Source organism: Herminiimonas glaciei, from assembly GCF_042664955.1.
Lineage (GTDB): Bacteria > Pseudomonadota > Gammaproteobacteria > Burkholderiales > Burkholderiaceae_D > Oxalicibacterium > Oxalicibacterium glaciei.
Map to the genome: position 1 here is coordinate 1,233,556 of NZ_JBHTBU010000001.1, position 57,671 is coordinate 1,291,226.

The 57,671-nt window shown below is 55.1% G+C and carries 52 protein-coding genes (2 of these 52 only partly in view); 20 read left to right on the plus strand and 32 right to left on the minus strand.

Features of this window, described 5'->3' with window-relative positions:
• On the minus strand, positions 1-625 hold the 5' portion of the coding sequence (locus tag ACFQPC_RS05425; protein WP_382270612.1) for an aromatic ring-hydroxylating dioxygenase subunit alpha. 248 nt of this gene lie to the left of the window's left edge; 625 of the gene's 873 nt are visible here — the first part of the coding sequence; its start codon is at positions 623-625; the stop codon falls past the left edge of the window.
• Between the two features lie 249 nt (positions 626-874).
• On the opposite strand from ACFQPC_RS05425, the gene ACFQPC_RS05430 reads away from it, so the two are divergent.
• Positions 875-1,825 (plus strand): LysR family transcriptional regulator, encoded by a 951-nt coding sequence (locus ACFQPC_RS05430; protein WP_382270614.1) that lies wholly within the window; start codon positions 875-877, stop codon positions 1,823-1,825.
• A 93-nt stretch (positions 1,826-1,918) separates the two neighbouring features.
• Here ACFQPC_RS05430 and ACFQPC_RS05435 read toward each other — a convergent pair whose 3' ends face one another.
• Positions 1,919-2,251 carry a hypothetical protein gene (locus ACFQPC_RS05435; protein ID WP_382270616.1) on the minus strand — a complete coding sequence of 111 codons (333 nt, stop codon included), beginning with the start codon at positions 2,249-2,251 and terminating at the stop codon, positions 1,919-1,921.
• A 218-nt stretch (positions 2,252-2,469) separates the two neighbouring features.
• Here ACFQPC_RS05435 and ACFQPC_RS05440 point away from each other — a divergent pair, with 218 nt between their 5' ends.
• Positions 2,470-4,035 carry a sensor domain-containing diguanylate cyclase gene (locus ACFQPC_RS05440; RefSeq protein ID WP_382270618.1) on the plus strand — a complete coding sequence of 522 codons (1,566 nt, stop codon included), beginning with the start codon at positions 2,470-2,472 and terminating at the stop codon, positions 4,033-4,035.
• Positions 4,036-4,089: 54 nt separating this feature from the next.
• Positions 4,090-4,830, plus strand: a complete 741-nt coding sequence (locus ACFQPC_RS05445) for a hypothetical protein (RefSeq protein WP_382270620.1) — start codon at positions 4,090-4,092, stop codon at positions 4,828-4,830.
• Positions 4,831-4,836: 6 nt separating this feature from the next.
• Here ACFQPC_RS05445 and ACFQPC_RS05450 read toward each other — a convergent pair whose 3' ends face one another.
• The 4 genes from ACFQPC_RS05450 to ACFQPC_RS05465 form a co-directional block, all read right to left on the minus strand.
• The gene (locus ACFQPC_RS05450; RefSeq protein WP_382270621.1) at positions 4,837-6,639 is read right to left on the minus strand and encodes an ATP-binding response regulator; all 1,803 of its coding nucleotides are present in this window, start codon (positions 6,637-6,639) and stop codon (positions 4,837-4,839) included.
• A gap of 177 nt (positions 6,640-6,816) precedes the next feature.
• A complete protein-coding gene (locus ACFQPC_RS05455) occupies positions 6,817-9,246 on the minus strand; it encodes a penicillin-binding protein 1A (protein WP_382270623.1) in 2,430 nt (809 codons plus the stop codon).
• 192 nt (positions 9,247-9,438) lie between these two features.
• Positions 9,439-9,657: a glycine zipper 2TM domain-containing protein gene (locus ACFQPC_RS05460; protein ID WP_041296481.1), complete on the minus strand. Its 219-nt coding sequence runs from the start codon at positions 9,655-9,657 to the stop codon at positions 9,439-9,441.
• Positions 9,658-9,803: 146 nt separating this feature from the next.
• On the minus strand, positions 9,804-9,983 hold the full coding sequence (locus ACFQPC_RS05465; protein ID WP_382270625.1) for a hypothetical protein: 180 nt from the start codon (positions 9,981-9,983) through the stop codon (positions 9,804-9,806).
• A gap of 244 nt (positions 9,984-10,227) precedes the next feature.
• On the opposite strand from ACFQPC_RS05465, the gene ACFQPC_RS05470 reads away from it, so the two are divergent.
• Positions 10,228-10,509 (plus strand): hypothetical protein, encoded by a 282-nt coding sequence (locus ACFQPC_RS05470; protein ID WP_382270626.1) that lies wholly within the window; start codon positions 10,228-10,230, stop codon positions 10,507-10,509.
• Between the two features lie 94 nt (positions 10,510-10,603).
• Positions 10,604-10,804: a hypothetical protein gene (locus ACFQPC_RS05475; protein ID WP_382270627.1), complete on the plus strand. Its 201-nt coding sequence runs from the start codon at positions 10,604-10,606 to the stop codon at positions 10,802-10,804.
• A gap of 32 nt (positions 10,805-10,836) precedes the next feature.
• On the opposite strand, the gene ACFQPC_RS05480 is transcribed toward ACFQPC_RS05475, so the two are convergent.
• The 3 genes from ACFQPC_RS05480 to ACFQPC_RS05490 all read right to left on the minus strand — a co-directional run bounded on the left by ACFQPC_RS05480 (position 10,837) and on the right by ACFQPC_RS05490 (position 14,822).
• Positions 10,837-11,655, minus strand: coding sequence for a DODA-type extradiol aromatic ring-opening family dioxygenase (locus ACFQPC_RS05480; RefSeq protein ID WP_382270629.1), 819 nt, complete (start codon positions 11,653-11,655; stop codon positions 10,837-10,839).
• 123 nt (positions 11,656-11,778) lie between these two features.
• Positions 11,779-13,080, minus strand: coding sequence for an ABC transporter ATP-binding protein (locus ACFQPC_RS05485; protein ID WP_382270631.1), 1,302 nt, complete (start codon positions 13,078-13,080; stop codon positions 11,779-11,781).
• 8 nt (positions 13,081-13,088) lie between these two features.
• Complete coding sequence (locus tag ACFQPC_RS05490; RefSeq protein ID WP_382270632.1) at positions 13,089-14,822, minus strand: ABC transporter permease; 1,734 nt, start codon at positions 14,820-14,822, stop codon at positions 13,089-13,091.
• 592 nt (positions 14,823-15,414) lie between these two features.
• Here ACFQPC_RS05490 and ACFQPC_RS05495 point away from each other — a divergent pair.
• The gene (locus tag ACFQPC_RS05495) at positions 15,415-16,818 is read left to right on the plus strand and encodes a hybrid sensor histidine kinase/response regulator (protein WP_382270634.1); all 1,404 of its coding nucleotides are present in this window, start codon (positions 15,415-15,417) and stop codon (positions 16,816-16,818) included.
• A gap of 46 nt (positions 16,819-16,864) precedes the next feature.
• Here ACFQPC_RS05495 and ACFQPC_RS05500 read toward each other — a convergent pair whose 3' ends face one another.
• Positions 16,865-18,034, minus strand: a complete 1,170-nt coding sequence (locus tag ACFQPC_RS05500) for an MFS transporter (RefSeq protein WP_382270636.1) — start codon at positions 18,032-18,034, stop codon at positions 16,865-16,867.
• 154 nt (positions 18,035-18,188) lie between these two features.
• On the opposite strand from ACFQPC_RS05500, the gene ACFQPC_RS05505 reads away from it, so the two are divergent.
• The 3 genes from ACFQPC_RS05505 (at position 18,189) to ACFQPC_RS05515 (ending at position 20,224) form a co-directional block, all read left to right on the plus strand.
• A complete protein-coding gene (locus ACFQPC_RS05505) occupies positions 18,189-18,938 on the plus strand; it encodes an AraC family transcriptional regulator (RefSeq protein WP_382270638.1) in 750 nt (249 codons plus the stop codon).
• A 236-nt stretch (positions 18,939-19,174) separates the two neighbouring features.
• Positions 19,175-19,576 (plus strand): low affinity iron permease family protein, encoded by a 402-nt coding sequence (locus ACFQPC_RS05510; protein WP_382270640.1) that lies wholly within the window; start codon positions 19,175-19,177, stop codon positions 19,574-19,576.
• Between the two features lie 228 nt (positions 19,577-19,804).
• A complete protein-coding gene (locus tag ACFQPC_RS05515) occupies positions 19,805-20,224 on the plus strand; it encodes a CBS domain-containing protein (RefSeq protein ID WP_382270642.1) in 420 nt (139 codons plus the stop codon).
• Between the two features lie 377 nt (positions 20,225-20,601).
• Here ACFQPC_RS05515 and ACFQPC_RS05520 read toward each other — a convergent pair whose 3' ends face one another.
• A complete protein-coding gene (locus ACFQPC_RS05520) occupies positions 20,602-20,907 on the minus strand; it encodes an ArsR/SmtB family transcription factor (protein ID WP_382270644.1) in 306 nt (101 codons plus the stop codon).
• 104 nt (positions 20,908-21,011) lie between these two features.
• On the opposite strand from ACFQPC_RS05520, the gene ACFQPC_RS05525 reads away from it, so the two are divergent.
• Both ACFQPC_RS05525 and ACFQPC_RS05530 read left to right on the plus strand, forming a co-directional pair.
• Complete coding sequence (locus ACFQPC_RS05525; RefSeq protein ID WP_382270646.1) at positions 21,012-22,100, plus strand: NADH:flavin oxidoreductase/NADH oxidase; 1,089 nt, start codon at positions 21,012-21,014, stop codon at positions 22,098-22,100.
• A 90-nt stretch (positions 22,101-22,190) separates the two neighbouring features.
• Positions 22,191-22,592 carry a RidA family protein gene (locus ACFQPC_RS05530; RefSeq protein ID WP_382270648.1) on the plus strand — a complete coding sequence of 134 codons (402 nt, stop codon included), beginning with the start codon at positions 22,191-22,193 and terminating at the stop codon, positions 22,590-22,592.
• Between the two features lie 37 nt (positions 22,593-22,629).
• Here the strand turns inward: ACFQPC_RS05530 and ACFQPC_RS05535 are convergent, their stop codons facing one another.
• The 5 genes from ACFQPC_RS05535 to ACFQPC_RS05555 form a co-directional block, all read right to left on the minus strand.
• Positions 22,630-22,827, minus strand: coding sequence for a hypothetical protein (locus ACFQPC_RS05535; protein ID WP_382270649.1), 198 nt, complete (start codon positions 22,825-22,827; stop codon positions 22,630-22,632).
• A 2-nt stretch (positions 22,828-22,829) separates the two neighbouring features.
• Entirely contained in the window at positions 22,830-23,972 is a 1,143-nt protein-coding gene (locus ACFQPC_RS05540) for a PepSY-associated TM helix domain-containing protein (RefSeq protein WP_382270651.1), read from the minus strand.
• Positions 23,972-26,200, minus strand: coding sequence for a TonB-dependent receptor (locus ACFQPC_RS05545; RefSeq protein WP_382270653.1), 2,229 nt, complete (start codon positions 26,198-26,200; stop codon positions 23,972-23,974). The genes ACFQPC_RS05540 and ACFQPC_RS05545 overlap by 1 nt, the downstream gene beginning before the upstream one ends.
• 304 nt (positions 26,201-26,504) lie before the next feature.
• A complete protein-coding gene (locus ACFQPC_RS05550; protein WP_382270654.1) occupies positions 26,505-27,002 on the minus strand; it encodes a GNAT family N-acetyltransferase in 498 nt (165 codons plus the stop codon).
• Positions 27,003-27,037: 35 nt separating this feature from the next.
• Complete coding sequence (locus ACFQPC_RS05555) at positions 27,038-27,940, minus strand: substrate-binding domain-containing protein (protein ID WP_382270655.1); 903 nt, start codon at positions 27,938-27,940, stop codon at positions 27,038-27,040.
• A 318-nt stretch (positions 27,941-28,258) separates the two neighbouring features.
• Here ACFQPC_RS05555 and fdxA point away from each other — a divergent pair, with 318 nt between their 5' ends.
• Together fdxA and fnr are read left to right on the plus strand one after the other, a co-directional pair.
• Positions 28,259-28,603, plus strand: a complete 345-nt coding sequence (fdxA, locus tag ACFQPC_RS05560; protein WP_382270657.1) for a ferredoxin FdxA — start codon at positions 28,259-28,261, stop codon at positions 28,601-28,603.
• 72 nt (positions 28,604-28,675) lie between these two features.
• Positions 28,676-29,434, plus strand: a complete 759-nt coding sequence (gene fnr / locus ACFQPC_RS05565) for a fumarate/nitrate reduction transcriptional regulator Fnr (protein WP_382270659.1) — start codon at positions 28,676-28,678, stop codon at positions 29,432-29,434.
• A gap of 31 nt (positions 29,435-29,465) precedes the next feature.
• On the opposite strand, the gene ACFQPC_RS05570 is transcribed toward fnr, so the two are convergent.
• The 12 genes from ACFQPC_RS05570 to hemN all read right to left on the minus strand — a co-directional run bounded on the left by ACFQPC_RS05570 (position 29,466) and on the right by hemN (position 45,397).
• A complete protein-coding gene (locus ACFQPC_RS05570) occupies positions 29,466-33,659 on the minus strand; it encodes an autotransporter domain-containing protein (protein WP_382270660.1) in 4,194 nt (1,397 codons plus the stop codon).
• Between the two features lie 698 nt (positions 33,660-34,357).
• Positions 34,358-34,798 (minus strand): helix-turn-helix domain-containing protein, encoded by a 441-nt coding sequence (locus tag ACFQPC_RS05575; RefSeq protein WP_382270662.1) that lies wholly within the window; start codon positions 34,796-34,798, stop codon positions 34,358-34,360.
• A gap of 372 nt (positions 34,799-35,170) precedes the next feature.
• Entirely contained in the window at positions 35,171-35,710 is a 540-nt protein-coding gene (locus ACFQPC_RS05580; RefSeq protein WP_382270664.1) for a FixH family protein, read from the minus strand.
• Between the two features lie 21 nt (positions 35,711-35,731).
• Positions 35,732-37,132 (minus strand): cytochrome c oxidase accessory protein CcoG, encoded by a 1,401-nt coding sequence (gene ccoG / locus ACFQPC_RS05585; RefSeq protein ID WP_382270666.1) that lies wholly within the window; start codon positions 37,130-37,132, stop codon positions 35,732-35,734.
• A gap of 18 nt (positions 37,133-37,150) precedes the next feature.
• Entirely contained in the window at positions 37,151-38,095 is a 945-nt protein-coding gene (ccoP, locus tag ACFQPC_RS05590; RefSeq protein ID WP_382270667.1) for a cytochrome-c oxidase, cbb3-type subunit III, read from the minus strand.
• Complete coding sequence (locus ACFQPC_RS05595) at positions 38,088-38,270, minus strand: cbb3-type cytochrome oxidase subunit 3 (RefSeq protein WP_382270669.1); 183 nt, start codon at positions 38,268-38,270, stop codon at positions 38,088-38,090. Before ACFQPC_RS05595 ends, ccoP begins: the two co-directional genes overlap by 8 nt.
• Positions 38,271-38,272: 2 nt before the next feature.
• On the minus strand, positions 38,273-38,887 hold the full coding sequence (gene ccoO, locus ACFQPC_RS05600; RefSeq protein ID WP_382270670.1) for a cytochrome-c oxidase, cbb3-type subunit II: 615 nt from the start codon (positions 38,885-38,887) through the stop codon (positions 38,273-38,275).
• 23 nt (positions 38,888-38,910) lie between these two features.
• A complete protein-coding gene (gene ccoN, locus ACFQPC_RS05605) occupies positions 38,911-40,335 on the minus strand; it encodes a cytochrome-c oxidase, cbb3-type subunit I (protein ID WP_382270671.1) in 1,425 nt (474 codons plus the stop codon).
• A gap of 188 nt (positions 40,336-40,523) precedes the next feature.
• Positions 40,524-40,676: a cbb3-type cytochrome oxidase assembly protein CcoS gene (gene ccoS / locus ACFQPC_RS05610; protein WP_382270673.1), complete on the minus strand. Its 153-nt coding sequence runs from the start codon at positions 40,674-40,676 to the stop codon at positions 40,524-40,526.
• An 8-nt stretch (positions 40,677-40,684) separates the two neighbouring features.
• The gene (locus ACFQPC_RS05615) at positions 40,685-43,156 is read right to left on the minus strand and encodes a heavy metal translocating P-type ATPase (protein WP_382270674.1); all 2,472 of its coding nucleotides are present in this window, start codon (positions 43,154-43,156) and stop codon (positions 40,685-40,687) included.
• Positions 43,156-43,929 (minus strand): sulfite exporter TauE/SafE family protein, encoded by a 774-nt coding sequence (locus ACFQPC_RS05620; RefSeq protein WP_382270676.1) that lies wholly within the window; start codon positions 43,927-43,929, stop codon positions 43,156-43,158. The genes ACFQPC_RS05615 and ACFQPC_RS05620 overlap by 1 nt, the downstream gene beginning before the upstream one ends.
• Positions 43,930-43,933: 4 nt before the next feature.
• Positions 43,934-45,397, minus strand: coding sequence for an oxygen-independent coproporphyrinogen III oxidase (hemN, locus tag ACFQPC_RS05625; RefSeq protein WP_382270677.1), 1,464 nt, complete (start codon positions 45,395-45,397; stop codon positions 43,934-43,936).
• 302 nt (positions 45,398-45,699) lie between these two features.
• On the opposite strand from hemN, the gene ACFQPC_RS05630 reads away from it, so the two are divergent.
• From ACFQPC_RS05630 to ACFQPC_RS05640, 3 genes are all read left to right on the plus strand, one after another.
• Complete coding sequence (locus ACFQPC_RS05630) at positions 45,700-46,059, plus strand: hypothetical protein (protein ID WP_382270679.1); 360 nt, start codon at positions 45,700-45,702, stop codon at positions 46,057-46,059.
• A gap of 266 nt (positions 46,060-46,325) precedes the next feature.
• Positions 46,326-47,849, plus strand: a complete 1,524-nt coding sequence (bcsG, locus tag ACFQPC_RS05635; protein WP_382270681.1) for a cellulose biosynthesis protein BcsG — start codon at positions 46,326-46,328, stop codon at positions 47,847-47,849.
• A 220-nt stretch (positions 47,850-48,069) separates the two neighbouring features.
• A complete protein-coding gene (locus ACFQPC_RS05640; protein ID WP_382270683.1) occupies positions 48,070-49,119 on the plus strand; it encodes an asparaginase in 1,050 nt (349 codons plus the stop codon).
• A gap of 69 nt (positions 49,120-49,188) precedes the next feature.
• On the opposite strand, the gene ACFQPC_RS05645 is transcribed toward ACFQPC_RS05640, so the two are convergent.
• On the minus strand, positions 49,189-51,000 hold the full coding sequence (locus tag ACFQPC_RS05645) for a sensor domain-containing diguanylate cyclase (RefSeq protein ID WP_382270685.1): 1,812 nt from the start codon (positions 50,998-51,000) through the stop codon (positions 49,189-49,191).
• Positions 51,001-51,174: 174 nt separating this feature from the next.
• Between ACFQPC_RS05645 and ACFQPC_RS05650 the strand changes: the two genes are divergently transcribed.
• From ACFQPC_RS05650 to ACFQPC_RS05665, 4 genes are all read left to right on the plus strand, one after another.
• Positions 51,175-51,834: an NAD-dependent epimerase/dehydratase family protein gene (locus ACFQPC_RS05650; protein ID WP_382270686.1), complete on the plus strand. Its 660-nt coding sequence runs from the start codon at positions 51,175-51,177 to the stop codon at positions 51,832-51,834.
• Positions 51,835-51,978: 144 nt separating this feature from the next.
• Positions 51,979-52,905, plus strand: coding sequence for an ABC transporter ATP-binding protein (locus tag ACFQPC_RS05655; protein ID WP_382270688.1), 927 nt, complete (start codon positions 51,979-51,981; stop codon positions 52,903-52,905).
• Positions 52,902-53,663, plus strand: a complete 762-nt coding sequence (locus ACFQPC_RS05660) for an ABC transporter permease (protein WP_382270690.1) — start codon at positions 52,902-52,904, stop codon at positions 53,661-53,663. The genes ACFQPC_RS05655 and ACFQPC_RS05660 overlap by 4 nt, the downstream gene beginning before the upstream one ends.
• Before the next feature lie 103 nt (positions 53,664-53,766).
• Positions 53,767-54,174, plus strand: a complete 408-nt coding sequence (locus ACFQPC_RS05665; RefSeq protein WP_382270692.1) for a lysozyme inhibitor LprI family protein — start codon at positions 53,767-53,769, stop codon at positions 54,172-54,174.
• 27 nt (positions 54,175-54,201) lie between these two features.
• Here the strand turns inward: ACFQPC_RS05665 and ACFQPC_RS05670 are convergent, their stop codons facing one another.
• The 3 genes from ACFQPC_RS05670 to ACFQPC_RS05680 all read right to left on the minus strand — a co-directional run.
• Positions 54,202-54,630, minus strand: coding sequence for a YybH family protein (locus ACFQPC_RS05670; protein ID WP_382270693.1), 429 nt, complete (start codon positions 54,628-54,630; stop codon positions 54,202-54,204).
• Positions 54,631-54,718: 88 nt separating this feature from the next.
• Positions 54,719-56,410 carry a ShlB/FhaC/HecB family hemolysin secretion/activation protein gene (locus ACFQPC_RS05675; protein ID WP_382270695.1) on the minus strand — a complete coding sequence of 564 codons (1,692 nt, stop codon included), beginning with the start codon at positions 56,408-56,410 and terminating at the stop codon, positions 54,719-54,721.
• Positions 56,411-56,440: 30 nt separating this feature from the next.
• Positions 56,441-57,671, minus strand: the 3' end of a protein-coding gene (locus ACFQPC_RS05680; RefSeq protein WP_382270697.1) for a two-partner secretion domain-containing protein. It continues 3,578 nt past the right edge of the window; 1,231 of the gene's 4,809 nt are visible here — the last part of the coding sequence; its start codon lies beyond the right edge, outside the window; the stop codon is at positions 56,441-56,443.

Here is a 57,671-nt window from a genome sequence, read left to right on the forward strand (position 1 = left end):
CCAGCGGCTGGATCAGCAGGAAGATAATGTCGAACTCACCCGGCCGGGTCGGGCAACTCTTGTACAGCATGGTGGTAAAGGGCTGCATGACGCGGTAGGTGTACTCGACTTCCATGCCGCCGCTGGCGGTAGGTGCCGCCTTCGGCTGCCAGAACTTGCACTCGGTGGCCCATATTTCCCCGGTATCGGTGCGCACGTCGACCTTGTAGTCCTTGACTTCGGTATACGGTTCCTTGCCCAGCCAGTCCGTGTGGACAAAGGGAAAATGCGCCATATCCAGGAAATTTTCGACGATGCGCAAACCGGAAGTGTGTACCCCGATTGCGCCGCAATTGATGATGCGCCGCCCGGGCTGGCTGAACTCGGGCACATCGAACAAGTCGCTTTGCGGCTCACCCAGCGAAACCCAGATACTGTCGTAGCGCTCCTGCACCCGATATACACCGGCTTCGGCCGGGGCTGCGCTTCCGTGTGGTGCCGCATGCGCCTGACCGGCAGCATCACGCCACACCTTGAGGTCTTGTCCGAGCAAACGCGTATAGATGATTCCGTCAGGCTGCAGGGTGCGCGCCGCCGCAACCACAAACCAGTCGTTCAGTACGACCGGGTCCTTGGTAATATGCATCGTCTCCTCCGTGAACAATCGTTCAATCGCGGGTCCAGTGCAGATCATTCCGCATCTCTTGACCCCCTTTATTGCAAGCCTGGACCTCTGTACTTCACACCGGCTCTGTTATGATTTCAATGCCTTTGGTGCCAGATCAATCTTGCAGATGTGGGGCACTATAGTTTTTCTCGAAGCGCTGCATAAGGGGATTCATGGGAATGTCTATTTCATTTGTGGCACAGTGGTTTTTACAATGCCGGAAACACGATGATTGACATCAAGCTGATTGAGTCCTTCGTGCTCCTGATGCGAAACGGCAGCCTGGGGCGCGCCGAAAACGAAGGCGGCATCCCCAAGACGACCATCAGTCGCCAGATCGCCAAGCTGGAAGAAATACTGGGGGTGCAATTATTCCTGCGCTCCACCCGTCGCATCGCACCGACGGAAGCCGGCACTGCTTTCTATGCGCATTGCGAGAGGATTATTGCGGACTTGAATGCCGGATTCGCTACGGCGCAGACGGATATACAAAACCTGTCCGAAGGATTGCGCGGTGATCTCTACCTGCTGACCAATAACCACCTGAGTACCAGCTTTGTTTCCCGCGTCCTCGGCTTGTACCTGGATAGCTATCCGGGCGTAACCTGCCATCTGGATCTGGTCGGCGAGGAAATCACCAGCATTCCGGATAATGTTGATTGCTATGTTTGCTCGCAACCGCCGAACCAGCCGAACCTGGTGGCCAAGTTGCTGGGAAACCTCACTTACCGGCTGTATGCCAGCCCGGAATATTTACGCCGCAACGGCACGCCGACACGTCCGGAAGACCTGGAGCGACACCCGCGTATCGTACTCACGACTTCGCCACGCGCGGGCGGTTGGCATTTGCGTTCGCAGGACGCATCCTTCCATAGCCAACCCCGGACCATTGTGACAACCAACGATTACTGGGTCACCAAAACCTTTGCAATAGATGGATACGGTATTGTTTTGCTGCCGGATTTTTTTACCCGGCCGGAAATCGACGCAGGCATTTTGATCCCGCTGCTGCCGGACTGGCATGCGGATAAAGTACCGGTATACTGCGTTTATCAGCAGCAACGTTATATGGGAAGAAAGCTAAGGGCGCTGGTGGACCTGATGGCGGATAGCTTCATGCAGATCGAAACCTTCCAGCGCTATGTGGGGCATGCGATCCCGAAACGTCGCGAAAAATGAATCCGGAAGGCAATTGTTAAATAATTTTATTTCATTTAAATTCAAATACTTATTAAGTAATTTGAATTTAAATTATCAGGTCATTTAACCGGTTCATTCTTTCGCCAAATGCGCCTCAACCGGCGCCATGGCACCGGTCGCCGGATGCCGCAACTTGCTGACGCGCGCCACCAGCACCTGCTCCAATTGCTCCCGCTCCAGTTTGTGTCGTGCCAGGAAGTCATCCGGGATTTCAATCTCGGCCGTCACTATCCCCTGCTCCCGGGAAATAATCAGCTCGCTGACTTTGCCAAATAGATCAATTTGCAAACCCGTCACCGGATTACGGATATCGATGAAGCGCGGTTCTATCGCGTTGATGAATTGCTGCTCATTCAGGGAATTGAGGACCGGGAAACAACCGGTGATTTCTATTTTCGTCTTCATCTTTATTTGTTTGATAAAACTGTCTACGCCATCACAACATTTCCACATGGAAATATTATCGACGCAATAAAGCGCATATTATCGGCTGTTCGTTGCGCTTTAACAAAATTAGTGGCTTGCAAATTCTCTTTTGGCAATAAAATCGCGGGCCGCAAGATGACTTGATATAAAATTCCGCCTTCCCCGCTTCTTTTACCGCCACTTAGCCGCCGTAGAGAATGAAAACCAAGCTCGCGCCAACTATCCGCTCCAAGCTGGTTTTACTCGTCATGGCGTGCGTGGTGCCGGCGGCCCTGATGGCCGTCCTCTTGATCACCCATGATTATCAACGGGCGCGTGATCAACTGCTGCTGAACTCCTTAAGTACCGCCCGCGCCATGGTTTCAGTGGTCGATCGGGATTTTGCCAGTATCGAATCGTCACTGATTACGCTGGCCACCTCACCCTACCTCGCATCGAACAATTTGCACGCCTTTTACAACCAGGCGCAAGAAGTACTGAAAAACCAACGCGATCAGGATGGCATCAATATCGTGCTATCGGACAGCCAGGGCAATCAATACCTGAATACCCACCAGGCCTTCGGTTCCGCACTGCCGCCGCATACCGAAATCATCCGCCTCGAAGAATTGTTCAAAAGTGAGCAACCGGTTATCTCGGACCTGTTCTTTGGTACCGTATCCAAGCAAAACCTGTTTGCCATCACGGTACCGGTTCCGGGCGGACGCGAACCCCGTTTCAGCCTGAGCGCCGGGGTGTTACCGGAGCGCATGGATAAGCTGCTGCAACAGCAACACATACCGGAAGGCTGGATTGCAGCTATTTTCGATAGCACCGGCACCATCGTCGCCCGCACCGGCAAACGGCCCGAGCTGATCGGTAAAAAAGGCGTGCCGGAAATCGTCAAACGCATGCGTAGCACCAATGAAGATATGTTCGAGAGTGTGACCTACGACGGTACTGCGGTGCAAACCGTCTTCAGCCGCTCCAAACTATCGAACTGGGCGCTCGCCATCGGCATCCCGACGCAAGACATCATGCATGAATTGCGCAACACCCTGTTCCTGCTGATCCTGGCCACCATCATCCTGCTCGCCTGTAGCGTGGCGGCAGCGTGGCTGATCGGCGGTCGTATTGCCGATTCCATTCACGGCCTGACCGGCCCGGCACTGGCTTTGGGTGCGGGCAAACTGGTAACAGTGCCGCCACTGCATTTGCGTGAAGCAGATGAAGTCGGCACTTCGCTGGCACGCGCATCCGAAATGCTGCACCAGGCACAGCACCAGGCCAACCACGATGTATTGACGGGTTTGGCAAACCGGGCCTTGTTCCACGAAATCGTCAGCCAGCAACTGGCGCTGTGCGAACGCAACAAGTCTGTCCTGTCCATCCTCTATATCGACCTCGATGGTTTCAAGGCCGTCAATGACAAGCATGGCCATGAAGCCGGCGACAAATTGCTACGCGCAGTCGCCAGCCGCCTGAAAACCAATAGCCGTCATTCCGACGTGGTGGCACGCCTGGGCGGCGATGAATTTGCGATGGTGATGGTCGGTGCGCACATGGAAAATGCACGTTTTGTTGCAGAAAAGCTGGTGGAAGCGATCTCCGCCCCGTATGTGCTGGACGACACGCTGACGTCACATATCTCTGCCAGTATTGGCGTCGCGACTTACCCGGAATCCGGCACCACCAGCGAAGCCTTGCTGCATCGGGCCGATGGTGCCATGTACAAGGCCAAAAACCTCGGACGCCGACGGGTCGCACTCGCCACGCCGCATTAGCAGCGGCACCCTATCAATTTACCTGAGGGTAAAAGAATCAAGAAGGACCAAGAAATGCGTTTTACCCCGGACACCCTCACGCTCCTGCGTCACCCAGCCCTGCGTACCTTGCTCGGCCTGGGCCTGGCCGCAAGCTGCCTGAATACCCATGCGGCACGTCCGATGATTACCGATGATGCGCGCATTGTTGATGCCAAGGCTTGCCAGGTCGAGAGCTGGGTCAAAAGCAATAAGGGTAGTACCGAATACTGGGCCATCCCGGCCTGTAACTTCACCGGCAACCTGGAAGTCAGCTTCGGCGGCTCCGCCATCAATCAAAACGGCAGTACCCAAAACCAGAGCTATGTAATCCAAGGTAAAACCTTGTTCAAAACCCTGGAACCAAACGGCTGGGGCATAGGCCTGGCCTTTGGTAATGCGATGCAGCCGCGCTCGGATACTGAACGTCACTTGCTGAGTTCACCGTATGCCTACGTCCCCGCCAGTTTTTCATTCAAGGATGACCGCTTCGTCCTGCATACCAATGTCGGCTGGCTGCATGACAAGCCCAATAATCGCAATCGCGCGACCTGGGGACTGGGTTCCGAGACCCAATTGGCTGAACGTACCTGGCTGATTGCGGAAACTTTCGATCAAAGCGCAGGCAAGCCGTTTTATCAACTGGGTGTGCGCCACTGGCTGGTGCCTGACCATGTGCAAATCGATACCACCTACGGCAATCGCTTTGGCAGCGGCAGCGAAGAGCGCTGGATTTCGATAGGTTTGCGCCTGTTATCCGTGCCCTTCCTGCCGTAAGAAAAATCAGGCGGGAGCCTGCGCTGCCCTGGCGACCAGCGTTTCCCTTATCACCTGGCGCAAATGCGCCGCATCGACCGGCTTATGCAGTAAAGGCCAACCACGTGCCGTCGCTTCCGCCAATCGTTGCGGATCAGTGTCACCGGTCATCAGGATGGCGGGGATGCTGTCATCCGCATATTCTTCATGCAGGCGATCAATCACGGCGATGCCGGTTTCATGCTCGCGCAAGCGAAAATCCGTCAGGATCAGCGCCGGCACTTCGGGGCAATTACCCGCAGCCTGCACGATCTCATTACCGCTGGCTGCAGCCACTACCTGATAGCCCCAGGTTTCCAGCAAAAGTCGTATGCCGTGCAAATTGTCCTCATCATCTTCAATCACAAAGATGGTTTGTCCTGATGGCAGGCCGGGCGCATGCTCAGGCTTGCTGACGCTGGCCGTCATCGCGTGCCCTTCCGCCACACTATGCACCGGCACGCTGAGTTTGAAGACGCTGCCGCGACCCGGGCGCGAATGCAGGATCAGGCGGTGCCCAAGCAAATCTGCCGTGCGACGCACAATCGCCAGTCCGAGGCCCAGGCCCTTGCTCTGGTTACGTTCCGGATTGCCGACCTGATGGAACTCCATGAAAATCTTGTCCTGATCGGCGGCTGCAATACCAACCCCGGTATCCCACACTTCGACTTGCACAAACTTGTCGCGCCGGCGACAAGCGATCAAGACACCGCCGCTTTGCGTATGCCGTATCGCGTTATCAACCAGGTTGCGCAAGATGCGATCCAGCAAGACCGGATCCGAATAGACGGCAGGCACCGCGCCGCGATGCAAGCGCAATAACAAGGACTTGGCTGCCGCACGCGGCGCATATTCCAGTTGCAATTGATCGAGTAAGGCGGTCAGTGAACAATGTCGTAAACGCGGACGGATCACCCCCGCATCCAACCGTGAAATATTCAGCAAGCCATCGAACAGGCGCCCCATCGCCGCAGTTGCACGTTCAATGTGGTCCACCAGTTGCCGGCTTTTTGCATTCAGGCTTTGTTCGCGCAATACACCAACATACAGGCTCAGCGCATGCACCGGTTGCCGCAAGTCGTGGCTGGCGGCGGCGAGGAATTGCGACTTCGCCTGGTTGCTGCGATCCGCACTCTCCTTGCTGCGTTCGGCCGCTTCCTTTTCAATCGCCAGTCGCGCCAGCAAATCACGATTTTCAAAACGCATTTGCAGCGAATCACGTTGCGTCCTGTACATGCGCAATGCGAAAGCCAGCGTGACCAATAGATACAGCATGCCGGCCAGCGCCAACACATGGTGCAAGGTATCCGGATCCAGGCCGAGGGCGAGGAAAGGCGGAAAAAAATACGGGATTTCAAATGCCAGCAAGAGTGGCATGTAGATGCAGTAGGCGTAAATCGCACCGGTCCCCAGCGTCAGCAAACCGATAATCATGAACATCTGGTATTCGAACGGTGCCTGGAACAACCAATATGCATAAGGCAGTCCCCACACGATACCGGCCAGTCCGGTCGACCACAGCATGCGCCGGCTCCAGCGCCGCAGCGCAGATAAATCCTGCGGCTGGTAAGTGCGCAGGAGCGCGATACGCAAGCCCAGCACCAGCACGTTCATGCCCAGCCACAGCAACAACTCGCGTTGCGACAGTACATCCCACAGCGCGATCACAACCAGTCCGGCGGTCAGCAAGGAACCGAACAAGGCGAATGGAAAATTACGTCGCAATATCGCCATCTGGGCGATAAAAATCTCATCTGCGTGCGGAATCGGGTCTTGGTCGGTAAGCGTCATGTTGCCGAGTTTTACACAAAACAATGTTCCGCACATAAGACTTTAGTCGTATCTGCGGCTGTGCGTGGATGACGCGTGTTGACGGCAGGCGCGATGCTGGCCTGGGTGGAGCAGACAGAGGGGAAGACATCACCCCGGGCAGAAGCTTGCCTGCCCGGGGTGAAAGGATGGATATGTTTAACCGCGATACAGCTCGTCGAGACGTTTCTTCTCTTTGTCTTCCGGACTAGGCGGCGCTGATGGATTTTGCGGCTGGGTCTGAGGCTCGGTGCTTGGGCCGGGATTGAACATACGCTCCCAGAAGCCCTTCTGCTCTTCCACATCCAGCGATTTGACCGAATCGCCATTGACGTATTCGTCATACGACCAGTCACCATCGACTTGCGTGACACCCGGCGGAGCGACCTTCGCCATCTCCGGTTTGCCGCGCAAGGCGGTGCGCATATAGTCGATCCAGATCGGCAAGGCCAGGGTGCCACCAAATTCACGGCTACCCAAAGAGCGTGGCTTGTCGTAACCCATCCATGCAACGGCAACGATATCGCGACCGTAACCGGCGAACCAGCCATCCATCGCATTATCGGTAGTACCGGTTTTACCGGCGAGGTCATTACGTCCGAGGCGCTGGCTGGCCAGATAGCCGGTACCGGAACGCACGACATCGCGCATCATCGAATCGGTAATGAAGGCATTGCGCGGATCGATCGCACGCGCGGTTTCATCACCCGCCTGCGGATGCTGCGCTTCCAGCAAGACATTGCCGCGCGCATCAACTACTTTCTGGATCAGGTAAGGCGCAACCTTGAAACCGCCATTGGCAAATACCGCGTACGCCCCAGCCATCTGCAAAGGTGTGACCGAACCGGTACCCAAAGTCAGTGTCAGGTTGGACGGTTGCTTGTCCGCGTCGAAACCGAAGTGCGTCAGGTGTTCAATTGCATACGCCGGCGTGATTTTGCGCAGGATGCGGATGGATACCAGGTTTTTCGAACGCTTCAAACCGGTACGCATAGTCACCGGACCATCGTATTTTCCATTGTCATTACCCGGATTCCAGGCTTTGCTGCCCTGCTCCGAATCGCTGTCTTCGGCCAGCGGCGCATCATTGATCAGCGTACCCGGCGAGAATCCCTTTTCCAGGGCAGCTGAATAAACGAAAGGCTTGATAGTCGAACCCGGCTGGCGCCAGGCTTGCGTGACGTGGTCAAACTGGTTCAATGCAAAGTCAAAACCACCGACCAAAGCGCGTATCGAACCATCCTGGCCGTTGACCGCGACAAAGGCGGCGGCAACTTCCGGCAATTGCGAAATCGCCCACTTCTTCTTGCTGTCCTGCACCACACGGATCACGGAACCCGGTGTCAATTTCTTTTGTGCCGTCGCTTTCTCGGACAGATAAGCAGCGGCAAAGCGCAAACCTTCACCGGTAATCTCCACCGATTCACCGGACAACAACTCGGCACGTATCAGCTTGGGCGTCGCTTCGGTCACTACCGCTGCACGCAAGTCATCGCTATCCGGATACTTGACCAGGGTATCGTCGATAGCCTGCTGGCGATCTTCGGCATCCTTGGGTAAATCTATCGAACCTTCGGGACCGCGATAACCATGACGACGGTCGTAATCCAGCACGCCACGGCGCACCGCATCATAGGCGGCATCCTGATCCGCCTTGGTCAGCGTGGTATAGACAGTAAATCCACTGGTGTAAGTCTCGTCTTTGTACTGTGCGTACATGAACTGGCGCACGGTTTCCGCTGCGTGTTCGGCATGGGTGCGGAAGCGATTGCCATCCGGCAGCACATTCAGTTTTTCCGCTGCGGCATGTTTGTACTGTTCATCGGTAATGAACTTCAATTCATGCATGCGCTTGAGGATGTATTGCTGGCGTTCGGTCGCACGTTTCGGATTGACCACCGGGTTGGCACTGGCCGGCGCCTTCGGAATACCTGCCAGCATCGCCGATTCTGCAATCGTCAGGTCCTGGATCGGTTTGCCGAAATATATACGGGCGGCGCTGCCGAAACCGTAAGCACGTTCACCCAGGTAGATCTGATTCATATACAACTCGAGAATCTGGTCTTTCGTCAGGTTCTTTTCGATCCGGTATGCAAGGATCACTTCCTGCAGTTTGCGGCTGTAAGTCTTCTTACGCGTCAGCAGGAAGGTACGCGCCACCTGCATGGTAATGGTCGATGCGCCCTGCGAACGGCTGCGCACCAGGTTGGCGAGACCTGCCCGCACAACACCCAGCACGTCGACGCCGCCATGCTCATAGAAATTATTGTCTTCGATCGCGATAATCGCGTTCTTCATGCTGGCAGGAATGTTCGCTACCGATACGAAGTCGCGGCGCTCTTCGCCGAATTCGCCGATCAGGACCTTATCGGCGGTATACACACGCAGTGGAATCTTGGGTTTGTAGTCAGTCAGCGCATCGATAGACGGCAAATTCGGCACGATAAAGAGCAGCGTGTAAGCGACGCCCAGGATGGCTACGAAGATGGAAGCGATGAAGCCGGCGATGGCTGCTTGGCGGAGCTTGATATTGGTTGGTCGTTCAGACCAGGCAACAAACTGTGATGAAATGTACGAGAAAAACCGCAACGCGATCCCCTATTAAGTCTTGGCGTCGCAACTTTAGCAGGCATTGAGCATTTAAGTTGAAACCAATTGTTATCTTGCTAGAAATACATTCTTTTTATACATACCCTGTGGCAGCAGCACATACAGCAAGGCCCGCTAATGCGGGCCGTTACCATACACGAAGTTTACGCCTGCAAATCTTGCAGGCGGGGCTTATCTCCGGCCTATTTCATTACCGATGACGCCGCCAACCGCCGCGCCACCTACGGTGCCGAGCGTGCTGCCACCGGTCAGGATGGCACCACCGACCGCGCCGATACTGGCACCGGTCACCATATTCCGGTCACGACGTGACATGCCGCTGCAAGCGGTAAGACTCAAGACCACGACTGCAATCACAGCGGTACCGGCAATTCTTTGCATCATTTTCATTAATAAGACCTCTAGGTAGTAATAGCGACTAAAACGGGTGGGCAAAAAGTTGATTACCTGTCACTGACAGCGGATACCGCCGAAAGATTCCCTTGCGGCCCAATCAAATATAAATGATTGCCCTGCTTCAATAAAAACTGCTGCTTCTAATGTCTTTTACGGCCCGAACCGGATTTCCTGCCGCCACCGGAAATCTTGTTTTCCGTGGCCCAGGCACGTCGGGTGGCTTCCTCTTTCGATAAGCCCTGCTCCAGATAGCCTTCTTCTATATGTTTGACCTGGCGTTTTTGCTTGTCTGTATATGATGATTTATCACCGCGCGGCATTTGATTCTCCTTTGCAATAAGAGGCACTATGCGTTGCCTGCCTCTATCCTAGGGAAACGGGATGGGCTTTGCTATCAGACAATGCAGATGATTTGCGTAGGAACAGAGGAAGGGACAACAAGACAGGCGGGTTGTCGACAAATAAAGCCGGGCAGGATTTTGTACAAATAATTCGCATTTCGCTATATACGTTTAAATATAGCTAGCTATAATCAGGCATCACCACCGTATTCAGGTTTGCATTATGAGCATCACACAATATCAGGCCTCGGCCGTCGACCAGGCCATCATGGAATCGCGGCGCGAAGTCTACAAAGGCTGGAAAATCCTGGTCGAAATCTCCGGCGCGTCACGTTACGAAGATCCGGCCGTTTGCATGTATGCCCCGCGCATCGTCGTTACCGAGCAGCTTTCCATCGGCTTCCGTGAGCTGGATGTGGCCACCGAACACTGTTTTTTGACACCGGCACAATGCCTGCAAGGCGGGATGATGATTGCGCGCGATTTTATTGACCGCCGTCGTTAGCAGTTTTCCCATCCTTTGGTAGAATGCCCGCCATATTGTTGCCGACAGCTGTCGGAAGTATACTTAGGACACTAATTAAATTAAGGAAGTAAGCATGAGTTCAAACTATTGGCGCGAGCGCTGGATCAAGGCTTTGGTAAAAAATGGCATGGAACGCAGTGCAGCAGAAGCCGCTTTCGCAGCAACCTACAGCAAACAACCTGCCGACCAGTCCAAAAGCCCGGAAATCCAGGCCTTGATGTCGCTTGATCTCGGCCAAAGCAACTTCAAGACAGCCAGCCCTGCGCACGCTTAATCAGCCAGTGCTCAAGTAAAGCCTGACATTCGTCAGGCTGTCTGTCCGCCGAATACATAGCCGGACACGACCACATTCATCACCTTGTCTTCAAATATCTTGCGCCCTATGTCGTCACCGGCGGCACCTGCCGCCACCATCAGCGGCAATAAATGATCCGGGTGCGGTTGCGTCAGTTTCGCATCCGGCGCTTTTTCCCATTCTTGCAGTAAGGCGTCACGCTGCTGTGCGCTGGGCGCGGCTATGCTGGCGCTAAGCCAATCGTCGAAACGTTTGGATGGCTCGGTAAAGGCCGGGCTGAAGCCGCGCATATTGTGGAAACTCATGCCGCTGCCGACGATCAGCACACCTTCATCGCGCAATTGCTGCAAGGCGGCACCGGCGCGCAAATGCTCGGCCGGATCCAGCGTCTTCTTCATCGAGAGTTGCAGGACCGGGATATCGGCATCCGGATAAATCAGCTTGAACGGGATAAACACACCGTGATCATAGCCGCGCTGGCTATCGGTTTTCACCGGGATCCTGGCAGCCGTCAACAAATCAACGACGCGCTGCGCCACTGCCGGCGCACCCGGTGCCGGGTAAGTCAATTCATAGGTATGCGGAGGAAAACCGTAGTAATCGTAAATCAGCGGCGGTTGCGCCGTTGTCATTACGGTGAATTCATCTTCCATCCAATGGCCGGAAATCACGAGGATGGCCTTGGGTTTGCTGCCGACTTCCTGATGCATATTGCGCAGGAAATCAGCCATGCGATCCCACATATGCGGGTCGCCCGGCCAATTCATGAAAAAGCACGGACCGCCGCCATGCGGAATGAAGAAAGTCGGTACACGGGTGGCGTCGCTCATGGGAATATCCTGTCGCAGTAAATCAAGCCACTATTGTGCTGCCGCTGCGATTTTTTTGCTGGCGATGCATCAGGAATCACTGTGCCTGCACGTTTTCACCCGTTGGCATATGAACAGACCTGCTTACTCTGCGTCGTTTTCCGGCAATTTGAGTTGGCCTGTGTGATAGTCGTATTCATAGACTTCGCCGTAACGACCCCACTCGACCACGACTTCCAGTACGCGCTTGGCTTCTTCTTCCTTGAGGAACTCTTCCAGCGAATCGAGGAAGCGCTTCTCCGACAAGGAGCCGGTAACCTCACGTTCGAGGCTATGCCGTATATGCGTCGCCAACGGCACATGTGTCAACAGCTGCTGGCCGAATATTTCCTTGCGGCGCATGTGCGCGGCTTGCGCGTAGCTATGTCCGAGGGCGGTCAAGGTGATATCGCCCTTCTCTACCTGCGCCAGGCCCAGCAAGCCGAGTGCTTCATAGGTCGGGAACAATTCTTCATCCGGCAGCTTCGCTTCTTCGGTCAATTCCGGCAAATCGGCGCGACCATTGAATGGTGGTGCCGCCAGCAAATCGAGTACGCCTTCGATATGTGCAACATCGGTTTCCGGCAGGCGATAGCTGAGGTGCGCCTGCAAGGCCGCCCCCGTCGTGACTTCCTGCGGCGTGCGCATTGTCATCAGTGCATACACTTCATCGATCAGGGCGCGCACCTCGGCCGAATCCGGATTACGCGGACGCGGCAAATCGATCCTGATTTCGCTACGGATGCGCCCCGGGCTGCTCGACAGCACCAGGATGCGATCAGACATCATCACGGCTTCTTCGATATTGTGCGACACGATCAGGATGCCCTTGGTCGGGATACGGTTCTCTTCCCACATCTCAAGGATATCGTCGCGCAAGGTTTCACCCGTCAACACATCGAGGGCGGAGAAAGCTTCATCCATCAGCAACACATCCGGCCCCGTCACCAGGCCGCGGGCAATACCGACGCGCTGCTTCATGCCACCCGATAATTCACGCGGCAACGCGCCACCGAAACCGGCCAGGCCGATCAGGTCGAGCATTGCATCAGCGCGTTTTTCCCGTTCGTCCGGTGGCACGCCTTGCGCTTCCAGTCCGAGCTCGACGTTTTGCTGCACCGTCAGCCACGGGAACAAGGCAAAGGATTGGAACACCATCGCAATGCCGGCCACCGGGCCGTAGATATTCTTGCCGCGATACGTCGCGCTACCGCTATCGGCCGGGATCAGGCCAGCCATGAGGCGCAACAGGGTCGACTTGCCCGAGCCGGACTTACCCAGCAAAGCCACGATCTCGCCTTCAACCAGGGTGAAATCCACCTGCTCCAGCACGCTGCTCGGCGTACCGTCCGCGGTCTGGAAGGATTTGTCGACGCCCTTCAATTCAATCAATACATTCCGGCTCATCCTGCCTCCTAACGACTACGGTCTTCTGCCAGCAAATACAATTTGCGCCAGAAAAATCGGTTCAACAACATTACGAATATGCACATCACACCTATGCCGAGCGCAATGCGATGGAAATCGCCGGCATCGGTCATCTGCTTGATGTAACTGCCAAGGCCATCGGCGATCAGCGTGGTCTTACCCCAAGTCACGTATTCGGCGACGATGCTCGCATTCCATGAACCGCCGCTGGCCGTGATGGCACCAGTGACATAGCTGGGAAACACCGCAGGCAGGTACACCCGCTTCCACTTCAACCAGCCTTTCAAGCCAAGATTATCGGACGCCAGGCGCAATTCATTCGGGATCGTCGATGCACCGGCCACCACATTGAACAGGATGTACCACTGCGTGCCGAAGACCATCAAGGGACTGAGCCAAATATTCGGGTTCAATTGCATCGTCAGCAGCAGGTACACCACCAGCGGGAACATCAGGTTCACCGGGAACGCCGCGAGGAATTGCGCCAGGCCCTGCACCCTTTGCGAGTACTTCGGACGCAAACCTATCCATACCGCAATCGGCACCCACACCAACGAGGCCAGCGCAATCAGCAACAAGACACGTGTCAGCGTAATCACACCCAACCACAGCACATGCCCGACTTCGGCCCAGCCGACTTCGCTATGTACAAAAATCCCGAGGCGATACACCGCCAGGCAGGCGGCGACCAGCAGCAATACATTCCACACCCGCATCCACACCGGATTGATGGCGCGTGCACTGGCGCGTGGCGCAGTGCCGTCATAGGACACGCTGAACCAACCCAGCGTGCTGCGCAACAGCGCCCACATGCGATCGGTACCGGCGCGCATCCAGCGGCTGCGACGACCCCAGTTCAACAGCCATGAACGTTGTTCTGTCTCGCCTTGCGATTCTTCAAAGCGGAATTTGTCGGCCCACGCCAGCAAGGGACGGAAGAATAGCTGGTCGTACAACACAATGCCAGCCAGCATTGCGCCTATCGCCCACAAGATCGCATGCAAATTCTTTTCTTCTATCGCCACCGCGATATAAGCACCGATGCCGGGCAGCTTAATGTCCTGGTTGGCGACCGAAATCGCTTCAGCCGCGACTAGGAAAAACCAGCCGCCGGACATCGACATCATCATGTTCCACAACAAGCCCGGCATCGCAAACGGCAACTCCAGCCGCCAGAAGCGCTGCCATCCGGACAGGCGGAACACGCGCGCCGCCTCATTCAATTCCGACGGCACGGTACGGATCGACTGATACAGGCTGAAGGCCATATTCCATGCCTGCGAAGAAAAGATCGCGAATATCGCCGCGCATTCGACACCCAGCAGACTGCCGGGAAAAAAGGCGATGAAAGGTGCAATCGCAATCGCCTGGAAACCAAGGATAGGCACCGACTGCAGGATATCCAGTGTCGGGATCATCACCTTCTCGGCGGCGCGATACTTCGCCGCAATCGCCGCAAACACAAAGCTGAACAACAAGGCGCAGCCGAGCGCGATAAACATGCGCAAGATAGTGCGCAACAAATAATAAGGAAGATTGGATGGATCGAGTGAGATAGGCGTGGCTTCGCCGACCACAAAGGGTCGTGCCATCTGCATGGCGCCAAAGCCGACCGCCACCAGTACCGACAGTACCAGCGGCAGCAAGGCCCAATCCCAGCGATTCGGTGAAATCGCCAGCAGGGAGCGGTCTGTCCTGCGAGGAGCGAGCGACTCGAACATATTAAAACCTTGTATTCATGGGTATCCGGCCTGGTATGCAGGAAAGTGCGTGTTTCCCGCAGGATGACAGCTCAATGTGACAACACGCTTAAATACTTCGCCAGCGGTGTTCAGCAAAAGCAATCAGTCCCGGCATTAGCCAGATACAACGCAGTCAAGCCCTAGACGGTGGACACGGCCAACGCAAGGGCAAACTATATAAACGAAAGGGAGTAGAGAAAGAACAAACGAGGACCGTTTGTCTTGCAAGCCACTACCCGCCATTGCGGCAAGGTAGCGATGAGGATCGTGGGCTACCTTGCCAGTGTACTGCCTGTGTGAGAACTACAACTGGAACAGCCCATTCTGGAACCCCATAGCAAAATAATCGTCGCACTTTACCACCAAGCCACGCTTTCTTCCAGCGCCTGGTGAATCTGCGCGGAAAGTAATTGCATCACCCCGAATCCGCTTGCATCTGCTGACAATCGCGAGAAATAAAAATTAAAGATAACAATCAAGGGCAAACAGGAGTATGTTGAAGAAAAAATAATAGCTTCCGATCTGTCATTTGACAGAATCAGGCAATCTCACTGGGCGCCGGGTTCTACTTATGCAAGATGGTAATCAAAACATGGCCCTGCGTGGCCCCTCCGTCGCCGACGACAGCGACACCTCCCCCGAAGCAGATCAATTCAGGCAGACCATCGCCGGTTTGCTGAAGCGTATCGACCGCGAAGCAGAACAGCTGCGTCAAAAAACCGCCGATTTGTTAACCCAGGGCGGCGCGCTGCACGAAGCAACGCAAAGCAAGCATGTGCTCGAAGCCCTGGTGGTCCAGTTGCGCGAGGCAAACCAGGACCTGGCATTGGCCGCATCCGGTGCACAGGACTTGCAGGCCAAGGCTGAATCCGCCAAGCATCGCCAAGACGAATTCCTCTCCATGCTGGCGCACGAACTGCGCAATCCTTTGGCTCCTATTGCGATGGCGGCGGACTTGATGGGCAAGATTTCAAACGCCCACCCCCTCCTGCCCAAACTGCACGGCATCATCAGTCGCCAGGTCAGCCATATGACACATCTGGTCGATGACCTGGTGGATGCATCGCGCGTCAGTACCGGTAATATCACCTTGCAAAGGCGTTCACTGCTGCTGGCGGAAATAATCGAGAGCGCGGTTGAAACCAGCCAGCCCTTCATCGATAAACGTACGCAGCAACTCAGCATCTCGATGCCGGATGCGCCCGTCATCATCCATGGTGATCTGGTCAGGCTGGCACAGGCTTTTGCCAATCTCATTATCAATGCCACCAAGTTCACACCTGTAGATGGACATATCGATATCCTGGTGCAGTTACAGACCGATACCGTCAAGGTCGTGATCAAGGATGACGGGGTGGGAATTGCCGCAGATATCCAGCCCTACATCTTCGAGTTATTCCGCCAAGGGCCGCTGTCACTGGACCGCACACAAGGTGGCCTCGGGATCGGACTGTCGCTGGTACGCACCGTGGTGGAAATGCATGCCGGTACGGTAAGCGTCTATAGCGCCGGTGCCGACCTCGGCAGTGAATTCACGGTAGAGCTACCGATTGCTGTCGAGTTCATCAAGGATGGGAATGAAGATGATGCACCGGCAGACGGCAGCAAGGGTTGCCGCATCCTCCTCATCGAAGATAATGCCAACGCCAATGAAATCCTGAGTGATTTACTGACGATGGAAGGTCATACGCTGACATCCGCCTTCGATGGTACATCCGGGCTGGAAATGGCCAAGGACAATATCTATGACGTCATCGTGTGTGATATCGGCTTGCCCGGCATCGATGGCTATGAAGTGCTCAGGCAGTTGCGTCTGCATACGGCGAAACCGGTACCGCTGTGCATTGCGATCAGCGGATACAGCCAGCAGGAAAATAAAATAAATGCTGCAAGCGTAGGTTTCGATCATTACATGGTGAAACCGGTCGCCATTGATGCCCTGGTAAATTACATTGCACCACGGCTGCCGCACTAGCATAGGCTGCGCAAACGTGTGACGCGTTTGCGCATCATTAACAACGTTATCCGTGCACCTTCCGCTCCTGCGGAAAACAAATCGCACCGATAATCACCAGCACGCACAGACCGCCCAAAGCCTGCAGCATCAAGGCGAATCCGCCACGCTCATGCAAGGTCGCAACCACGCCGACCGACACCCCTGCCGCCGTAAACCCGAGGAAGTAACGCACCGAATAAGCCCGCGCCCGCCATTCATCGCTGGTGTACTTACCTATCATCGCGTCGTTGACCGTAACCTGCCCAAAGATACAGATCACGATACCGATGCAAATCAATATGAGCGGCAAGCCGGACAGGCTGGCGCTGAAGTACAGCAAGGGTGCCAGCGTCAACGCGAGCGGCAGGAACAAGATCTTCAGCGAATGACGATCCAGCAAATGACCGATGATGTACTGCGCCAATGCGCCGAATACATATGTTCCCGCCACGATCACGCCCAGTAATGCTGCATTCACGGTGATGCCCGACAGACGCTCCGCAAACAGTTTGGGCATCGCCACGGTAAACGCGTTGAATGTCGTCGAACTGGCGATGATGGTGATCACCAGTGCCACGATCACGCGCCACATCGCATCCTTGGAGACGCGCACCGAGCCCTGCTGCGCCCCTTTGCGCACGGCACGTGCTTCGTGCCTGACCTTGATAGCAAACAATATCCCTATGACCATGGTGGCCGCACCTGGCAACAGGAAAGCCCAGCGCCACCCGAGGTACTGGCAAACGATGCCGGTTATCAAGGCAGATGACGCTACGCCGAGATTGCCCCACACGCCGTTGACGCCCACTTCACGCCCCAGTTTCTCCGCATGTGCGACCAGCATCGCAGTGCCGACCGGATGGTAAATCGCAGCGAACAAACCGACTGCCAACAAGGCGATACCCAGTTGTTGCGGCGTTTGTGTCAGGCCCACTGCCATCATCGCGGCACCAATGCCGATGAAAAAAATCACCATCATGTGGCGTCGACTCCAGCGATCGCCGAGCCAGCCGGTCAGCAATGAGCCGGCACCGAAAGCCACAAAACCGGGTGTCGCATATGGCAATAGTTCGCCATATGTCATGCCGAATACCGGCGCGATCACGATGACCGCCGCTGCGAATACCAGCATGGCGTAATGATCGATAAAGTGTGCGAGGTTGATATAAGCAATAACGGTACGGGGGTGGTTCATTAGCTGCCTTCCGGAAAGATCGCAGCTAGGTTAATATGGGAAGTCATCGATTGGAAGACAAATAACATCGCCAACACGCCAATATGTCCTATCCCAGCGCACACTGCCGCACCTCTTTCCCTGCCCACCAGTCGTGGCAAGTAATGGAGCATAAATGGCTATAGGCGCCCGCTTCTATCCGCGCGGCACCCGTCTCGGCCTGCATGTGCATCGTGAGGCGCAACTGCTGTTTGCCGCCAGTGGCGTGATGCAGGTGACGACGCCCAAAGGTCGCTGGCTGGTGCCGCCGGCCCGCGCCGTCTGGCTGCCGCCCGGCATAGAGCACGCGGTCGACATGCTGGCAGATATCGAAATGCGCGCCTTGCTCATTCCCGCCGACAAGCTGGCATTGCATCCGGAAGCACCGCGACTGGAATCAGAATTTGTCGCGACAGTCGGTCCACTGCTGCGCGAAACTATACTGGCTGCTTTCAAGCCGGGCTCGCATCCGCGCCGCCTCGCACTGTTGATGGAGCTGGCGCTGTTTGAACTCGCCGAGGACGAAGATGCGACGACTTTCATGCCAATGCCGAATGATGCGCGTGCACGCCGGGTGGCAGACATGATCCTCGCAGATCCGTCGAATGACAGCGAACTGGAATTACTGGCCTACACCGCAGGTGCATCGGCACGCACCATCACCCGCCTGTTTCCTGCTGAAACCAACCTGACCTTCAAGGAGTGGCGACAACGCGCACGCATCATGGCGGCGGTTGAAGCCCTCGGCAACGGACAAACATCGATCAAGCACGTTGCACTGCAACTCGGCTTCAGCAGCGTCGCCGCCTTCGGCCACGCCTTCCGGCAAATCATGGGCATGACGCCGAGCGAAATGATGCGCCGCTCGGGACCAGACGCGTCATAAAGCTCAAACCACTGCCCGGGAATGACGCCGGCACACATTCTTGGCGCACAGAAACACCTGGCGGCGTGTAAGGAATTTCTGACTGCAGAATGCAAATATTTGAGTTTGATCCTGGTGCTAAGATCATTTTCAATTATTCGGCACGCCCCAGTCAGCGCCATCCCATCCAACTTATTCCTTCTGTATCCGATGGCCAACCATTAAAGTCCCTGTCTTGCCCCCAAGAGGAGAACAATATGTCGGAGCTATTCCGTAGATTTTCGATTAACTGCTCGAACGGTGTCGGCTCATACTGGGCCTTCCTGCTGGCATTGCTGGTAGTGCTGGCATGGGTCATCAGCGGCCCGCTCTTTGATTACTCGGACACCTGGCAACTGATCATCAATACTGCCACCAGCATCACCACCTTCCTGATGGTGTTCCTCATCCAGAGCTCGCAAAACCGCGAAGCCAAGGCGACGCAACTCAAACTGGATGAACTGATACGTGCGCTCGACGGAGCACGTACGAAAATGGTCAACATTGAAAACCTCTGCGACGAAGACCTTCAACGCTTGCGGAATGAATTTGAAAAAATCGGCCACACCACCGGCATGGAAGGTATGCCGCCCGAAGACAGCAAGGGCAACAAAGCTTAGAAACTTTGCCTGCGGGAACACATCCGGGATCTGCTGCTTTCTATAGCCTCCCTATTTCTTACGTGGCATCGCGGCGCGCACTGACTCACTATCCTTCGAGAGTTCGTTACATTGAGAGTATTGGTATTGGATGGCGCTATACAGCGCTTTCTTGCTGATGTCCCAGCCTTCCCCCGTCGCTGATGTGGCAGGGGAATACGTATGACTATCTATCGAAAGGAATCAGAAATGGCTACCTTAAAAGAATTTATGAAACCTGATGTCCAGGTAATAAGCCCTGAGGCCACGATCCAGGATGCGGCAAAGAAAATGAAGGCAGGAAACTTTGGCATGCTGCCGGTCCATGAAAACGACAGGATGATAGGTTCGATCTCGGATCGCGATATTGTCATCCGTGCCGTGGCAGAAGGAAAACCCTCTTCAACCAAGGTTCGCGATGTGATGACCAAAGGCATAGTCTGGGCCTTCGAAGACTCCAGCCTGGCTGAGGGCGTGCGCCTGATGTCGCAGCATCAGGTACGCAGGCTGCCTATCGTCAACAGCCAGAAACGCCTGGTCGGCATCGTTGCCATCGGTGATGTCGCAGTCGAAAGTTCCGAGTTTGAAGTGGTGGGCGAAACATTGTCCGAGATTTCAGAGCCGGCCTGATCCTGCGTGAAATTCAGGACATTTAATCCAGGGATCGCTCCGCACGCGCAGGCGGCTCGCGATCCCTTATTCATTTTTTCATGGCACACAAAGGCTGAATAAATTTCGCAAACACTTAACTGACACGGCAAGATTAAACACTTCCTGCTTTCTTACACGAAGTCGAAGCATGCGCCGACATCATTAATTTTGGCATTCCGATAATATTCTTCTCACATCACCGGAGCCGGCGGTTCGAAAATATACCGGTACCAATTCCCCACCTCCGAAATCAAATGCAGCATCCCCGGTTTCGGAAAGCAGTTGCTTCAGGCCCGCCAGTCAGCAAGTGGCAAGCGTCTCCCCAACAGCAATCAACTCAAAACATTCAGCAAATATCAGGAAATGTGTTGCGCCAGTATGGCGTCCAGCAAGCCGGGAAAGCGGCTTTCAATATCGGCACGGCGCAGCGTATTCATATGCATGGTGCCGGTATTTTCCGTGTACACCAGGCCGGACTCGCGCAAGACCTTGAAGTGATGGGATACGGTGGATTTTGGACGTCCGCCATCCAGTTCGCCGCAGGATGCAGCATCAACGCGGGCCAGATGCCGCACGATGTCCAGCCGTATGGAATCACTCAAGGCGTACAGGACACGTTCGAGGGAGAATTCACTGGCTGCGGGATGCTTAAAGGGACGCATAAGCAACATCATACACTTTCAGCTATACTAATTCCATTGTTCGTATATATACGAACTAACGAAGCAAACAAACACGCAACACTAACAACTTATCAAAGGTAGCCATGTCCGCCCTATTCCAGCCATACACACTCAAAGACGTCACCCTGCGCAACCGTATCGCCATCCCGCCCATGTGCCAGTACATGGCGGTTGACGGTCGTGTTAACGACTGGCATCAAGCCCATTACACCAGCCTGGCGCGTGGCGGTGCCGGCCTGGTGATCGTTGAAGCAACCGCGGTAGCGCCTGAAGGCCGTATTACCCCAGGCTGCACAGGCATCTGGAATGATGGGCTGGCGCAAGCTTTTGCACCTATCGTGCAAGCCATCAAGGCCGCCGGTTCTGTGCCCGGGATCCAGATCGCACATGCCGGACGCAAGGCCAGCGCCAACCTTCCATGGGAAGGCGATGACCATATTGCTGAAGGTGACCCACGCGGCTGGCAAACGATTGCACCATCCGCCCTCGCCTACGGCAAAGGTTTGCCGAAAGTGCCACGTGCGATGACGCTGGATGATATTGCCCGCGTAAAACAAAACTTCGTTGACGCGGCAGTACGTGCGCGTGACGTCGGCTTCGAATGGCTGGAACTGCATTTCGCGCATGGCTACCTGGCGCAGACTTTCTTCTCCGCCCATTCCAACCAGCGTACCGACATTTATGGTGGCAACGCCGAAAACCGTGCGCGCTTCCTGCTGGAAACCTTGCGTGCAGTGCGTGCCGTCTGGCCGGAAAACCTGCCGCTGACGGTACGCTTTGGCGTCCTTGAATATGACGGCCGCGATGAAGCAACCTTGCTCGAATCAATCGGCCTGGTCCGTGAATTCAAAAAATCCGGCATGGACATGATCAGCGTCAGCATCGGATTTACGATTCCGGAAACTTCGATTCCGTGGGGCCCCGCCTTCCTCGGCCCGGTCGCCGAACGCGTGCGACGCGAAGCCGACGTGCCGGTCTCGTCCGCCTGGGGCTTTGGCACACCGGAGATCGCACAGCGCGTCGTCGAACAACAGCAACTGGATATCGTGATGGTCGGTCGTTCACATCTCGCGAATCCGCACTGGCCTTACTTCGCCGCCAAGGAACTCAAGGTCGAGCGCCCTTCATGGGTCTTGCCGGCACCGTATGCACACTGGCTGGAACGCTATTAATCACCCAATCAAGCAATTACCCACGACTGATGTGGGGCAAGGCTGAAGACAGCCTTGCCGCGCACCGGCACAACCTACTGGAGGAGCACCATGAGCAAGCCTGAATTCTTTATCACTCCCGGCTATGGCGATTTCATGCTGAAGGAGCTGCATTATTCGCAAGCGGTAAAAATTGGTAATCGTGTCGAAACTTCCGGCCAGGGTGGCTGGGATGACGAATTCAATTTCCCGGCATCCATCGAAGATGAGATTGCCAAGGCATTCGACAATCTCACACGCACGCTGGCGGCTGCCGGTGCCAGCTGGGAGCATGTGATCCATGTTAACTCTTACCATGTCGGCGGCTTTCCACCGGAGGTAAATGCGACGATGGTGAAGCTGTTTCGTCACTACATGCCGAAGCACTCGCCAATCTGGACCGAACTGGGTGTGGCCGCACTCGGACTGCCGCAAATGCGTATTGAAATCCGCGTGACTGCAATTATTCCCTGAATGTTGACGTAGTCAGTGAGGGCCGAACGGCCCTCACTTATTTGCGTGGACGCTTAAAGCCGTACCACAGCCCTACGACGATAGGCGCAGCCAATGCGGCCCATGCGAACCAGTGCCAGACGCCGGTCTCGACCAGTGCGGTGACCAGGCCGAACAAAGTCAGTGCGGCCAGCAACAAGGGCGTGCGCCAGACGAACCAGAAATTGCTGCGTTGGGTAGTTTGATTACGCGCCATATTTATTCAGCTTCCAGTTGATGCGCGTGGATCAACTTCTCCATTCGCGCTTCGTTGGTTTTCCGCCGCACTATCCACAGATACAAGCCGCTGCCCAATACGACGATGGAAATCAGGTCGAGTATCGCCCACATGATTTGCATCGGCCTGCCGCCGTAATCGCCAAAATGCAAAGGCTGCGATACCAGCAAGCCGGTCAGATACCATGGCAGCGTACGACTGTCTGTCACTTCACCGCTAGTCGCATCAACCAATACCGGTTTGAACAGGCGCGAAGTCAACGCTTCAGTGCCGCGCATGAATATCCCGTAATGATGCGGGCTGCTGAAACTGGTCCCCGGGAATGCGATGAAACCCATCTTCATATCCGGCTCCAGCGCAATCGCAGCATCCACCGCTTTTTGCAGGGAACCCAATTCAGTGATGGGTGGCTTGCCTTTGTAAGGCGCAACCATCTCCGCCATTTGATCGAATTGCCAGTATTTGACCAGCAAGTCGGCCCAGGTATTGATGACACCTGTCGCACCGACTACCAGCAACCAGGCCAGCGTGACGATGCCAAGCAGATTATGCAGGTCCAGCCACTTCAGCCGGGTCGAACGCTCTGTCCTCACCGTACCGAACTCCAGCTTCTTCATGAACGGTCCGTACAACACCACACCGGAGATAATCGCTACCAACAGCAATATCCCCATGAAACCGAGGAAGAGCATACCGGCCAGGCCGGCAAACAGGTTCACATGCAGAGAAAACATGATGTACATGAAGCCGCTGCTTAGCGGTGGCTGACCAAGCACTTCACCGGTACGCGCATCCACCGCCACCTGCTTCATATCAACTTCCGAAGTCGGCGTGGTCGCCAAGGTCACGAACCAGATACGATCATCGTCAGGCTCCTGCGATGCAAACATGCCTACCTTGGCAGGATGCTGGGCCAGCGCAATCTGCATCACGCGATCCATGCTGATGCGCGGCGTATTCGCAGGCATCTCCGCCGCTTCGATCTCGGTACCGAGCAGATGCCCGATCTCGTGATGGAAAATCAGCGGCAAGCCGGTGATACACAGCAGCAGCATGAACACGGTACACACCAGGCTGGACCACTTGTGGATCCAGGCCCAGCGACGCAGTTTGCCACCGTTCATCAGAAGTCGACGGAAGCGGTCAGGCTAAAGGTGCGCGGGTTACCCAGTACCAGATAACCGCTGCCTTCCGAACCGCCGACGGATGCCCAGTAATTGCGATCAGTTACGTTATCAAGACGCGCGCGGATGGTGACCAATTTACCTTGCACTTCTGTCAGGTAACGCGCACCGATATCCAGGCGCGCCCAGCCAGGTACTTTCAATGTATTGACTGCGTCAGCGTAGCTACTGCCTGTTGCTGTCACCCGGCCGTTCACGGAGAAGCCTTGCACACCTGCGACATCCCATTCCGCGCCTAGGCTACCCTGTACTTTTGGTACACCAATGACACGCTTTCCATCTGTAGTTGCACTACCGCTGGATTCTTGTTTTGCATCAAGGAAGGTGACACCGCCGAGAATTTTCAGGCCGCGCATGACTTCGCCGAATGCCGTTAATTCAAGCCCCTGGTGTTTATCCTTTCCTTCCGCGCCATAGACATTTGCCGCATTTGTGAAAACACGCGGTTTATCCGTGGTGAATAAAACTGCAGAAGCGCCGAGTTTGCCGCCGTCATATTTGACGCCGACTTCCTTTTGTTTCGCGACATACGGGGCAAGAATCTGGCCTGCATTTTGCACAGGACGACCACCATCGAGTGCCGGTGCGGTTGAACCCGGGCTAAGGCTTTCAATATAGTTGGCGTAAATTGAGACTTCCTTTGCAGCCTTGTAGACGATACCTGCGGCAGGACTTACGCGACTCGCTTTGTATGTTTCGGTCAATGCGGAGGTACCGTAGGCAAAAGCTTTGGTGTCCACCGTCTGATGACGGGCACCAACGGTCAATAGCACCTTATCGTCAGCGAAAGACATGGTGTCGCCAATCGCATAGCTGGTCAGTGTCTTTTTAGCTGTCAGATTGGGATTAGCCAAATCACCGCCGCTCACTGCCAGGCCGCTAAAGGCAGGGAGTCCGCTGAGTACAGGGTTATACAGATTTGTATTTTGTGTATTGGTATTGTCGTATGTGTATGCATTCTTTCGCTCAGAATCAAAGTATGCATAAGAGGCAACCAGCGTATGTTTTACCGCACCGGTCGTGAGCTTGCCGCGTATGCCCAACTCCCCTGCTTTTACTGTTTCTTCCCCGGTATTATCAAAGCGGTAGGTATTGCCGGCACCAGTAATAGCATCTGTTAAATTGAAGTTCCGCAAGGAATTTGATTCCTTGCCTTTGCGCATACCGGCGGCAAACCAGGTCGTCACATTTTGATTGATATCGTATTCACCGCGCACTGTGCCGAACATATCGCGCTCATCAGAATAGCTGCCGGGCTGCGCCCAATTGCTTGACGCATCAGGTGCACGCGGTACTGAAGTCACGGCAGACACGCCTACATTGGTACGCGTTTCATTGAGTCTATGGTTTTGATAACCGATGTCAGCAGACAAGCGTGCATTGCTGCTACGCCAATCCAGACCTAACGAAACCACATCCAGCTTGACGCTTTCCCGGTCTACCCCGGTTCCACCATCCCGATGCGCAGCATTGATACGTATACCGGTGCTGTCGTTCGGACCAAAGCGACGCGCAACGTCAGCAGCAATATATGCTTGCGAACCGCTGGCGGTGCCTGCAGTTACCTGGGTAAGCGGCTCATTGCCGGCACGTTTGGGCAGCAGATTAATTGTGCCGCCGATACCATCACCGCTCGGTGTAATGCCGGTCAGGAAGGTACTGGCACCATGCAACACTTCGACGCGTTCAAACAATTCGGAGGAAATATATTGCCGAGGCAGCAGGCTATACAGCCCGTTGTAGGCGATATTGTCCGAACTTAAAAGGAAGCCACGTATGAAGTAGGACTCCTGGAAATTACCAAAGCCGCGCGCCACGCGTATCGATGGATCATTCTGAAGAATGTCACCAACACTGCGCGCCTGCTGATTCTGGATCAGTTCGTTTGTATAGCTGGTAATCGAAAACGGTGTATCCATATTGTCTTGCGTACCCAAAATACCGGCACGCCCGCCCCTTGCTACCTGTCCGCCTGCATATGGCTTCGACAATCCTTCGGCCGATGCATCCGCACTCGACGTTACTGTAATCGCTTCAAGTTGCGTCGTCGTAGTTGCTTCAGTTGTTTGAGCCTGCGCTGCACCTGCCAGGAAAGGAAGCGCCGCCTGCAATGCACATACCAGCAACGTGGGTCTGAAAAATGCCTGGATATGGGAATGGGCAGCCATCGATGATTCCTTTGTACTTGAAGAAAAGTGAGCCGGCATGCAACGAGATAAACAGTTGCAAACAATAATGAAAATGATTCTCATTATAAATTTGACGAGCCGACATCGCAATTAAACAATGCAAAGACACCCGCATATGCACGGGCATAGAATGCTTTCCAGTCTGTGACAGAGTGAAAAGAGCTGTGGATGACGTGCAACAGCGACTGCCGGATGGCAAGCCGCACAGCACTACTTTTCAATAGAGATGTTGCCTGCGGATAAGTAATGAAAGAAAAGCCGGCGACGACCGCTGATGCCCGGGTCAGCCTGGAATGTCGTCAAGGAAGCGATGCATGACGTAAGCATCGACGTAACCCAGGCTGCTATGGAGGAAGGCTTGCGGCAAAGTGCCGACTATGGCAAAGCCCAGCTTCTTCCACAGGGCGACAGCGGCATCGTTGCTGCTGACGACGAAATTAAATTGCATCGCGCGGTAGCCGGCCGCCTTGGCAGTACGCAGGCAATGTTCACTCATTTGCCTGCCGGTGCCCTTCCCGCTGACGTCGGGATCAACCATGAACGAGGCATTCGCAACATGCGCACCGAGGTCGCGCTGGTTGGCGATCAATTTATACATGCCGATGATTTTTCCGTCATCTTCGGCAACGTATGAAGTCACGCCCGGAGCGAACCAGTATGCATATCCATCTTCATAACTGGTGTCTGCGGCGAAGACATAGCTCACACCCGGTGCCACGACCTTTTGAAAAATCGGCCACATGGCACCAAAGTCTGATTCAACAGCACGGCGAATAATCATTTGAACACTTGCTTCCGGTTGCAGAAGCAAGGATTTTAAGCTGCTTTCGCCAAATCCTGCGTGCGCTTGCCCAAACGTGCACGTTCCAGCAGATGCACATCAGCCTCATCTTCATAGTTGGCGCTCTGTACGCGTGCCGGTTTTCTGACTTCCAGCGCTGCGTGCATACGGCATGGCGACTTGCCAACGATTTCGCTGCGTGGCTGGAAACCTTGCGCAGTGAAATTATTTTGCAGCAGGATTTCAATGAAATCCCTTGCGGCTTCCGGCTCTTCGGCAGAGAACGGGATGACCAGTGCATGTCCGATGGCTGAGGCCTTCACGATGGTTTTACCGTCGCCGCTCAAGTCATGCTTTGCTGTAGCGTAATGCGCATTGAATGCCGGATTAGAAAGATCCATCGTGTCTGGCAAGGATGCGTATGATATCTTTTTTGCGATGCACTCCGTCCGGTACCTGAATGCAAAGTCAGTCGGCTCGCTTGCAGCCGTCACCACTTTACGTCCCGGATGGTTAATCAGGGTCCGCGTCAGTCCCGGCGCCACGCTGTCGGCCAGCATGCAAGCCATCAATGCAGCATATCCAGCCGAATGTACGCTTGGTTCGAGATGGCCGATGGACGCTTTCGGATCGCCCAGTTTTTCACGCCAGTTCTTCGCATTCAGTATTTGCCCCGGCGCATATGCCAGCACCATGCTGTTACCGGCAAAAATATAATAACCATCAGTCTGCTCAGGCATCAGCGTTGCCGCAACGGCGCTGTCGGCCAGGATCGCGAGGTCATAACTATCACCTGCTTTCAGGCGCTGCAAGCAATCTGCCGCGCCTGCTGCACTGACTACCGCACGGATATCCGCGTGCTCTGTATTGAAGCGCTCTACTGCGTTGGCTACCTGTGCCTCAAAACAAGCATCGGCGAGAATACGAAGTTCTTTCATGTTGTTCATTCTTTAGACTAAAAAATTTGGCGGTAACAAAGGATGCGTTTACCGGCGCACCTTTCGATATGCACGGAAGGATATAGCGTTAGCTTTAACTACGCAAGGAATAGCTGCCGAAAAACGAGGGAATTTGATGCAAACGCAGCTTGATAACTTGTGCTTATCAAGCCATCAAATCAAATGATTGGACAAGGCGCGCGCCCTGTTTTTTGTGGGCTCAAATTGGCGTAAAACCATGTAGCCGGTCGTCAACAAAGGCAAATCCGGGCTGACCGTTTACAATGTCGTATCTGAGCGTGGAAATGGAAACAGGAAATGCCGTTTGTCGTCACTGAAGCATGTATTCAATGTAAATACACCGATTGCGTTGTCGTTTGCCCTATGGACTGTTTTTTTGAAGGTCCTAACTTCCTGGCGATCAATCCGGATGAATGCATAGATTGCTCGGTGTGCGTACCGGAATGCCCTGTCAACGCCATCATAGGCGCCACCGAAGTCGCACCGGAGCAGCAGCACTTCGTTGCCCTGAATCGCGAATTGTCACAGCATCCGGACTGGAAGCGCATCAGCAAGCAGAAAGAGCCGATGCCCGAACATGAGAAATGGGCACAGGTGAAGGACAAGTTGCCCTTGCTGGTGATTGATGCCAAGATCACATGAAATCCTTACTTTCATTTTAAGTAACTCTTACCGCATCGCGGTTAGACCAAGTAAAGAATAGAGCCAGGAAATATGAGCCAAGCGTCCCCAAGCACTACCGATCCCGCCTTAAGCGTCAACGCCTTGCGCGCCAGTTGTTCGACCTGCAGCATGCACCAGCTGTGCCTGCCGATGGGCCTGGGCGAAAACGATATGGACCGGCTGGACAAGATTATCGGTCGTCGTCGCAAGGTCGCACGCGATGACTATCTGTACCGGATGGGCGATGCATTCACCAATCTGTATGCGGTACGCGTCGGCCATTTCAAGACTTGCCAGATCAATGCCGGCGGCGAACAACAAATCACCGGCTTCCAGATGACCGGCGAATTGCTCGGCATGGATGCGATCAGTACCGACCGCCATCATTGCAATGCAGTGGCACTCGAAGATAGCGAAGTGTGTGAAATCCCGTTCCCGCGCCTGGAAGAATTATTCAGCACCATGCCGACCCTGCTGCGCCACTTCCATCGCATGATGAGCCAGGAAATCACGCGTGAACAAAGCGTCATGCTGCTGTTGGGGAATATGCGTGCCGAACAACGCTTCGCCGCCTTCCTCGTGAATCTCGCGTCACGTTATATGGCACGCGGCTATTCTTCGACCAGTTTCCAGTTGCGCATGTCGCGTGAAGACATCGGCAATTATCTCGGCCTGACGATAGAAAGCATCAGCCGCCTGCTGTCCAAATTCAAGAAACAGGGATTGCTGAAAGTTAACAACCGTGAAATCGAATTACTCGACCTCACGCTGTTGAAGGCGATGGCGGCCGGCACCGAAACCTGCGGCTAAACCGGCAGGTACGCGCATAGCTTACCCCTGTTCAAAACTTCACCAGCAGATTGGCTTTGACTGAATGCTGCTTCGCATCCATGCCAAGTTGGCCTTGATAGGCAAAGCTGAGCGTGGTCGATGACGATAAACGCAAGTCGAGGCTGGTTTCGAGCAGCGCGCTGTTTTTGGCGACAGGCACACCTGCCACGGTGAAGGCATCACCCGCCGAAAACGCCTGCGTCGATAATGGCGTGCTATTGCCAAAGGCATGACGCCAGCCCAACGCACCACGCACAGTCGCGCTTTTTCCACCCAAAGCAAGCTGATTGACAGCACGCAAGCCAACGGTGGTGAAACTCGTACTGGTGTTCTGGCTGCCGGCATCTAATGCCGCCGCCCCGCCCCGTTCGGCAAAACCATTGCTCCGGAAGCGGATGTAAGCCAGATTAACGAAGGGTTCGAAATTCCCCCAACGGTTATCGATGCCATAGCCGACGTCTGCGTAAACCTGCAATGTAGCCGCACGGTAGTTGCTGCCGACGGCGTCCCTGAAGCCCGGGATAGCGACCTGGCGACTGGTCTTCATATCGTGCAATGTATAAGCGAGACCGCTACGCAAACCAAGCTTGCCATCCGCGATATCCCAACGCCTGCCGCCATACAGTCCCAGCGAATAATTGTCACTGGAGCCGGATGACGCACGGGTCCTCGCATTGAATGAAGTGTTGCTATAAGCGGCCAGCATGCCTAGACGCCATTGATCCGCCACCGCAGCGTCAACACCAGCGACGAAGCCGCCGGTGTTGTAGTGCAGCCGGCCCGCATTGCCGTCGCTATTGATATGACTCCACGCACCCAGGCCCTGGACCCACGCAGACGTAGCCGCGGCAAAGCCGTCCACCGTGCGGATACGCTCGGTGGCGGCATCACGTAACAGGCGACTGTCTTCGATCAATGTGGTTTTGGCGGAGGCATGAATTTCGCCTGACAGCTGGTCAAAGCTAGCGCGGATCAACTCGCTGTTGGCAGGCAGTTTTGCAATCGCGTCATATACCGCATGCCCGGCCGCCATACCCATGCTGTCTATCGCATAGGCAGTAGCGATTTGATTCGGCGTGCCGCCCATAGTCGCAAACTCAACGGAGTTACGTACCAGCTCAAGATCAACTTTGCCGGCGCCATAGTCATAGAGCAGCTTGGGGGCCAGGAAAGCGAAATCACTTTTGACTTCATCAAATTTGCCACTCAACTTGCCGCCTGCAGTCAGGATGGTATAGGTCGAACGCAGTTGATATTTTCCATTCGCGCCTATATGCACGACCGAGCCGCCATTCAATGTCGCATCGCCGGTAACACGAACCAGATCGGCATCCTTGCCGTGCGGATCGACTTCAACCTTCAGCTTCGCCCCCTTCTCAAAAACAAGGTCGCCATCCACCGTCAAAGTGCCGATCGAATTACCTGCTGCCAAGGCACCACCCTCGGCAATGCGTAGCTTCGAGCCGGCACCGGAACCAATGGTGCCGACACCGCCCAGCGTGCCGCCATCCAGTACCTCGACCGCGCCACCCAGTCGCGCTTGGGCATACGCATCGCTGGAACCGACGATCAGGGTCCCGGCTTCCACCCTAGTCAAGCCGGAAAAGCCGGAGTTATCACCATTGAGATTGAGTGTGCCTTTGCCTATCTGCCTGAGCATGCCGCTACCCGTGATACGTCCGGCAAATGTCGTATGGTCACGACGATTGAAACTCAAGGTGCCATTATTCGTCACATCACCAATGATGGAGCCTGTCGTACCACCATTACCGATTTGCAAAGTACCGGCAGAGATCGTCGTGCCACCGGTATAAGTATTATCGGCAGACAGGACCAGGGTACCAGCACCAGCCTTGGTCAATGACTTGCCATCCCAGCCGCGTGCGGCATTCGGCGCTTGATCGCGTAGCACGATGCCTATATCAAAGTTATCGCTGGCATCCTTGAGGGTGAATGTGCCGTGCGCCAGATTATTGGCGGCAGTCCAGCTCAAACCGTAAATCGCCAGATACCGCCGGCCGTCATCCGATTTGCGCGTGTTGAGCGTCAGGTAGTCCACCGTCCCCTTGAAACCACCGATCAAGACCTGAGCGAAATCGCCATCTATACCGTTGTCGGTAGAAATCAGCACCTTGTCGAGTTGACTGGCATCAGAGATGCCGCGCAAATTGAAAGTGACATCCTTGCCTATAGACAGACGGTCTGCCTGCAAGGAAGGCGTATTGCTATTCGCGACTATGGACAGTGTGGTCTTATCACTGAGGCTGACACCTTGCGCAACATTGACTGCGGTCGGCGTATTGATTGCGAGTTCACCGGCCAGCACATTAATCTTGCCACCCAGGTCATGGCGGCCTGCGCTCTTGCCATCACCAAACTGCAATCTACCGCCGTCGACCGTGGTATCGCCTGTATAAGTAGTGCTTCCGCTCAAGACCAGGATATTGTTCCCGGTCTTGCGCAAGCCCAGCTTGCCTTTACCGCTGCCATCTTGCACCAGGCCGGCAAAATACGAATCGCCCTTGATCGAAGTATCGACAGTGAGTACGGCATCCGCCGCACCATCATTGGTGACGACACCACCTGAGTAAAGATTATGACGCAGGCCGCCTATCACTGTGCTATACCCATTCAAACGCAAGGTGCCGCCGACATCCCCATTTTTAGCGTCAAAAAATAGTTGTATATTGTTCGTCAGAGCGTTATCAGCCCACACATTGAGCGTGCTGTTCTGGGACAAACCGTAATTTCCCCCACTGAGCGCATGGGTAGCGTATGCGTTCAGCACACTCGAACCAGAGAAAGACCGCAAACCTCCGCTGACGGCATAAGCGACGGTGGCATTCAACACACTTGTGTCCTCAAATTCCTGATGCCCGCCACTGACGGCGTTGGTAACCGAGGCCTTCAGTACGGCGCTATTCTTGAAAACCTGGTTACCACCGCTAAGAGCATTTTCAGCGCTAGCATTGAACGTGCTCGTATCCCGGAATGACTGCCATCCTCCGCTCACCGCCTTGCTAACCGCAGCATGCAACACGCTCCGGTCGCCGAAAGATTGACTGCCGCCACTGACTCCATCGCTTGCAGAAACATTCAGCGTGCTGTCGTCGTTGAAATGCTGGTAGCCGCCACTGACTGCAGAGGCTGCACTAGCATTGAGCGCACTCTTGTCCATGAAGTGCTGTATCCAGCCGTTGACTGCGGAGGCAGTAGAAGCATTGAGGACACTACGGTCATAGAATGTGATGCGATTACTAGATGACGTTACTTCGCCACTAATTGCATCGGCTACAGATGCGTTGAGCTTGGCATCCTCGAAGAATTCCTGTTCTCCGCCGCTGATTGCGTTGGCAGCCCTGGCATTTAACATGCTGTTGCCACGAAAACGCTGTTCTCCGCCACTGATGGCCTGGGCGACAGATGCATTGAGGATAGGGCTAGCTCCCCATTCCCCAAAAGTCTGTCGCCCACCACTGATTGCCTTAGCGGCAGATACGTTAAGTACGCTGTCCAGAAGAAACGTCTGTCGCCCACCACTGATTGCATTAGCGGCAGATGCATTGAGTGTACTGTTATCATAAAAAATCTGATAGCCCCCAGTGATTGCATGCTCTACAGATGCATTAAGGGTGCTGTTGTTATTGAACTCAAAGCCGCCGTCGCTGATGGCATAGGCGGCCCATGCATTGAGCGTACTATTGTCAGAGAAGAGCATAAACGTGTCATTACTGCTTACGTTCGCCGCATAAGCATTGAGGGTGCTATTCCCATCAAACGACAACGTTCCATAGGTAATTGCATTAGCCGCAGTTACATTGAGTGTACTGTTGTCAGAAAAAGTCTGTGCTCCGCCAGTGATTGCCTTAGCCACAGATGCGTTGAGCACGGCGTCACCACCGAAGTCCTGCGTTCCACCGCTGATGGCCTCAGCTACAGACGCATTGAGCACGGCCTTATCAGCGAAGAACTGCCTCCCATTGCTGATTGCCTTGGCAGCGTTGGCATTAAGCACGCTGTTGCCCAAAAAACTCAGCTGCGCACCATCACCGAATACATCCGCCACGTTTGCATTGAGAATACTGTGCTCATAGAACAGCTGTTGACCACGATCCCCATTCACTGCATTTGCTGCAGACAGATTGAGCACGCTGTTACCCCAGAAATACTGCTGCCCGCCAGTAATTGCGTTGCTTGCAGTCACATTAAGCGTGCTATTGTCCCGAAATTCCTGATACCCGCCAGTGATGGTGTTAGCGCTAGATGCGTTGAGCGTGCTGTTATCCAAGAAAAGTTGAGAACCACTTGAAAAGGGACCACTAGTAGTTTGTGAACCGGTAAAGGTTGTTTGTGCAAACACCGACGATGCACTGACAGACATGGCTAAAACCAATAGCCAAGACGCCGACCAATACAAAGATCGTGACCGAACTACACACACAAACTTATTCATAATTTTTTAAAAATACAAAAGCAGTGCCCCCGCACATTTATTGCCAAATGCACGAAACCGGACACCGCTAAAGCCGCGTCTCATGTTTATATAGGCTTGAATTGAAATATGCGGTTGGGGATAAGTACTATCCAAGCTATCCGGGCCGACTTAAGCAAGTCACTTACCCACCATCGGACGAATCAGCTAACGCATGCTGAATTTCTGAATGACGCAGAGATATATGAAGAGAAGGTTTCATGTCCGGCATTACCAACATTGATAAAAAATCCTGTCGCGTACTACATGAAATACCGCTATGCATTACCTGAAACTACGCCTTGAGGGAGCGGCCATTGTGCCCTTCCCTATACGACAATGATTGCACTATCGTTCTATCCTTGCATGATCATCCAATTACTTTTGGTACACTCATCTGCGCACTACCCATGCGCATCTGAAGCAAGCGGTCATTGCTCAGGATATCGCTGCGCCAGAGCTTCACGGCGATAGTGTCCGGGTGATACGCCGACAGACCGTTTGAAGAAACGCGTCAGGTGCGACTGATCGGAGTAGCCGCAGGCAAACGCAATATCCAGCAGCGTGAACCGTGGATTACGCATCAGCTCCTTGGCTTTTTCTATGCGCAGGAATTGCAGATACTGGTTCGGCGTCATGCTTGCCGTCATCGTGAAGCGCTCGAAGAAACTGGTACGCCCCATCCCTATCAGCGCCGCCAGCCCGGCGACCCGCATACGGCCGTTCAAATGCGCGGCGAGATAACTGCACACCTTATCCATTTGCGCATTGGATAAAGGCACGCGTTTATGCGTCTGTGCCGCAGTGGCGCTGGTGTATTGCGCAGGAGTAGCCGCTTTGTCCTGGAATTCAATATGTTCAAAAAAATTCATATACAGACCTCACATAGTTTGCACACAAAAAATCGCGTGTTGAATGTGTCCCAAACTTCTTAGAACAATCATTCGTTTTTCAACAATGGAGGTACTCTAATCGAGAGAAGGCCTTGAATTTCATTACTCTCAGGACTTCAAGACAAATCCTATCTGCATCATTTTTATGTAATTGTGCAAACAGGATGAAGTCATGCAGATGCATTTTTCCAAGCCTAAATTGCAGTCATCGCGCATCAGGAATTTTCAGAAAAAAGAAGTGTACGCAGAATGGCGATACAGGAATGAATAACAGCCCGGACCAAGTGGTCGCGGGCTGCTCTCATTCATCAATAGGGGAAATCGTGCAAGGCAGGCTTGCGACGGTGAAGATCAGTGTAGGCTTGTCACATCGGCATCAAGTATGAGACTTTTCTGTGCAGGCCATAACCAGACCCCGCCCAGTCGCCAGTCGCGTTGCCGGTTTTCTATCCAGACTTGCCAACGTCCCGCTGTCAACTCCGGCAAGCTGATTTCAAAGCGTCCGTCGGCATCTGCTTTTGCGTTCAGGCTGATGTCTTTTTCCGGCAAGGTCGCATGGATCAGGCGCAAGCTGATATCACCTATGATTTGTCGCGCATCGCTGCTGACATTGCCAACCAGTTTCTGTCGATCGGTATCGTAGTAAATGCTGAAGTGCATGCCCAGGTTGCTGGCAACGCGATCACGGCGCAAGTCCTGGTTAATTGCCTTGCCTTGCTTGTAGTAGTCATCAACGACCAGCGCGTCCTGCTGCGTCACCGCAATCCAGATCGTGAAGATACCGGCGACCACCACGGTAAAAGGTCCCAGCATCAACAACCATGGCCAGCGATGCTTGTACCATGGTGCTTCATCTGGCGTCCGGTTGAGTATTGCGGAATGGGCTGACATATTCTTTCCTTCTTATTGGCGTTAGCGCGGCACAAAAAATACTGCGTGTTCTGTTACACGCAGACTGGCATCATCGACGGCCTGCAGGCTAAAACTGATTTCATTCGAACCCGGCTCACCATGACCTGCCGCCGCCCTCACCCGCACCGGCACTGCACGCGTTTCGGTTCCTTGCAGGCTCACTTCATCCGGCGTCGCCAGTTCCAGCGACTCAATGCCGGAAACGCTGATCTTGTATTGATGCGCCTGTTCCGAGGTATTCATGATTTGCAGGCGGTAGACGTTCTCTATCATGCCGTCTTCGACTTCGCGACCCATCGCACCACGGTCACGGATCACGTCCAGCTTGAGCGGCGTGCGCATGGTCAGCGCAGTGAAAAAAACGATGACGATCGCCGCCAGGATCGCGCCGTAAATCAATACGCGGGGACGTAAGGCGCGACGCCGGACCTCTTTGACCGACAAATTATTCGCCAGCGCATTGTCGGTCGTATAGCGGACCAGGCCACGCGCCGAACCTATCTTGTCCATCACCGAGTTGCAGGCGTCGACACAGGCGGCACATCCTATGCACTCGTACTGCAAGCCATCGCGGATATCGATGCCCACCGGGCAAACCTGCACGCACATCGAACAATCGATACAGGCACCGAAACTGAGGCCAGCGGCTGCACTACGCTTGTTCGACATGCCGCGCGGTTCACCACGCTTCCTGTCATAGCTGATGATCAGGGAATCCTTGTCGAACATCGAACTCTGGAAGCGTGCATACGGACACATGTATTTACACACTTGTTCGCGTAGCCAACCGGCATTGCCGTAGGTTGCGAACGAATAAAACAGCACCCAAAACATTTGCCATGGGCCCAGCGTCAATGCCACGACTTGCTGCGCCAATTCCCTGATCGGTGTGAAGTAACCGACGAAGGTAAAGCCGGTCCATAAGGCAACTGCGCCCCAGGCCATATGTTTGGCGCTTTTCTTGGCCAGCTTCGCGAGCGACGCAGGCTGCTTGTCGAGTCGCATGCGCGCACTGCGCTTGCCTTCTATCACGCGCTCTATCCACAGGAAAATCTCGGTGTAGACGGTTTGCGGACAGGAAAAGCCGCACCAGACGCGCCCTGCTATCGCGGTGACCAGGAACAACAGATAGGCGCAAATGATGAGTAAGACGGCCAGGTAAATGAAATCCTGCGGCCACAAGACGATGCCAAAGATATAGAACTTGCGCGCCGCCAGGTCGAACAGCAAGGCTTGCCGGCCATTCCAGCTCAGCCACGGCAAACCATAGAACGCCAGTTGCGTCAGCCACACGCATAGCCAGCGCAGGCTGGCATAGCGTCCCGTGGTTTCACGCGGATAAATCTCTTCACGTGCTGCATACATCTTGATGACAGAGACTTCCGGCTTGCTGTTTTTCATGCTGATTCCATTACCTCATCATTGCTTCGCGGCAGCCGCTGCCTTCTCGGCGTTCGACAAACTCCATACATACGCAGCGAGTACATGTACTTTCGCGTCACCGAGGAATTCCTCGAACGGCGGCATGCTGTTGTCACGGCCTTTGCGTATCGCTTCCATGATGGCGTTGGCACCGCCGCCATGCAGCCAGATCTTGTCTGTCAGGTTGGGCGCGCCCAGCGCCTGGTTACCCTTGCCGTCCATGCCATGGCAGGCGGCGCAAGCGGCTGCAAACTTTGGTTTACCGAACACCACCTTGATCGGATCGGCGGTACTGCCGGACAGGCTGAGTACGTAATGCGCGACATTTTCCACATCCTTGTCGCCACCCAGCGCTGCAGCCATTGGCGGCATCACGCCATGCCTACCGTGCAGGATGGTGGTTTTGATGACTTCAGGCTCACCACCGTATAACCAGTCCTTGTCCGTCAGGTTCGGAAAGCCCTTGTTGCCGCGTGCATCCGACCCGTGGCATTGCGCGCAATAGTTCAGGAACAGGCGTTCGCCTATCGCTTGCGCTTGCGGATCGGCCGCCACTGCTTTCAAGTCCTGTTGCTGATACTTGGCAAACAGCGGACCGTATTCGGCATCGGCTTTTTTCAATTCGTTTTCGTACGCACCGGTCGACTGCCAGCCCAGCTTGCCGGCGTAACTGCCGAGGCCGGGATACAGCACCAGGTAAGCGAGACCGAACACGATGGTCAGGTAGAACAGCCACATCCACCAGCGCGGCATCGGCGTATTCAGCTCGGTCAGGTTTTCATCCCAGACGTGGCCGGTGGTTTCGGTGGCACGGCCGGTTTCGGCATCAACCTTGATTTTGACTTTGGATTGCGACCACAGCAGCAAACCGCAACCGGCAATGCCGAGCAGCGTCAATACCGCGATGTAAATGTCCCAGAAGCCGTTGGTGAAATCAGCCATGCTTGTTCTCCTGCTGTTCCATATCTTCTTCGTCGGCAAACGGCGCGCGTGCCGCTACCGAAAAATCACTGTCTCGATGCAGGATGAAGGTCCAGGCAAGGATGCCGAGGAAGGTCAAAAAACTCACTACGGTAACGATGCTGCTGGCATCTATGGTGATATTGGCTAGTGTCATGATTAGCGTCTCGCCTTGATCAAAGTGCCCAATCCCTGCAGGTATGCGACCAGTGCATCCTGCTCCGTCTTGCCTTCCAGCTCAGCTGGTGCGGCCTTGATTTCTTCATCCGTGTACGGCACGCCGAGACGCTGCAAGGCACGCATGCGCGGCATGATGTCATTCGGTGTCAGCCTGGTTTTCGCCAGCCATGGATAGCCCGGCATATTCGATTCCGGTACCAGGTCACGCGGCCTATCCAGATGGGTGCGATGCCATTCATCGCTGTAACGACCACCTACCCGCGCCAGATCCGGGCCGGTACGCTTCGAACCCCACTGGAATGGCCGGTCATAGACGAACTCACCGGCTACCGAGTAATGGCCGTAGCGCTCGGTTTCAGCGCGGAACGGACGGATCATTTGTGAATGGCAGTTGTAACAACCTTCACGGGTGTAAACATCGCGGCCGGCCAGGCGCAAAGCTGAATACGGTTTCAGGCCTGCCACCGGTTCCGTCGTCGATTTCTGGAAAAACAGCGGTACGATTTCAACCGCACCACCGACGCTGACCACCAACGTCACCAGTGCAATCAATAGCCAGGGATTCTTTTCTATCCACTCATGGGAAAATTTCATTCAATGCTCCTGTGATCTCTTATTCAAGCGTGCGCCGCGACGGCCGGGATGCGCGCGGCCACCGCCTCGCCGTCACGCATGGTCATGAAGGTGTTGTAAGCCATCAGCAACATGCCACCCAGGTAGAGCGCACCGCCGGTGAAGCGGATCACGTAGTAGGGATAAGTCGCCTTCACGCTTTCGACGAAGGTGTAGGTCAGCGTGCCGTCCGGATTGACCGCGCGCCACATCAGGCCCTGCATCACACCGGCGATCCACATCGAAGCGATGTACAGCACGATGCCGATGGTCGCGACCCAGAAATGCAATTCGATCAGGTTGGTGCTCCACATCTGCTTCTTGCCGGACAAACGCGGGATCAGGTAGTAGATCGAACCCATGGTGATGAAACCGACCCAGCCGAGGGCACCGGCATGTACATGGCCGATGGTCCAGTCTGTGTAGTGCGACAGTGCATTGACGGTCTTGATCGACATCATCGGACCTTCAAAGGTAGCGATACCGTAGAAGGACAGCGAAACGATGAGGAATTTGAGGATAGGATCGGAGCGCAGTTTGTGCCACGCACCGGACAAGGTCATCATGCCGTTGATCATGCCGCCCCATGACGGTGCCAGCAGGATCAGCGAAAACACCATGCCGATCGACTGCGTCCAGTCCGGCAAGGCGGTGTAATGCAAGTGATGCGGACCGGCCCACATATAAGTAAAGATCAGCGCCCAGAAATGGACGATGGAGAGGCGGTAGGAATACACCGGACGTTCCGCCTGCTTCGGAATGAAGTAATACACCATGCCGAGGTAACCGGCGGTCAGGATAAAGCCAACCGCATTATGGCCGTACCACCACTGGATCATCGCATCCTGCACACCGGCATAGGCCGAGTAGGATTTGCCAAGCGAAGCCGGCATCACTGCACCATTGACAATGTGCAGCAAGGCGACCGCAATGATGTAAGCGCCGAAGAACCAGTTGGCGACATAGATGTGCTGTACTTTGCGCTTGATCAACGTGCCGAAGAAGACCACAGCATAAGCGACCCAGACAATAGTGATCAGGATTGCAATCGGCCATTCCAGCTCGGCGTATTCCTTGCCGCGGGTCCAGCCCATCGGCAAGGTAATCACGGCCAGCACCAGCACCAGTTGCCAGCCCCAGAAAGTGAATGCCGCCAGCTTGCCGGAAAACAGGCGTACCTGGCAGGTGCGCTGCACCACGTAATAAGAAGTTGCGAACAAACCGCAGATGCCGAAGGCAAAGATCACGCCATTCGTGTGCAGTGGACGCAAGCGTCCATAACTCAACCAGGCAATATCAAAATTCAGCGCCGGCCACGCCAGTTGTGCCGCGATGAAGACACCTACCAGCATCCCGATCACGCCCCACACAACTGTCGCGATCGCGAACTGCTTGACGACCTTATAGTTGTAATTTAGTGCTGTATCCACTGACCACTCCCTTATTTGAACTTACTATGGCTAGAGAGTAAGTGGCAGCAGGCATTGTCGTTTTGATTTGCATCAAACAGACGGCAAACAGTGGATGCGGTGTGGTGTTTGTGTTGCGGATTGCATTGCGATTTTTTGTATCAGTAAAACTGATGACAAGCGTGTATCAATCAGGGGAAACGCAAACTTCAATCCGCAGTATTGTCGTCATCCTGCAGGATGCGTTCAGCAGGTCCCTGCAAGTCTTCGAATTGCCCGCCGTCGGAAGCCTTGAAGAACAACCATATCGCGAAAAATACGAGGCCGGTACTGAGCGGGATCAGGAGATAGAGTGCTTCCATTTGTCTTCCTATGCGCGCAGCACTTGTGTGCGACGCCGTGGGACGGGCCGCAGGTCCAATCGTTTCACACGCCGCAAGCGCAAGGCATTCAGCACCACCAGCGCGGAACTGACGGACATCCCTATGCCTGACATCCATGGATTGATCCAGCCCATCGCCGCAGCCGGAATTGCGATCAGGTTATAAGCACTGGCCCAGGCCAGGTTTTGCCGGATGATGCGCATCGTACGTGCGGCCAGCTCGGCCGTGTCGGCAATCGCAGACAACCGTGGCGACAGCAACACGGTATCTGCATGTGTTTGCGCCAATTCCGCACCCGAACCCATCGCGAACGAAACATCAGCCGCACGCAGCACTGCTGCATCATTGATGCCGTCACCCACCATCGCCACTATCGCGCCCTGCCTTTGCAATGCCTGCACAAATGCGAGTTTTTGCTCGGGCAGGCAGGCGCCGTGCACTTCATCGACACCCAGGCTGGTACCCACATACTGCGCGACTTCCTGCTGGTCACCGCTCAGGAGGATCACGCTCTTGCCCAATTTCTGGAAATGCCGGACAACCTGCCGTGCGTCGCCGCGTATCGCATCCGACAAATCGAAGCGTGCCAGCCAGGCACCGCCGCAACCCAGGTAGACCGGTGTCATGCCGGCCGGCACCTGGTCATGCAAAGGGCAGCCGGCAAGTTCGGCGACATACGCCGCACTACCGAGACGATATGGAACCCCGTCCACCAGGCCTTCCAATCCCTGCCCCGGTTTGCTGACAACTTCATCTGCGATGACCACACCCAACAAAGTGGCGTCTGCCGCTGCAACAATTGCCTGCGCCAATGGATGCGCACTATTCACTTCCAATGCGGCGGCAAATTGCAGGCAGGCCGAGCCTTCCATTTCATCGAAGGTAATCAGCTTGTGCAAGGCCGGCTTGCCGACCGTCAGCGTGCCGGTTTTATCGAATACGATATGCGTGGTGCGATGCAAGACTTCGAGTACATGTGGCTGCACTATCAGTACGCCCTGCCGCACCAATCTGTCGGTGGCGGCAGCCAATGCGGTCGGCGTCGCCAGTGACAAGGCGCAAGGACAGGAGACCACCAGTACCGCGATCGCAATCGGCCATGCGCGCGCCGCATCATGCCATTGCCAGAATGCGAATACCGCGATCGCGAACAAGAGCAAGGCGGCGACAAACCAGCTCGCCACGCTATCGGCCCACATCGCAATGCGCGGCTTGCCGTTACCGGCGCGCTCTATCAGTTTGAGCAAGGCTGCCAGCGTACTATCGGCTGCTACCTTGCTGACGCGCAGCACCACCGCCTGCGCAATATTGATGGCACCACCGGGTAGCTGATCGCCTTTGCGTTTGCGCAGGGCCGCGCTTTCACCCGTCAGCAAAGACATATCCACCGAAGTTTCACCGGACATAATCTCGCCATCCGCCGGGATTGCTTCACCCGGCTTGACCAGGATGTAGTCCCCTGCGCGCAGTTCTGCCGCAGCCACGATCACTACATCACGACGGGACGGATACGCTGGCAGGCGTGCGGCTGAAGCGGGTAAGGCATGTTGCAGTTTTTCCAGTGCGCCTGCCGCCTTGCGGCGCGCGATCAATTCCAGATAACGGCTGCATAGCAGGAGGAAGATGAACATCGTGACCGAATCAAAATACACTTCCCCGCTACCGCGCCACACCGCCAGCACACTCGCCCCAAACGCTGCGCTGATACCGAGCGCCACCGGTACATCCATTCCCAGCACGCGCTGGCGCAGGTTGGCATATGCACCACGGAAGAATGGCAAAGCTGAATAACAGACTGCCGGTATCGTCAGCAACAGGCTGGCCCAGCGCATCAGCCCGGCCATATCGGCATCCAGCGTGCCATCGTCGGCGATATACGCAGGTATCGCATACATCATCACTTGCATCATCGCGAGACCGGCGACAAATAGTTGGCGGAACTGGGTCTTGCTTGCGCGGCGCAATTGCGCATCATGCCGTGCCGCATCGTAGGGATAAGCGCGATAGCCGATATCACGCAGCGCTTGCAGGATATCGCTCGGCTTGCACAAGGCCTTGCTCCAGCGTACATACAGGCGTTCGGTGGACGCATTCAGGTTCACCGCCTGTACACCGGGTAAACGCGTGAGCCGGCGTTCTATCAGCCAGACGCAGGCGGCGCAGCGTAAGCCTTCCAGCGTCAGTGTGGCTTCGGCATACTCGCCATCCAATTCAAACTGCTGCTGGGCTTGCGGCAAATCGTAGAGCAACAGTTCCGGCGGCAGCGCGCCGGCTTCCTCAAGCCGAGGAGAAAAAGCGGAACGGGTGCGGTAATAGTCTTCCAGCCCCATCTCAACGATGGTTAGTGCCGCGGCGGCGCAACCCGGACAGCACATCGCACGTGCAACGCCATCTATCGGCACACTCCATTGCGCAGCCGATGGCATATCCAAACCACAGTGGTAACAAGCTGCACTCATTAATGCACTCCCACTTGCGGTGTGATGCACAGGATATCCAGCCAGCCGTTAGCCACTACGCCACTCGCACGCAACAAACCCAGCACACCGAAGCCCAGTACGATGAGGCCGCATGCGATCCTGACGCTGCGCTGCCGCGCCAGTTCACGCAAGCGCGTGCCGAGCAGGCCCAGCCCCAACAACGCCGGTAAGGTCCCGAGGCCGAAAGCCAGCATGACACCGGCCCCCGCCAGCGCAGAACCGGAAAACATCGCGGTCAGCAATACGCTATACACCATGCCGCATGGCAGCCAGCCCCACAGGCCGCCGAGTGCGAATGCCTTGCCGACGGTATCCATCGGCAGCAAGGCGTGCATCAAGGGCCGTAGACGTAGCCACAAAAATTGCCCGAGCTGTTCCAGTCGTGCCAGGCCGCGCCAGGCATCCATCAGATACAAACCCAGCAGCACCAGCATGCCATTCGCCAGCCAGTAGCCACCAACTTGTAGCGCGGAGATACCGGACAGGCCATGCACGCCACTCGCAATGCCGCCGACGATGGCACCTGCCACGGCATAGCTGCCTATGCGTCCGGCGTTATAGGCCAGCACCTGCATGGCATCGCGGTACACCGCCGGGCTGACGGTAGGAATGGTAACTACCACCGCCGGAAACGGGCGCGGTGGCCGCGACGCCGCCGACAAGGCACTGACTATCCCGCCGCACATGCCGACGCAATGCAGGCTGCCGAGCAAGCCCAGCATAAAAATCGGGATAAGCGAGATGCCGGTCATGGTTTCAAATGGTTTTTGAATAACGCAAAGGCTGCGCGTCACCGTCCGTGGCGTTGGCGACACGCGGCGCATCCAGATAACGATCAAAGACCATGCAGATATTCCGTATCAGCAAACGTCCTTTGGGCGTCACCGTAATCCACTCTTCATCCATGCTCAGCAAACCGTTCTGTTCGAGTTCACGCAGTTTGACCAATTCCGCCGCGAAGTAGCTATTGAAAACAATCGGATAAGCCAGCTCTATCGATGCTATCGACAATTCAAAATTACACATCAGCATCTGGATGATGATGCGCCTCAGCAAATCATCCATATTCAGCTTGATGCCACGCGCAATCGGCAACTCGTTTTGCTCTATATGTTCGTAATATTCATCCAGTGTTTTAACGTTCTGGCTGTAAGTTGCACCGATCGCACTGATGGCCGACACGCCGCAAGACACCAGGTCGGCACCGACATGCGTCGAATAGCCCTGGAAGTTGCGATGCAGGCGACCCTGCCTTTGCGCAATCGCCAGGTCGTCGCCCGGCTTGGCAAAGTGATCCATGCCTATATAAATGTAGCCCGCGTCATTCAGGCGTTTGATACACAGCGCCAGCATTTCCAGCCTGGTTTCGCCGTTCGGCAAATCGCTTTCTGCAATCCGCCGTTGCGGCTTGAACAGATGCGGCATGTGCGCATAGTTATAGATCGCGATCCGATCCGGATCAGCCGCGATGACTTTGTCCAACGTCTGTGCCATGGTTTGCAGGTTTTGTTTCGGCAAACCATAAATCAGGTCGATGCTGACCGAACGAAAACCGGCGGCACGCGCCGCGTCTATAATGGCGACGGTTTCGCTTTCCGGCTGGATGCGATTTACCGCTTTTTGTACTTCGGCATCGAAATCCTGCACGCCCAGGCTGATGCGATTGAAACCCTGGCGCCGCAAACTATGCACACGCTCCGGCGTCACCGTGCGTGGATCTACTTCTATTGAATACTCGCCTTCCGCATCCGGTGCGAAATTGAACCAGCGCCGCAGGTGCAGCATCAGTTCGCCCATTTGCGCATCGCTGAGGTAAGTCGGTGTACCGCCGCCAAAATGCAATTGCTCGATCTGGTTGGCACCGGCCAGCAATTTGCCCTGCATTTCAATTTCGCGTTTCAGGTAAATAAGATAGTTGGCCGCCTTGCTCCTGTCCTTGGTGACTATCTTGTTGCAACCACAGTAGTAGCAAATCGACTCGCAAAATGGAATATGGATGTACAGCGACAAAGGATGCATATTGCCGCGCGCCGTCGCGCCGGTCACTGCCTGCAGATAATCGCGATAGCCGAACTCGGCATTAAACCTGTCGGCCGTCGGATACGAGGTATAGCGCGGTCCGAGCCGGCTTAATTTTCTGATCAGTGCGGTGTCGAACTCCACCGTTTGCGTCACGGGTAGCAATGCTGCCGCTCCCACCGTTCCTGCCGTTTCTGACATGCCTCACTCCTGTTGCCGGTCGCGTCCGAAATGGTGGCGACCAGATGAGTCCCGAGTGTAAGCATGGTGGGATGGTGCTGCTTTGACATATATCAAAAACGATGGAGTAGGCGGATGAGGCCAATTTGCCGCAGTGGTGTGTCAGCAGCCGTCAACTACATTAATCATTTCACAAGTTCTGCATCGATAAACACCACAGCACCTGCGTATTAACAAAGGTTTACTCGTGGACACCGGAGTGCTTTGCTAAGGTGAAAGTACTGAATAAACACCCGGCAGCAGCGGCATCCGGAAGGAATGACATGAAAACCCATGACACTGGTATCACTTGCAAGCCGATTGCCGTCAGCAATGAAGACGGCACCATGCGCGTACTGCATCCGCTGCTCGCCAGCCGCAGCCGTCGCCTTACCCACTGGCTGGCCGTGCAACTGGGCGTCGAACGCCCGCATGATGCTGGCCTGTGGCTGCAACGCCTGTTCATACGTCCGAAAAAAGCAGTCACCCTGAGCATCCACCAGGTTCCCGATCCGCTGCATGTGCTGGGCGTCCGGCTCGGCCTGAAACGCCGTAACGGCAAGACGCGGCAAGGCGGCGATAAACTGTCACTCCAGCCGGCACCGGCCCACCACACTGAAATCGAGCAACGCTTCGTCGCCTGATCCCCCTCCTCCCGGCTGGATAGCTATCGCTCAGTCCAGCCTTCCCACGGTCGCCGCCCGGCTCCCGCGCAACAAATCAATCTGCGAATATTCCACCGGATGCCCAACTCGGGGTATGCTAGGAAAACTTAACAAAAGATATACATTTCAATGTGGGCAAACCCACTTGAGCATGGGTAGTGCAGAGACTGGTTTTTGCAGCAAATGGATGTTGTTCCTTTTCAGTAGCAAACCAATATTCAACCTATCCGAGTCGGGGCCCCGAGATGCAATACTGGAGCTTGTACTTTTTTGCCAAGTTCGCCTTGTATTTCAACCACGCGATTAAATTCAACTGGTACCTCAATCTTTTGCTCGCCATCTGCGTCAGTTTCAGCTTCCGCCGGCCACGCTGGCGCATCGCGCAGCAAAGCATCGCCCTTATCGCCGCCATTGCGCTGCTGTATTACGAATCCAGCCTGCCCCCGCCGGCCCGCCTGTGGGCCGAAGCCGGCCGCATGAGCAGCTATAGCTTCAGTTACCTGCTGGAGTTATTTGCCCGCTTCATCAACCTTGGCTATGTACTCGTCTTTGGCGTGATGCTGGCGCTATATATGCTGCTGGCCGAGCGCTTGCGCTTCAGCAGCTTCGTCTTTGTCTGCATCCTGTGCATCCCCTTGCTGGCGCAGTTCGGCTGGCCCGGCCAAAAACAGCACATCATCGCGGGCGCGCAGGATCCGGGCGTCATGCTGAATACGTTCTATGCGGAAGAGCAAGATCGCCACCTCAGCCTGCCTTCCATCGCCCACGCTGCACATCCCTTCGACATCGTGATCCTGCAGCCGGGCGAACTGGGCTGGGATGACCTCGCCTTCGTCGATGCGCCTTATCCGAAATTCCTGAACCGCTTTGACCTGGTCCTGCTCAATTTCAACTCCGCTACCAGCCACAGTGCACCGGCGGCGAAACGTTTATTGCGTGGCAGTTGTGGCCAGGTCAGCGACAGCGTGCTGTCCGAACCGGCGGCCGCCGGATGTGCGTTATTCCCCAGCCTGGAACAAGCCGGCTACGATACCGCAGCGGTCTTGAACCACAACGGCCGCTACAACCAGTTCGCCGCAACCATTAGCGCCTATGCCGGGACCAAGGCCCAGGAAGGTAAATGGGGAGCCGTCACCATGCATGGCTTCGACGGTACACCGGTCTATGACGATTACTCGGTCTTGTCCAAATGGTGGAACAGGCATCACGCACATGCCGGCGGCAAGCCAATCGCGCTGTACTACAACAGCATCACCCTGCATGACGGCAATACCCTGGCCAACGGCCGCGCCATCAATAGCGTGCAAAGCTACAAGCCTCGACTGGACAAACTACTGGCGGATTTCGACCACTTCATTACAGAACTCGAACATGCCGGCAGACCGGTGCTCGTCGTATTGATGCCGGCGCACGGCGCGGCGATGCGGGGCGATCAGTTGCAGGCAGCCGGTATGCGTGAAATACCCAGTCCCAAACTGACCTTGGTACCGGTCGCCATCAAACTGATAGGGTTCGCCCATACGAAGGAAAGCGGGCCACCGCTCGAAGTGAAACACGCCACCAGCTACTTCGGCGTCTTCAGCCTGCTGGCAGGCTTGATGGCGGAAGATGCCAAACAGGCCGGCGGCAAGCCATGGAGTGAACGCCTGCAACAAGTGGTGGAAACCGCTTTCGTCAGCGAAAACGAAAAAATCATCGTCATGCGTGACAAGGATGGTTACATCATGCGTTCCGCAGAAGACCTGTGGATTAAATATGACAGCAACTGAGCCTGCCGTCGGTACCGCATTTTATCTAACACTGATTCCTTGCTTGCAGCTGTCAGCGGCAGGCAATATTTTTCTGCAAATTTAAGCCTACAGCCATCTTCTGATATGTCAGATTATGGTATTAATAAGTGGCTGTGATTTTCACGAGCGGAAATGACCCTGGCATCACTGCCGGTGGTTGAACCAAAGACATATCAAAAACAATGGAGCGAGAGACAGAATGAATAAATTCAAAAAAACCGCAATTAGCCTGCTCTTCCTGGCGGCCCTGCCTGCGTTCGCGCAAAACAAGCCGGTCGTGCAATTCATCGCTACCGGCGGCACGATTGCGATGAAGATAGATCCGGTCAAGAACGCTCCGGTGCCGGCGATTTCCGGTGACGACTTGCTGGCCACCGTACCGGACGTCGCAAAATACGCGACGATAGAAGTCAACAACCTGTCCAACGTACCGTCCGACTATATGGACCCGCCACGCTGGATCGCCCTGACCAAAGCGGTACAGACGGCACTGGATCGCAACGATGTCGCCGGTGTGATCGTTTCGCACGGTACCGATACGCTGGAAGAAACCGCTTACTGGCTGGACCTGACCGTCAAATCGAACAAACCGGTGGTGCTGATCGGTGCGCAACGCAATGCATCGGTGTCCGACTTTGACGGCCCGCGCAACCTGCTCAACGCCGTGCGTATCGCGGTTGATCCGCAAGCCAAGGACAAAGGCGCAATGCTGGCAATGAATAACCAAATCAATGCCGCACGCTATGTCACCAAAACGCATACCGCCAATGTAGAAACCTTCAAGTCCGGCGACTACGGTTTCCTCGGCGAAGTCTATCCGGACCGCGTGACCTTCTCTTACACCCAGTTGCGTCGCATGCACATCCCTATCCGCACCGATAAAATGCCGGAAGTCGAAATCATTGCAATGTACGGTGGTGCCGATGGTGCAGCCTTGCGCAATGCGGTTGATCGCGGTGTACGCGGCGTCGTGGTGCAAGCGCTGGGCATGGGCAATATGAACGTCGCGATGCTGGAAGCAGTGAAATATGCGATCTCGAAAAACGTCGCGGTGGTGGTTTCGACCCGCGTCCACAACGGTCGCGTATTGCCTAGCTACGGCTTCCAGGGCGGCGGCAAGACTTCATTCGAAGCCGGCGCGGTAATGGCGGACGACCTGAAACCGGCGAAAGCACGCATCCTGCTGATGCTGTCGCTGCAACACGGCGTCAGCACGCAAAAAGGCTTGCAGGAAATCTTCGATCGCTAATCTGTTTTCACAGATCCTGTCCGCATGTAAAAACGCCCGGTTCATGCCGGGCGTTTTTTATTGGGCGCATCAAGCCGCGACCCTGTTCCTGCCCAGGTTCTTCGCGCGGTACATCATCTCGTCGGCCCGCTGCAGCAGCGCTTCAAAACTCTGGTCGCTATCCTTCAGTTGCGCCACACCAAAGCTGGCCGTGAATGCCAGTTGCTTGCCCTGATAGCTGACCTGCTCCGCTATCACCAGTTCGCGCAGACGCTCTGCCGTTGCGGCGGCCTGCTCTATCGTGGATCCGGGGAGCAGGATGGCAAACTCTTCACCACCTATGCGGGCCACAAAATCTATTTCCCGCACCGCATTCCGGCTCACACGCGCCGCCGCCTTGATCACTTCATCCCCGGCCGCATGGCCGTGGTTATCGTTGATCTGTTTGAATAAATCAATATCGAAGGAAATCACCGATAGCGGCTGGTGCAGGCGTCGCACCTTGGCGAATTCAAGCGCCGCGACTTCATTGAAATAGCGCCGGTTAAATGCACCGGTCAAGGCATCGACCCGTGACAGCCGCTCCGCCTCATCCCGCGCCTTGCGCAATTCAGCGGTACGTTCCGACACGATGCGTTCAAGATCATCCTTGGCTTGCCGCAGTAACTCATTCGATTGCAGCTTTTGTTCGATGATGGCTTTTTCCGCGGTCTCGTTTTGCAGGCGCAAATATTTGATGCGATCTGCCAATGCCAGTGACAGCAAAATCACATCCGCCAGGATGCCGAACTCGACCGCATGGAAGCTCACAAAGCTGTATGGCATAAAGCCGCTGACTGTCATCGCCGTGATAAAGGCACCGACCAGATTGCCCATCGATGCCACGACAAAGAAGCGCGCGGCGCGGAAGCCGGAGCGCCAGGCCAGGAAACCTGCAACCGCAGTCAATGGTGAATACAGGAAGACGAAGTACACACCAGTGGCATTATGGAAAACCGGACTCGCAAACAGGATGGAAATCAACCACGCAGCGCTCATCACATACAGGAACAAACTCAATAAGCGGTGCATACGCGGCAGGCGCTTGGCGGTTTCGAGGAAGACCATCGCAAAGATGATCGCCATCAATTGATAAAGGAAAACCCAACTGGTGTAAGTCCAGTTGGACCAGCGCGGCGAATCCGGCCACAGGTACTGGAAGGAAAAGCCATTGTAGGAAAAATTCATGATGAAAAAAGCGCCGAGATACAGGCAGTAATACAGATAGCTGCGATCCCGCGTCGACACCCAGATGAAGGCGTTGTACAGCAGCATGACCACCACGACGCCATAAAACATGCCAAAGTAGGCCAGCAAGAGGCGATCATTGTCATGGAAGGCTTGCGCATCCCATAGCTCTATCGGCGACAGGAAAGCTTGCGTGCTGCTGATGCGCAGGTAATAAGTCTGGGGACCGGGACGGGCCTGCAAGTCAAGCAGAAACTGTGGATGCGGATGCAGTCTTGCACTAAACGGCAAGGTATCGCCGAGCCGGGTTTCCTTATAGCCGCCGGCACCGTCAGGCTGGTAAATGCTGATCGTATCGAGCCACGCAGTACGCATGACCAGCACCATATCGTGCGGTATGGCTGCCGGGTTAAGGACTTCGAAGCGGAACCAGTAAGCCGATTTGGTGAAACCAAAGCTGAATTGCCCGACATCATATTGCCGGAATGCAACAACGGACGGGTCTTTGCTGATTTCATCAAAGCTGAGGCGGCCGGTCGGGTCTTCCAGTACATCGACTACTGCATGCACCAGGTAGCTGTCACGCCCGGGCTGCAGCACAACCGTCCCCGCCTGCGCGACCTTGGCCAGGGCCAGGACGGACAGGAACACGAACAAACAGATCCGTTTAGTCATTAACATACACATGTCATGCCGCGCAGGGCCCTATTCAACTTGCGTATTGCGAGACTGCCCTTATGTAGTAGCGGCCTCTCGATGAAGGATCTTCAAAACGTATTTCATTGATGCAAGTATCTACCTAATACGGCGGATAATAAATACCATCAGGAAAGAACCCGGGAGTATGGAATGAAAATTTTGATTTTTGGTGCGACCGGCATGGTCGGCCAGGGCGTACTGCGTGAATGCCTGCTCGACCCGGATGTGACCCAGGTTGTGAGTTTGGGACGTAATCCGACTGGCCAACAGCACCCGAAACTGTACGAAATTATTCATCCGGATCTGTACGATTACAGCAACATCGAAGCGGAGTTAAGCGGCATAGACGCCTGTTTCTTTTGCCTCGGCGTGTCTTCGGTCGGCATGAAGGAAGCCGACTATGCGCGCATCAGCTATGACATGACGCTGGCCGCCGCTACCGTTCTGGCCCGTTTGAACCCGAATATGGTGTTTACCTATGTCTCCGGTGCCGGTACCGATAGCTCGGAACAAGGTTCGGTGATGTGGGCCAGGGTCAAGGGCAAGACCGAAAATGCCCTGCTGCGCCTGCCTTTGCGTGCGTATATGTTCCGTCCCGGGGTCATCCAGCCCTTGCACGGTGTACGTTCAAAAACCGCGCTCTACCAATTTTTTTACACACTGGCCGCACCGCTCTTTCCGATTTTCCGCGCCATTTTCCCGCAACAAATCACCACCACCGAACAACTGGGCAAGGCAATGCTGATCGTTGCCAAGCGCGGCAGCGATAAAAAACTGCTGGAAAGCAAAGATATCGTTACGCTGCGATAATGTGGTCTTGAATTTCAGCATCAAGTGGCACTTCAAGCTGTCGCTTTATCCACACCAAGCCGCAGCCGGCACCACCAAGCATATAAAGATTGCCACCGCCTGCATACCCTGCCCGGCGGCGGCACCCAATACCACGGAGGCAGTTTGCAATCCATTATTTCCGTCAAAGGCCTGACCAAGCAGTATGCGTCCGGCTTCCAGGCGCTCAAGGGCATAGACCTCGAGATCCGTCGCGGCGAAATCTTCGCCCTGCTCGGCCCTAACGGGGCCGGCAAGACCACCCTGATCAGCATCATTTGCGGCATCGTTAATCCGAGCACCGGCACCGTGCTCGCCGACGGCCATGACATCGTGCAGGATTACCGCGCCGCACGTACCAAGATCGGCCTGGTGCCGCAAGAACTGTCGACCGATGCATTTGAAACGGTCTGGGCCACGGTCAATTTCAGCCGCGGTATTTTCGGCAAGCCGAAAGACCATGCACACATAGAAAAAGTCTTGCGCTCGCTGTCGCTGTGGGAAAAGAAAGACTCGAAGATTTTTGCCCTGTCAGGCGGCATGAAGCGCCGCGTGATGATAGCCAAGGCGCTGTCGCATGAACCGCAAATCCTGTTCCTCGATGAACCGACCGCCGGCGTCGACGTCGAGTTGCGTCGCGATATGTGGGAAATGGTGCGCGGCCTGCGTGAAAGCGGCGTGACCATCATCCTCACGACCCACTATATTGAAGAAGCTGAAGAAATGGCCGACCGCATAGGTGTGATCCGCAAAGGCGAACTGATCCTGGTGGAAGACAAGGCGGCGCTGATGGCGAAGCTGGGCAAGAAGCAATTGCGCCTGCACCTGCAACATCCGTTGCAAACGATACCGACCGAGCTGGCCAACTGGCAACTGGAATTGTCGGCCGATGGCAATGAGCTGGTGTATACCTTCGATGCACAAAGCGAACAGACCGGCATCGCCGAATTGCTGAAGAAACTCGGCGAGAACGGTATCGACTTCAAGGACCTGCAATCCAGCCAAAGCTCGCTGGAAGAAATTTTCGTTAATTTGGTAAGGGCGCCAGCATGAATATCTACGCAATCCGCGCCATCTATAAATTCGAACTGGCACGCACCTGGCGCACGCTGATGCAAAGCATCGCGTCGCCGGTCATCTCCACCTCCCTTTACTTCGTCGTGTTCGGTGCCGCCATCGGCTCGCGCATGGTCGAAGTCAACGGCGTCAGCTATGGCGCTTTCATCGTGCCGGGCCTGATCATGATGGCGCTCATGACCGAGAGTATTTCGAATGCCTCCTTCGGCATCTTCATGCCGAAATATGCAGGTACGATTTACGAGATCCTGTCCGCGCCGGTGTCCTATGTCGAAATCGTGATCGGCTATGTCGGTGCAGCGGCTACCAAATCCATCATCCTCGGTGTCCTGATACTGGCAACGGCGCGCCTCTTCGTGTCATTTGAAATCGCGCATCCCTTATTGATGATCACCTTCCTGATCCTGACGGCGGTCACCTTCAGCATGTTTGGCTTCATCATCGGCATCTGGGCGACCGGTTTCGAGAAGCTGCAAATCATCCCGATGCTGATCGTGACACCGCTGGCCTTCCTTGGCGGCAGTTTTTATTCGATCAGCATGCTGCCGTCGGTATGGCAAAAGATCGCGCTGCTGAATCCGGTGGTTTACCTGATCAGCGGTTTCCGCTGGAGTTTCTATGGCGTATCGGATGTCAGCGTGGCGGTCAGCATCGTGATGACGCTGGTATTCCTGAGTGCCTGCATGGCGGCGGTCTGGTATATCTTCAAGACCGGTTATCGCCTGAAAACCTGAGGCGGCGCTGCAGTTTTATTGACGTTAATCAAAATATCAAGCAAGCTGTCGCGGTAGGCTACAGGCCTAGCAGTCAGCAAAACACAACCACGATAGGGATACGATGAATAAAATTACACTGGCTTTTTTGACCTTGCTCCCGGTAGCCGCTTTCGCGCAACAGGTTGATCCTTGCCTCGCCAAAGGTACACCGCAGGAAATGAATGCCTGCGCCAAGGAAGCGGATCAAAAGGCGCAAGAGAAGCTGGACACCGTTTACAAGGCCTTGCTGAAACAAATCCCGGCACAGGACCAGGAAGGTATCCCTTACGTTGCGACCAAGAAGCAATTGCGCATTGCCCAGAAGGAATGGAGCAAATTCGTCGAACAGGATTGCAAGACCGTCAGCATCTACAACAAGGGCAGCATCCTGAAGGATATCGAATACTTCAGCTGCACCCGCCTGCATGCAGAACAACGCACATCAGACCTCGAGCGCTTCCTGAGCCGTCGCAGCAAGGCTAAATCGTAATATCCATCATGCCCGGATTTGAACGAATTAACGTTCGTTCAAATTCGCGCGCATGCTGCCATACGGGTCGTCGATGATGTAACGCCACGACCCGTCTTCCTGCTTACGCAAGACTTCCAGTGTGTCCACGCTGGCTTGTACCAACTTCCCTTCCGCATCCTTCCACGACAAATCCGCTTTCATGCGATTGGTCGCCAATGTGCCATCACCACTCACTGTGAATTTGATAAACGCGATATCGAATTTGGGCTTGAGTGCTATCAATGCCGCATTGTTCTTACGTATTTCGTCGAGTCCCGTCATGGTGCGGCCGGATTTGGAAAACAGCACCGCACTCGCTTCATACACGGCCAGCGAGGTTTCGATATCGCCCGTTTCCAAAGCCTGTACCAGCACGCGGCTGACATCATCAGGTTGACGCGTACGTGCGCTCAAATCATGGTTTGTATTCGGCATCATCATTCCCGGAAAAAATAAACGGCAAGTACAGGGTACTTGCCGCTCTTCATTTTGTCACTAGATGCCGACCGGCATTTCCTCTGCGTTAAAAACCCAGGCTGGCCTGCAACCATGCAGTCGGTCCACGGCTGCTCCATTCCGGAATCGAGGTCGGCGCACCGCCATATGTGCGCCAGGCCAGTGATGCCTTGATCTGCACATTCGCAAGGAATGCGTTCACACCCACACCGGCACCGGACAAGGTACGCGTATTTGTTTGCGGCGGACCGAATGGTGTGTGATTGATCTTGACCGAGCCGGTGTCATAAAACACGCTGCCCTGCAAACCGGTCATGAGGGTATGGCGAAATTCGATACTTGCCAGCACACCTTCATCCCCTATGCCTTCGCCTTGCGGATAGGCACGCACACCGGTAGCGCCACCCAGCGCGAATTTTTCGGACGAATCGAGGTTGTTGCCGGCTTCCTGTCCCGAGACTGTCAGGTACAAGCTATTGCTGTCGCTGATACGTTGCAGGCGCGCCAGGTTGTATGCCCAGCGCGAGTAGTTGCCGTTCGTCTTGGCCGACGCATTGTCTATAATCAGTGCCGACGGCGATTTGATATCGAGCCGGCCGAAGATCGCGGACAGGCTCAGGCTATTGATACCGCCACCGCCAAAGGCATCCTGCCGCGTACCGAAGATACCGGCCGTGAGCAGCTTGGCGCGCTTGTCGGTAGTGGTGGCAGTCGCATCCACGCTATCGCTCAGGTTCTTTTGTTCCCAGCTCAGCGTACCGTTCAGGTTGCTGAACTGGCTACGGATGAAAGGATACGCCGCAAAGACGCTGGCACTGCTGGCCGTACCATGCGCATCCAGCCTTTTGAATTCCTTGTCCAGTTCATAGCGGGTTTCAAAGTATGCCGCGCCCACGCGCAAGCCATCGCTACCGACCGGTAACTGATAAGCCACGCGACCATAGTTGAGGCCGCTGCCGCTGGTCAGCACATTGGCCGTCAACACATCGCCTATCTGCAAGGGACTGTTGATATTCAATGTCCCGCCCAGGCGATAAGCGCCGACATAACGGTTGCCGTAATTATCGAAATCAATATTGCCGCTATAGGCCGCCCCCGGCTCCAGTTGCACCACCAGGTCCGAGGTACCGACACTGGCGCCCGGTTGCAGCGTCGCGCGCGCATTCGTCACGCCCGGCGTATCGTTCAGCAGCAACAAGCCACGGTCTATGCTGTCGCTGCGTATCACACCACCCTTGCCTGAACGATCCAGATAGGCTGCTGCGCGTTCATCGGACAGGCGTGATTTGTTATTCAATTGTTGGGCCGCTATGCGTCCTTCAACCACGGCTATCGTTACCACGCCATCCTTGATTTCCTGCGCCGGCAGATAGGCTCGCGCGACCGGATAGCCCTGTTCGCGGTAGTAAGCGGTAATGCGTTCAGCCGCCGCATTCAAATCTTTCAGCGTGCGCGTAGCGCCTTCCAGGTCGCTCACCAGTGCATGCAGCTCCGCTTGCGTAAACGTGGTGTTGCCGGTGATAGCGATGGTCTTCAGTGCGAAGCTGCCGCCCTGGTCTGCAGTCGCGTTCAGCGTGCGCTCCTCCACTTCTACCGTCGGACCTGCCTTCGGCACCGTCAGTTCCGGTTGCTGCTGTAACTCACGCAGGATCTGGCCTGCGTTGGGCGGTGTTTGCGCCGCGCTGTTTGCACTGTGCAGCAGTGTCAATGTCAATGCACAAAGGAAAGGAGCTTTCTTGCTACGGATATGGCTATACATGGGAAACCTGAACATGGATAAAAGTAGTCATCAGCAACCGCCATTACCCGCGGCCGGCGGCAGGTTCATCCCGCAAGCCGAGATGTTCAGGCGCGGCGTGGCTTGCGAGGGATCTGTGCCATTCATTTTTTGCGGTGTCATGGCTGCGATTTGCAGTTCTTCATCCCTGCTGTCGCTTCCCTGGCGCAGGTCATTGCTGCTATTGCGTATGGCCGAGGTATAGGCGGGCAATAGTTCTCCTGGGACGACAGTGACAGGAGCGGATACGACAGGACGTATCGCCAGGTTGCCGTCCACAAAGGTCACCGCGTAGTTGGAACTGCTCAAACCGTTTGCCGAAATGACGTAACTTCCTGCCCCGGTCGCACCTTGCGCGGTACCGCCGTAAGTCAGCGTGCCCTGCAAGTCAGCTATCGTTTCACCGTTGACGAGCCCGTTCAGGCGCACACCGTTACCGCCGGTGTAGGCGATGTTGTCAAACAACTTGCTATCGTTATTGGCCACGACCGAGAGCGCTGCCTGGTTGATGGTGCTATTGCTGTTGTCGACGACGCTGACGTTATAGTTATTGCCGTTATTTCCATCGTTCATGACGACACCGGATGCGCTCACCGTTTTGTTACTACCGGCATTTTTGGTATCAAAACTAAAGCTACCGGCAGTCACCGTATCGCTACCGAAGATCTGTCCGCTCTGCACTGTCAACGTGGCTGCGGCATTACTGGTGCCATCATATGTTTTGGTGACATCTGTCACATTCAAAGTCAGGTTCGCTTTCGCGATGGAACCGCTGGTGTTGTTGACGTAGCTGATGTTGTAGTTGTCGGTGACATCGTTGTTACCGGCATCCTTGACAGTGACACCGCTGGCAATCACGGTTTTGCCACTGCCGGCGTTCTTGTCATCAAACGATAGTGAGCCGCCGGAATTGATCAGGTCACCGGCACCGGCCAATGCACCGACGCTAATCGTGCCGCTTGCCGTGGTCGTGCCGTCATAGGTTTTGCTTGCGCTGCCCGCAGTGACGGTCAGGTTAGCCTTGCTGATGGTCAGGCTGGCATCGGCATAACTGATGTCATAGCCCTGCTGGGTCGAATACAAGCCGCCTTGTTGCAGCGTGCCGTCGCTGCTGCTATAGCTGCCGGCATTTTTGGAGCTGGTGAAAACCAGGCTGCCGCTTAACGTCACGCCTGCGACAGGCGTGTAGCCACTTGCCGTCGTCCCGCTGCCATCGTAAGTCTTGCTGTTGGCAGTTGCGCTG

Coding starts and splice junctions, on each gene's coding strand:
- ACFQPC_RS05430 (WP_382270614.1), top strand. CDS start 875: ATGATTGACATCAAGCTGATTGAGTCCTTCGTGCTCCTGATGCGAAAC.
- ACFQPC_RS05435 (WP_382270616.1), bottom strand. CDS start 2,251: ATGAAGACGAAAATAGAAATCACCGGTTGTTTCCCGGTCCTCAATTCC.
- ACFQPC_RS05440 (WP_382270618.1), top strand. CDS start 2,470: ATGAAAACCAAGCTCGCGCCAACTATCCGCTCCAAGCTGGTTTTACTC.
- ACFQPC_RS05445 (WP_382270620.1), top strand. CDS start 4,090: ATGCGTTTTACCCCGGACACCCTCACGCTCCTGCGTCACCCAGCCCTG.
- ACFQPC_RS05450 (WP_382270621.1), bottom strand. CDS start 6,639: ATGACGCTTACCGACCAAGACCCGATTCCGCACGCAGATGAGATTTTT.
- ACFQPC_RS05460 (WP_041296481.1), bottom strand. CDS start 9,657: ATGAAAATGATGCAAAGAATTGCCGGTACCGCTGTGATTGCAGTCGTG.
- ACFQPC_RS05465 (WP_382270625.1), bottom strand. CDS start 9,983: ATGCCGCGCGGTGATAAATCATCATATACAGACAAGCAAAAACGCCAG.
- ACFQPC_RS05470 (WP_382270626.1), top strand. CDS start 10,228: ATGAGCATCACACAATATCAGGCCTCGGCCGTCGACCAGGCCATCATG.
- ACFQPC_RS05475 (WP_382270627.1), top strand. CDS start 10,604: ATGAGTTCAAACTATTGGCGCGAGCGCTGGATCAAGGCTTTGGTAAAA.
- ACFQPC_RS05480 (WP_382270629.1), bottom strand. CDS start 11,655: ATGAGCGACGCCACCCGTGTACCGACTTTCTTCATTCCGCATGGCGGC.
- ACFQPC_RS05485 (WP_382270631.1), bottom strand. CDS start 13,080: ATGAGCCGGAATGTATTGATTGAATTGAAGGGCGTCGACAAATCCTTC.
- ACFQPC_RS05490 (WP_382270632.1), bottom strand. CDS start 14,822: ATGTTCGAGTCGCTCGCTCCTCGCAGGACAGACCGCTCCCTGCTGGCG.
- ACFQPC_RS05495 (WP_382270634.1), top strand. CDS start 15,415: ATGCAAGATGGTAATCAAAACATGGCCCTGCGTGGCCCCTCCGTCGCC.
- ACFQPC_RS05500 (WP_382270636.1), bottom strand. CDS start 18,034: ATGAACCACCCCCGTACCGTTATTGCTTATATCAACCTCGCACACTTT.
- ACFQPC_RS05505 (WP_382270638.1), top strand. CDS start 18,189: ATGGCTATAGGCGCCCGCTTCTATCCGCGCGGCACCCGTCTCGGCCTG.
- ACFQPC_RS05510 (WP_382270640.1), top strand. CDS start 19,175: ATGTCGGAGCTATTCCGTAGATTTTCGATTAACTGCTCGAACGGTGTC.
- ACFQPC_RS05515 (WP_382270642.1), top strand. CDS start 19,805: ATGGCTACCTTAAAAGAATTTATGAAACCTGATGTCCAGGTAATAAGC.
- ACFQPC_RS05520 (WP_382270644.1), bottom strand. CDS start 20,907: ATGCGTCCCTTTAAGCATCCCGCAGCCAGTGAATTCTCCCTCGAACGT.
- ACFQPC_RS05525 (WP_382270646.1), top strand. CDS start 21,012: ATGTCCGCCCTATTCCAGCCATACACACTCAAAGACGTCACCCTGCGC.
- ACFQPC_RS05530 (WP_382270648.1), top strand. CDS start 22,191: ATGAGCAAGCCTGAATTCTTTATCACTCCCGGCTATGGCGATTTCATG.
- ACFQPC_RS05535 (WP_382270649.1), bottom strand. CDS start 22,827: ATGGCGCGTAATCAAACTACCCAACGCAGCAATTTCTGGTTCGTCTGG.
- ACFQPC_RS05540 (WP_382270651.1), bottom strand. CDS start 23,972: ATGAACGGTGGCAAACTGCGTCGCTGGGCCTGGATCCACAAGTGGTCC.
- ACFQPC_RS05545 (WP_382270653.1), bottom strand. CDS start 26,200: ATGGCTGCCCATTCCCATATCCAGGCATTTTTCAGACCCACGTTGCTG.
- ACFQPC_RS05550 (WP_382270654.1), bottom strand. CDS start 27,002: ATGATTATTCGCCGTGCTGTTGAATCAGACTTTGGTGCCATGTGGCCG.
- ACFQPC_RS05555 (WP_382270655.1), bottom strand. CDS start 27,940: ATGAAAGAACTTCGTATTCTCGCCGATGCTTGTTTTGAGGCACAGGTA.
- fdxA (WP_382270657.1), top strand. CDS start 28,259: ATGCCGTTTGTCGTCACTGAAGCATGTATTCAATGTAAATACACCGAT.
- fnr (WP_382270659.1), top strand. CDS start 28,676: ATGAGCCAAGCGTCCCCAAGCACTACCGATCCCGCCTTAAGCGTCAAC.
- ACFQPC_RS05575 (WP_382270662.1), bottom strand. CDS start 34,798: ATGAATTTTTTTGAACATATTGAATTCCAGGACAAAGCGGCTACTCCT.
- ACFQPC_RS05580 (WP_382270664.1), bottom strand. CDS start 35,710: ATGTCAGCCCATTCCGCAATACTCAACCGGACGCCAGATGAAGCACCA.
- ccoG (WP_382270666.1), bottom strand. CDS start 37,132: ATGAAAAACAGCAAGCCGGAAGTCTCTGTCATCAAGATGTATGCAGCA.
- ccoP (WP_382270667.1), bottom strand. CDS start 38,095: ATGGCTGATTTCACCAACGGCTTCTGGGACATTTACATCGCGGTATTG.
- ACFQPC_RS05595 (WP_382270669.1), bottom strand. CDS start 38,270: ATGACACTAGCCAATATCACCATAGATGCCAGCAGCATCGTTACCGTA.
- ccoO (WP_382270670.1), bottom strand. CDS start 38,887: ATGAAATTTTCCCATGAGTGGATAGAAAAGAATCCCTGGCTATTGATT.
- ccoS (WP_382270673.1), bottom strand. CDS start 40,676: ATGGAAGCACTCTATCTCCTGATCCCGCTCAGTACCGGCCTCGTATTT.
- ACFQPC_RS05615 (WP_382270674.1), bottom strand. CDS start 43,156: ATGAGTGCAGCTTGTTACCACTGTGGTTTGGATATGCCATCGGCTGCG.
- ACFQPC_RS05620 (WP_382270676.1), bottom strand. CDS start 43,929: ATGACCGGCATCTCGCTTATCCCGATTTTTATGCTGGGCTTGCTCGGC.
- hemN (WP_382270677.1), bottom strand. CDS start 45,397: ATGTCAGAAACGGCAGGAACGGTGGGAGCGGCAGCATTGCTACCCGTG.
- ACFQPC_RS05630 (WP_382270679.1), top strand. CDS start 45,700: ATGAAAACCCATGACACTGGTATCACTTGCAAGCCGATTGCCGTCAGC.
- bcsG (WP_382270681.1), top strand. CDS start 46,326: ATGCAATACTGGAGCTTGTACTTTTTTGCCAAGTTCGCCTTGTATTTC.
- ACFQPC_RS05640 (WP_382270683.1), top strand. CDS start 48,070: ATGAATAAATTCAAAAAAACCGCAATTAGCCTGCTCTTCCTGGCGGCC.
- ACFQPC_RS05645 (WP_382270685.1), bottom strand. CDS start 51,000: ATGACTAAACGGATCTGTTTGTTCGTGTTCCTGTCCGTCCTGGCCCTG.
- ACFQPC_RS05650 (WP_382270686.1), top strand. CDS start 51,175: ATGAAAATTTTGATTTTTGGTGCGACCGGCATGGTCGGCCAGGGCGTA.
- ACFQPC_RS05660 (WP_382270690.1), top strand. CDS start 52,902: ATGAATATCTACGCAATCCGCGCCATCTATAAATTCGAACTGGCACGC.
- ACFQPC_RS05665 (WP_382270692.1), top strand. CDS start 53,767: ATGAATAAAATTACACTGGCTTTTTTGACCTTGCTCCCGGTAGCCGCT.
- ACFQPC_RS05670 (WP_382270693.1), bottom strand. CDS start 54,630: ATGCCGAATACAAACCATGATTTGAGCGCACGTACGCGTCAACCTGAT.
- ACFQPC_RS05675 (WP_382270695.1), bottom strand. CDS start 56,410: ATGTATAGCCATATCCGTAGCAAGAAAGCTCCTTTCCTTTGTGCATTG.